54 protein-coding genes (1 of these 54 only partly in view) are annotated in these 56,163 nt (G+C 69.4%); 24 read left to right on the top strand and 30 right to left on the bottom strand.

The annotated features are described in order from the left end of the window. The 7 genes in view from ACN8HC_RS18380 to deoC are tightly spaced (at most 16 nt apart) and all read right to left on the bottom strand, a layout consistent with a single transcriptional unit that may run on beyond the window. Positions 1–935, bottom strand: partial view of a DUF4350 domain-containing protein gene (locus tag ACN8HC_RS18380; protein ID WP_490076298.1) — the 5' portion only. The gene continues 172 nt to the left of window position 1, outside the view; 935 of the gene's 1,107 nt are visible here — the first part of the coding sequence; it begins with the start codon at positions 933–935; the stop codon falls past the left edge of the window. After that, entirely contained in the window at positions 932–1,576 is a 645-nt protein-coding gene (locus ACN8HC_RS18375) for a DUF4129 domain-containing protein (RefSeq protein WP_490076297.1), read from the bottom strand. Before ACN8HC_RS18375 ends, ACN8HC_RS18380 begins: the two co-directional genes overlap by 4 nt. Continuing rightward, positions 1,566–2,636, bottom strand: a complete 1,071-nt coding sequence (locus ACN8HC_RS18370; RefSeq protein ID WP_490076296.1) for a DUF7847 domain-containing protein — start codon at positions 2,634–2,636, stop codon at positions 1,566–1,568. The genes ACN8HC_RS18375 and ACN8HC_RS18370 overlap by 11 nt, the downstream gene beginning before the upstream one ends. Next, positions 2,605–3,249 (bottom strand): uridine kinase family protein, encoded by a 645-nt coding sequence (locus ACN8HC_RS18365; protein WP_490076295.1) that lies wholly within the window; start codon positions 3,247–3,249, stop codon positions 2,605–2,607. The genes ACN8HC_RS18370 and ACN8HC_RS18365 overlap by 32 nt, the downstream gene beginning before the upstream one ends. After that, complete coding sequence (locus ACN8HC_RS18360; RefSeq protein WP_490076294.1) at positions 3,246–4,130, bottom strand: aldehyde dehydrogenase family protein; 885 nt, start codon at positions 4,128–4,130, stop codon at positions 3,246–3,248. The genes ACN8HC_RS18365 and ACN8HC_RS18360 overlap by 4 nt, the downstream gene beginning before the upstream one ends. After that, positions 4,130–5,581 carry an aldehyde dehydrogenase family protein gene (locus tag ACN8HC_RS18355; protein ID WP_490076293.1) on the bottom strand — a complete coding sequence of 484 codons (1,452 nt, stop codon included), beginning with the start codon at positions 5,579–5,581 and terminating at the stop codon, positions 4,130–4,132. The genes ACN8HC_RS18360 and ACN8HC_RS18355 overlap by 1 nt, the downstream gene beginning before the upstream one ends. Positions 5,582–5,597: 16 nt before the next feature. Then, positions 5,598–6,545, bottom strand: coding sequence for a deoxyribose-phosphate aldolase (gene deoC, locus ACN8HC_RS18350; RefSeq protein ID WP_490076306.1), 948 nt, complete (start codon positions 6,543–6,545; stop codon positions 5,598–5,600). Between the two features lie 54 nt (positions 6,546–6,599). Here deoC and ACN8HC_RS18345 point away from each other — a divergent pair, with 54 nt between their 5' ends. Further along, positions 6,600–7,244 carry a hypothetical protein gene (locus ACN8HC_RS18345; RefSeq protein ID WP_490076292.1) on the top strand — a complete coding sequence of 215 codons (645 nt, stop codon included), beginning with the start codon at positions 6,600–6,602 and terminating at the stop codon, positions 7,242–7,244. A 22-nt stretch (positions 7,245–7,266) separates the two neighbouring features. Here ACN8HC_RS18345 and ACN8HC_RS18340 read toward each other — a convergent pair whose 3' ends face one another. After that, entirely contained in the window at positions 7,267–8,904 is a 1,638-nt protein-coding gene (locus ACN8HC_RS18340) for a phospho-sugar mutase (protein ID WP_490076291.1), read from the bottom strand. Further along, positions 8,901–9,788: a purine-nucleoside phosphorylase gene (locus tag ACN8HC_RS18335; protein ID WP_490076290.1), complete on the bottom strand. Its 888-nt coding sequence runs from the start codon at positions 9,786–9,788 to the stop codon at positions 8,901–8,903. The genes ACN8HC_RS18340 and ACN8HC_RS18335 overlap by 4 nt, the downstream gene beginning before the upstream one ends. 16 nt (positions 9,789–9,804) lie before the next feature. Here ACN8HC_RS18335 and ACN8HC_RS18330 point away from each other — a divergent pair, with 16 nt between their 5' ends. After that, positions 9,805–11,208 carry an NAD(P)H-quinone dehydrogenase gene (locus tag ACN8HC_RS18330; RefSeq protein WP_490076289.1) on the top strand — a complete coding sequence of 468 codons (1,404 nt, stop codon included), beginning with the start codon at positions 9,805–9,807 and terminating at the stop codon, positions 11,206–11,208. A gap of 1 nt (position 11,209) precedes the next feature. Here the strand turns inward: ACN8HC_RS18330 and ACN8HC_RS18325 are convergent, their stop codons facing one another. Both ACN8HC_RS18325 and ACN8HC_RS18320 read right to left on the bottom strand, forming a co-directional pair. Continuing rightward, the gene (locus ACN8HC_RS18325) at positions 11,210–11,404 is read right to left on the bottom strand and encodes a hypothetical protein (RefSeq protein WP_490076288.1); all 195 of its coding nucleotides are present in this window, start codon (positions 11,402–11,404) and stop codon (positions 11,210–11,212) included. Between the two features lie 56 nt (positions 11,405–11,460). Next, entirely contained in the window at positions 11,461–11,640 is a 180-nt protein-coding gene (locus ACN8HC_RS18320; RefSeq protein WP_490076287.1) for a hypothetical protein, read from the bottom strand. A gap of 129 nt (positions 11,641–11,769) precedes the next feature. Here ACN8HC_RS18320 and ACN8HC_RS18315 point away from each other — a divergent pair, with 129 nt between their 5' ends. Beyond that, on the top strand, positions 11,770–12,405 hold the full coding sequence (locus tag ACN8HC_RS18315) for a TetR/AcrR family transcriptional regulator (protein WP_490076286.1): 636 nt from the start codon (positions 11,770–11,772) through the stop codon (positions 12,403–12,405). Here ACN8HC_RS18315 and ACN8HC_RS18310 read toward each other — a convergent pair whose 3' ends face one another. Continuing rightward, a complete protein-coding gene (locus ACN8HC_RS18310; protein WP_490076285.1) occupies positions 12,406–14,187 on the bottom strand; it encodes an acetyl/propionyl/methylcrotonyl-CoA carboxylase subunit alpha in 1,782 nt (593 codons plus the stop codon). Positions 14,188–14,276: 89 nt separating this feature from the next. On the opposite strand from ACN8HC_RS18310, the gene ACN8HC_RS18305 reads away from it, so the two are divergent. Continuing rightward, positions 14,277–15,128, top strand: coding sequence for an aldo/keto reductase (locus ACN8HC_RS18305; protein ID WP_490076284.1), 852 nt, complete (start codon positions 14,277–14,279; stop codon positions 15,126–15,128). Between the two features lie 18 nt (positions 15,129–15,146). Continuing rightward, positions 15,147–16,349 carry a serine/threonine-protein kinase gene (locus ACN8HC_RS18300; RefSeq protein WP_490076283.1) on the top strand — a complete coding sequence of 401 codons (1,203 nt, stop codon included), beginning with the start codon at positions 15,147–15,149 and terminating at the stop codon, positions 16,347–16,349. A gap of 15 nt (positions 16,350–16,364) precedes the next feature. On the opposite strand, the gene ACN8HC_RS18295 is transcribed toward ACN8HC_RS18300, so the two are convergent. From ACN8HC_RS18295 to ACN8HC_RS18280, 4 genes are read right to left on the bottom strand one after another with little or no spacing between them, the layout of a single operon-like run. Further along, complete coding sequence (locus ACN8HC_RS18295; RefSeq protein WP_490076282.1) at positions 16,365–17,474, bottom strand: hypothetical protein; 1,110 nt, start codon at positions 17,472–17,474, stop codon at positions 16,365–16,367. Between the two features lie 13 nt (positions 17,475–17,487). Next, on the bottom strand, positions 17,488–18,864 hold the full coding sequence (locus ACN8HC_RS18290) for a VWA domain-containing protein (RefSeq protein ID WP_490076281.1): 1,377 nt from the start codon (positions 18,862–18,864) through the stop codon (positions 17,488–17,490). Next, entirely contained in the window at positions 18,848–19,759 is a 912-nt protein-coding gene (locus tag ACN8HC_RS18285) for an AAA family ATPase (RefSeq protein ID WP_490076280.1), read from the bottom strand. The genes ACN8HC_RS18290 and ACN8HC_RS18285 overlap by 17 nt, the downstream gene beginning before the upstream one ends. A 10-nt stretch (positions 19,760–19,769) precedes the next feature. After that, positions 19,770–21,098 carry an alkaline phosphatase family protein gene (locus tag ACN8HC_RS18280; RefSeq protein WP_490076279.1) on the bottom strand — a complete coding sequence of 443 codons (1,329 nt, stop codon included), beginning with the start codon at positions 21,096–21,098 and terminating at the stop codon, positions 19,770–19,772. Between the two features lie 148 nt (positions 21,099–21,246). Here ACN8HC_RS18280 and ACN8HC_RS18275 point away from each other — a divergent pair, with 148 nt between their 5' ends. Together ACN8HC_RS18275 and ACN8HC_RS18270 are read left to right on the top strand one after the other, a co-directional pair. Further along, complete coding sequence (locus tag ACN8HC_RS18275) at positions 21,247–22,110, top strand: DMT family transporter (protein WP_490076278.1); 864 nt, start codon at positions 21,247–21,249, stop codon at positions 22,108–22,110. Further along, entirely contained in the window at positions 22,098–23,255 is a 1,158-nt protein-coding gene (locus ACN8HC_RS18270; protein ID WP_490076277.1) for a glycosyltransferase, read from the top strand. Before ACN8HC_RS18275 ends, ACN8HC_RS18270 begins: the two co-directional genes overlap by 13 nt. A 10-nt stretch (positions 23,256–23,265) precedes the next feature. Here ACN8HC_RS18270 and ACN8HC_RS18265 read toward each other — a convergent pair whose 3' ends face one another. Next, the gene (locus ACN8HC_RS18265; RefSeq protein WP_490076276.1) at positions 23,266–23,664 is read right to left on the bottom strand and encodes a MerR family transcriptional regulator; all 399 of its coding nucleotides are present in this window, start codon (positions 23,662–23,664) and stop codon (positions 23,266–23,268) included. Positions 23,665–23,744: 80 nt separating this feature from the next. Between ACN8HC_RS18265 and ACN8HC_RS18260 the strand changes: the two genes are divergently transcribed. Genes ACN8HC_RS18260 through ACN8HC_RS18250 form a run of 3 tightly spaced genes read left to right on the top strand, consistent with a single transcriptional unit; the run spans position 23,745 to position 27,784 of the window. Beyond that, on the top strand, positions 23,745–24,926 hold the full coding sequence (locus ACN8HC_RS18260) for an acyl-CoA dehydrogenase family protein (protein WP_490076305.1): 1,182 nt from the start codon (positions 23,745–23,747) through the stop codon (positions 24,924–24,926). Then, positions 24,923–26,470, top strand: a complete 1,548-nt coding sequence (locus ACN8HC_RS18255; RefSeq protein ID WP_490076275.1) for an acyl-CoA carboxylase subunit beta — start codon at positions 24,923–24,925, stop codon at positions 26,468–26,470. Before ACN8HC_RS18260 ends, ACN8HC_RS18255 begins: the two co-directional genes overlap by 4 nt. A 60-nt stretch (positions 26,471–26,530) precedes the next feature. Next, a complete protein-coding gene (locus ACN8HC_RS18250; protein ID WP_490076274.1) occupies positions 26,531–27,784 on the top strand; it encodes a YihY/virulence factor BrkB family protein in 1,254 nt (417 codons plus the stop codon). 28 nt (positions 27,785–27,812) lie between these two features. Here the strand turns inward: ACN8HC_RS18250 and ACN8HC_RS18245 are convergent, their stop codons facing one another. Beyond that, on the bottom strand, positions 27,813–28,451 hold the full coding sequence (locus ACN8HC_RS18245) for a hydrolase (RefSeq protein ID WP_490076273.1): 639 nt from the start codon (positions 28,449–28,451) through the stop codon (positions 27,813–27,815). Positions 28,452–28,484: 33 nt separating this feature from the next. After that, positions 28,485–29,759, bottom strand: a complete 1,275-nt coding sequence (locus tag ACN8HC_RS18240) for an MFS transporter (protein ID WP_490076272.1) — start codon at positions 29,757–29,759, stop codon at positions 28,485–28,487. A 160-nt stretch (positions 29,760–29,919) separates the two neighbouring features. On the opposite strand from ACN8HC_RS18240, the gene ACN8HC_RS18235 reads away from it, so the two are divergent. Then, positions 29,920–31,212: an MFS transporter gene (locus tag ACN8HC_RS18235; protein WP_490076271.1), complete on the top strand. Its 1,293-nt coding sequence runs from the start codon at positions 29,920–29,922 to the stop codon at positions 31,210–31,212. A gap of 12 nt (positions 31,213–31,224) precedes the next feature. Here ACN8HC_RS18235 and ACN8HC_RS18230 read toward each other — a convergent pair whose 3' ends face one another. Genes ACN8HC_RS18230 through ACN8HC_RS18220 form a run of 3 tightly spaced genes read right to left on the bottom strand, consistent with a single transcriptional unit; the run spans position 31,225 to position 35,465 of the window. After that, positions 31,225–31,854, bottom strand: coding sequence for a Maf family protein (locus tag ACN8HC_RS18230; protein WP_490076270.1), 630 nt, complete (start codon positions 31,852–31,854; stop codon positions 31,225–31,227). 26 nt (positions 31,855–31,880) lie between these two features. Next, positions 31,881–33,767 carry a Na+/H+ antiporter gene (locus tag ACN8HC_RS18225; RefSeq protein ID WP_490076269.1) on the bottom strand — a complete coding sequence of 629 codons (1,887 nt, stop codon included), beginning with the start codon at positions 33,765–33,767 and terminating at the stop codon, positions 31,881–31,883. Positions 33,768–33,812: 45 nt separating this feature from the next. Continuing rightward, the gene (locus tag ACN8HC_RS18220; protein ID WP_490076268.1) at positions 33,813–35,465 is read right to left on the bottom strand and encodes a DUF885 domain-containing protein; all 1,653 of its coding nucleotides are present in this window, start codon (positions 35,463–35,465) and stop codon (positions 33,813–33,815) included. A gap of 66 nt (positions 35,466–35,531) precedes the next feature. Between ACN8HC_RS18220 and ACN8HC_RS18215 the strand changes: the two genes are divergently transcribed. The 3 genes from ACN8HC_RS18215 (at position 35,532) to ACN8HC_RS18205 (ending at position 39,000) form a co-directional block, all read left to right on the top strand. Continuing rightward, positions 35,532–36,230: an MOSC domain-containing protein gene (locus ACN8HC_RS18215; RefSeq protein ID WP_490076267.1), complete on the top strand. Its 699-nt coding sequence runs from the start codon at positions 35,532–35,534 to the stop codon at positions 36,228–36,230. Positions 36,231–36,273: 43 nt separating this feature from the next. Then, entirely contained in the window at positions 36,274–36,750 is a 477-nt protein-coding gene (locus ACN8HC_RS18210; protein ID WP_490076266.1) for a GNAT family N-acetyltransferase, read from the top strand. A 600-nt stretch (positions 36,751–37,350) separates the two neighbouring features. Beyond that, positions 37,351–39,000, top strand: a complete 1,650-nt coding sequence (locus ACN8HC_RS18205; RefSeq protein WP_490076265.1) for an HNH endonuclease signature motif containing protein — start codon at positions 37,351–37,353, stop codon at positions 38,998–39,000. Between the two features lie 81 nt (positions 39,001–39,081). Here the strand turns inward: ACN8HC_RS18205 and ACN8HC_RS18200 are convergent, their stop codons facing one another. Beyond that, positions 39,082–39,897, bottom strand: a complete 816-nt coding sequence (locus tag ACN8HC_RS18200; RefSeq protein ID WP_490076264.1) for a hypothetical protein — start codon at positions 39,895–39,897, stop codon at positions 39,082–39,084. 26 nt (positions 39,898–39,923) lie between these two features. Then, a complete protein-coding gene (locus ACN8HC_RS18195; RefSeq protein ID WP_490076263.1) occupies positions 39,924–40,532 on the bottom strand; it encodes a TMEM165/GDT1 family protein in 609 nt (202 codons plus the stop codon). Between the two features lie 285 nt (positions 40,533–40,817). On the opposite strand from ACN8HC_RS18195, the gene ACN8HC_RS18190 reads away from it, so the two are divergent. Genes ACN8HC_RS18190 through ACN8HC_RS18180 form a run of 3 tightly spaced genes read left to right on the top strand, consistent with a single transcriptional unit; the run spans position 40,818 to position 44,303 of the window. After that, positions 40,818–42,623: a biotin--[acetyl-CoA-carboxylase] ligase gene (locus ACN8HC_RS18190; RefSeq protein WP_490076262.1), complete on the top strand. Its 1,806-nt coding sequence runs from the start codon at positions 40,818–40,820 to the stop codon at positions 42,621–42,623. 9 nt (positions 42,624–42,632) lie between these two features. Then, positions 42,633–43,313 (top strand): response regulator transcription factor, encoded by a 681-nt coding sequence (locus ACN8HC_RS18185; protein ID WP_490076261.1) that lies wholly within the window; start codon positions 42,633–42,635, stop codon positions 43,311–43,313. Between the two features lie 3 nt (positions 43,314–43,316). Then, on the top strand, positions 43,317–44,303 hold the full coding sequence (locus tag ACN8HC_RS18180; protein WP_490076260.1) for a sensor histidine kinase: 987 nt from the start codon (positions 43,317–43,319) through the stop codon (positions 44,301–44,303). A gap of 10 nt (positions 44,304–44,313) precedes the next feature. Here the strand turns inward: ACN8HC_RS18180 and ACN8HC_RS18175 are convergent, their stop codons facing one another. Further along, positions 44,314–44,823 carry a GtrA family protein gene (locus ACN8HC_RS18175; RefSeq protein WP_490076259.1) on the bottom strand — a complete coding sequence of 170 codons (510 nt, stop codon included), beginning with the start codon at positions 44,821–44,823 and terminating at the stop codon, positions 44,314–44,316. A 60-nt stretch (positions 44,824–44,883) separates the two neighbouring features. Between ACN8HC_RS18175 and ACN8HC_RS18170 the strand changes: the two genes are divergently transcribed. Both ACN8HC_RS18170 and purE read left to right on the top strand, forming a co-directional pair. Further along, complete coding sequence (locus ACN8HC_RS18170; protein WP_490076258.1) at positions 44,884–46,059, top strand: 5-(carboxyamino)imidazole ribonucleotide synthase; 1,176 nt, start codon at positions 44,884–44,886, stop codon at positions 46,057–46,059. After that, positions 46,056–46,586: a 5-(carboxyamino)imidazole ribonucleotide mutase gene (purE, locus tag ACN8HC_RS18165; RefSeq protein WP_490076257.1), complete on the top strand. Its 531-nt coding sequence runs from the start codon at positions 46,056–46,058 to the stop codon at positions 46,584–46,586. Before ACN8HC_RS18170 ends, purE begins: the two co-directional genes overlap by 4 nt. 23 nt (positions 46,587–46,609) lie before the next feature. Here the strand turns inward: purE and ACN8HC_RS18160 are convergent, their stop codons facing one another. Continuing rightward, complete coding sequence (locus ACN8HC_RS18160; RefSeq protein WP_490076256.1) at positions 46,610–47,791, bottom strand: nucleotide sugar dehydrogenase; 1,182 nt, start codon at positions 47,789–47,791, stop codon at positions 46,610–46,612. A 56-nt stretch (positions 47,792–47,847) separates the two neighbouring features. Between ACN8HC_RS18160 and ACN8HC_RS18155 the strand changes: the two genes are divergently transcribed. Then, complete coding sequence (locus ACN8HC_RS18155) at positions 47,848–48,858, top strand: LLM class F420-dependent oxidoreductase (RefSeq protein WP_490076255.1); 1,011 nt, start codon at positions 47,848–47,850, stop codon at positions 48,856–48,858. A gap of 45 nt (positions 48,859–48,903) precedes the next feature. Next, positions 48,904–50,067 (top strand): acyl-CoA dehydrogenase family protein, encoded by a 1,164-nt coding sequence (locus tag ACN8HC_RS18150; RefSeq protein WP_490076304.1) that lies wholly within the window; start codon positions 48,904–48,906, stop codon positions 50,065–50,067. A 1-nt stretch (position 50,068) separates the two neighbouring features. Here the strand turns inward: ACN8HC_RS18150 and ACN8HC_RS18145 are convergent, their stop codons facing one another. Then, positions 50,069–51,301 (bottom strand): LCP family protein, encoded by a 1,233-nt coding sequence (locus ACN8HC_RS18145; protein WP_490076254.1) that lies wholly within the window; start codon positions 51,299–51,301, stop codon positions 50,069–50,071. A gap of 22 nt (positions 51,302–51,323) precedes the next feature. Here ACN8HC_RS18145 and ACN8HC_RS18140 point away from each other — a divergent pair, with 22 nt between their 5' ends. Further along, positions 51,324–52,382 (top strand): glycosyltransferase family 2 protein, encoded by a 1,059-nt coding sequence (locus tag ACN8HC_RS18140; RefSeq protein ID WP_490076253.1) that lies wholly within the window; start codon positions 51,324–51,326, stop codon positions 52,380–52,382. On the opposite strand, the gene ACN8HC_RS18135 is transcribed toward ACN8HC_RS18140, so the two are convergent. Genes ACN8HC_RS18135 through ACN8HC_RS18125 form a run of 3 tightly spaced genes read right to left on the bottom strand, consistent with a single transcriptional unit; the run spans position 52,336 to position 54,339 of the window. Then, a complete protein-coding gene (locus ACN8HC_RS18135) occupies positions 52,336–52,962 on the bottom strand; it encodes a CoA transferase subunit B (RefSeq protein ID WP_490076252.1) in 627 nt (208 codons plus the stop codon). The genes ACN8HC_RS18140 and ACN8HC_RS18135 overlap by 47 nt on opposite strands. Then, positions 52,962–53,735, bottom strand: a complete 774-nt coding sequence (locus ACN8HC_RS18130; RefSeq protein WP_490076251.1) for a CoA transferase subunit A — start codon at positions 53,733–53,735, stop codon at positions 52,962–52,964. The genes ACN8HC_RS18135 and ACN8HC_RS18130 overlap by 1 nt, the downstream gene beginning before the upstream one ends. Positions 53,736–53,745: 10 nt before the next feature. After that, entirely contained in the window at positions 53,746–54,339 is a 594-nt protein-coding gene (locus ACN8HC_RS18125) for a TIGR03089 family protein (protein WP_490076250.1), read from the bottom strand. A gap of 63 nt (positions 54,340–54,402) precedes the next feature. Here ACN8HC_RS18125 and ACN8HC_RS18120 point away from each other — a divergent pair, with 63 nt between their 5' ends. Together ACN8HC_RS18120 and ACN8HC_RS18115 are read left to right on the top strand one after the other, a co-directional pair. Next, entirely contained in the window at positions 54,403–55,149 is a 747-nt protein-coding gene (locus tag ACN8HC_RS18120) for a hypothetical protein (protein WP_490076249.1), read from the top strand. Further along, positions 55,146–56,084 carry a DNA-3-methyladenine glycosylase family protein gene (locus ACN8HC_RS18115; RefSeq protein WP_490076248.1) on the top strand — a complete coding sequence of 313 codons (939 nt, stop codon included), beginning with the start codon at positions 55,146–55,148 and terminating at the stop codon, positions 56,082–56,084. Before ACN8HC_RS18120 ends, ACN8HC_RS18115 begins: the two co-directional genes overlap by 4 nt. Positions 56,085–56,163 lie beyond the last annotated feature (79 nt).

The following is a 56,163-nucleotide window of genomic DNA, read 5'->3' as shown; positions in this document are numbered from 1 at the left end:
CCGAGGTAGCCGGCGAGCCTCCTGCGCGTCGCGAGACGCAGCACCGCTGCGACGCGGGGGACGTCCCGTGCCTTGCGGTAGAGCTGCCCACGGCTGCGGGTGGTCTCGTCGGCGGGTACGACGACGGGCAGCGGCTCGACCACGAGGCGACCGAAACGCCTTCCGCGCCATGCCATGACCGCGAGCACGACCGCCGCGGCGAGCCAGACGGCCGGGTGGAACCACGCCGGCCATTTCGGGCCCTCTGCCGCCGGGTTGTCCGCAGTGGCGAGCGTGGGCGCGAACCACACGAGCCGGTCGGCGGATCCGAGCAGGCGCACGGCGATCGCCGCGTTGTCGTCGGCGGTGATTGTCGCGTTGGTGAGCGCCGCGCGACTGCCGAGCAACACCGTCTCCGGGGCACGCCCGCGGGCCGGAAGTATGGCGACAGCACCCTGCCCGCCCTCGCCGAAGCACGTGGCGCCGTCCGCACCGACGGCGTAGGAGAGGTCCGCGAAGCTCAGCCGGAGCCCGGTCAGCCAGCTGACGTTGCACACCGGATCAGGTGCAGCGTCAACGGGTTCGATGCCGGCGACCGGGAGTCCGAGCGCCTGGACGGTGGCGGGGTCGGCATCGACGATGACCAGCCGGCGCGCGTGCGAGGCTGCCGCCATGGTGCGGGCGAGCGATGCCGCCGACAGCAGGTGAGGACGGGTCAGCACGACGGTGGCACCGCCCACTCCGACATCCTCCAGGCCGGCGGCGCGACGGACGATCGTGACGCGCACGCCGTGCTGGCCGAGCACGTGGGCGACGGCCCGGGTGCCGTCGCCCTCGGCGGACGCGGGGTCGAGCGGTTCGCCGGAGGTCCGAGGGGCCAGTACGGCGGCACCGACCAGCACCAGGAGGAGAACGCCGACGATGCTCGCGACCACCACCCGCCCTCGGGTGATCACCGGACCGCCCGGGGTTGCAGCGGGTGCTCGGGTCGGGAGTTCTCCACCTCGCAGTCGAGCGACCGGATCCGCTCGACGTCGCCCGCGCCGGCAGCCGCACCGCCATACCTGATGGCGTCGAAGTGGGCCGCCGCGTCGCGCAAGGCATCGGCGTAGGAGGGGAAGTATGGCGCGAGCTCGGCGCCCACCTCGTGTGCCGTGCGGCCCGGCTGCGGGATGAGCAGTGCCCGCTCTTCGGCTCCGCGGGCGATCGCCCGGAAGAGGTCGACGAACGCGGCGGAGTGGGCGCCGTTGCTCTCCAGTTGCGTTGCACGAGTTCGTAATTGCGCGGCGGTCAGTGCGATGTCGGTCAGCACGCCGTCCGGCTTGTCGGCGCGTGTCGTCGCGCCCCGGGTCCGCAGCCGGGTCAACCCGACGGCGACCAGCGCCACGAGCGCCAGCAGCAGCGGGATCAGGACGTAGAGCGGCAGCGCCGCACCCAACCCCTTGACGAGGTCGTCCAGCTGGTCCATCGCCCAGTCCCAGAGCCGTTGCAGCAGGCTGCGCTGGTCGGCGTAGGCCGGCTTGGCCAGCTCCCGCGTCAGCCAGCTGCGGGCGGTGCTGCTGTCCGGCGTCAGCGGCGGCGAGCCGTCACCCGGCACCGGCACCACCCTTGCCGCCGGCCGCAGCCATCAGCGTGACGTCGAGTGCTTCCTTCCGGATGCGCTGGTCCAGATAGAGCAGCGCCGTGACCCCGGACGTGAACGGTGCGGTCAGCGCGGACACGACGACCGACACGAGTTGGACGGCGATGACCGCGCCCACGCTCGGCGTGCCGGTGCCGGCAGCCGTCGCGCCCATGACGAGCACGCCGGGTAATTGGACGATGTTGGTGATCGTCGCGACGATGACCTGCGCGAGCAGCGAGATGCCGAAGATGCGCCACCATTGCCCCCTCGACAGGGTCCACGAGCGGCGCAGTGCGGTGATCGGCCCGACGCGTTCGAGCACCAGGGCCGGCGAGGCCAGCGAGATCTTGACGGCGGCCCAGATCATCGCGACGACGGTGCCGATGCCCAGGACGACGCCGACGCTCACGGCGGCGACGGCCCCCGCGGTGACGGCCAGCAGCACGATCACACCGGCGACGATGCCGGCGGCGACGGCGAAGGCGAGCGCGACCAGCAGCGTCATACCGAGCAGGGGCAGCAGTCGTCCACGGACCTTGTGCCAGGTCTCGCCGATGGAGATCCGCCGGCCGAGCACTGCCTCGGCAACGACAGCGGTCAGCATGCCGGTGAGGAAGATGCCGGCGATGACGGTGTAGATCGCGGTGACGCTGCTGCTCAGCTGCGTGCCGAGGTTGATCGTGGTGCCCGATGCGTCGGTCGTGGTGAGGTCGGCGTTGGCGAGCGCCAGCGTCGTGAGCACCGCCGGCACGGCGACGATGAGCGCGACCAGCGCGGAGAGGCCGAGCGTGGCGCCCGGGTTGCCGCGGATGGTCCCCATGGTGCCGCTGAAGATGTCGCCGAGGTTCAGCGGGCGCAATGGTATGACGCCGGGCTTGGGTGCCAGCTGGAACGGCGGCGGCGGATAGCCCCCCGGTGCGCCGTACTGCCCGTACTGGGGTGGCGGGCCGTACTGTCCGTACTGCGAAGGAGGAGGCGGCGCTCCCTGGCCACCGGCCGAGTCACCCCCGGGGCTCGTCCATCCATTGGTCATTCCCCGACCCTAAATGATCGGCACGCAGCCGGCGGTCCAACTCCTTGGGGCGGATGGGCTCCGCGCCGAGCCGCTGCTGCTGGTCGATGATGTGCGGCTCGGCGGCGGCGAGGCGCAGGCCCCGCCGCACCAGCACGAGCGGCGGCTTGCGGTGCTCGGACAGGTCCCGCACCAGGCGCCGGGCGAAGGTGATCCACCGGTTGTGGTGGACGCAGTAGGCGCCGGCGAGCAGGCCGCGCCGGCACAGCGGTTCGATCACGTATGGCGCGAAGATCCCCTCGGCGATCACCGTATCCGCCTCGCCCAGCCGCACCTGCTGCGTGCCGACGGCAGCCGATGCGGAGATGTCGTAGACCGGTGCGACCAGTTCACCGGTCCGGCACAGCTGCTCCAAGGCGTCGACGGCGTCGTCGCACCGCCACGACCGCACGTCGTCCCAGTCGGCGATTCCCAGGGAGGACATCGGCAGACTCGGGTCGTCGCCGTCCTTGTAATAGTCGTCCAATCGCACGATCGGCCACCGGTGTTCGCGCGACAGGTGTGCCGACCAGCGTGACTTGCCGGAGCCGCTCGGTCCGCCGATGACGAGGACACGAGCGCGTGGGGAGCTCACATTCCCTTGGGGTGCCAGACGGTCTTGGTCTCCAGGAACGCACGCACCCGCGTCAGGTCCGGGACCACGGACCAATCGGGCTCGACCGCCTCGGCGCCGTCCCCGGCGGGACGCACGACCCGCTTGACCGTATCGGCTGCAGCCGCTTCCAGCTCACCCCACGGGATCTCGGTCGCACCGGCGAGATCGAGAGCGTTGACGTCGCGATGCGACGCCAGCCACGGCGCGAGTTCGGCCGTGCGGCCGGTGACGATGTTGACCACCCCGCCGGGCACATCGGACGTGGCCAGCACCTCGGCGAGCGAGACTGCCGGCAACGGCCGCTGCTCGCTCGCGACGACGACGACCGTGTTGCCGGAGACGATCGCAGGAGCGATCACCGACACCAGGCCGAGCAGCGAACTGGCTTGCGGCGCAAGGATGCCCACGACCCCGGTCGGCTCGGGAGCGGAGATGTCGAAGTAGGGCCCGGCCACCGGGTTGAGGTTGCCCACCACCTGGGCAAGCTTGTCGGGCCACCCGGCATACCAGACCCAGCGGTCGATGGCGGCGTCCACCAGCGCGGTGGCCTGCGGCTTGGTCACGCCCTCGGACGCGGAGACCTCGGCGATGAACTGGTCCCGCCGGCCCTCCAGCATCTCGCCGACGCGGTAGAGCACCTGACCCCTGTTGTATGCCGTGGCGCCCGACCATCCCTTGACGGCCGCGCGTGCCGCGACGACTGCGTCCCGGATGTCCTTGCGCGAGCCTTGTGCGGCGTTGGCCAGGAACTTGGGGGAGCGACCGGAGGAGAGGACCTCGTAGGACCTGCCCGACTCGGACCGGGGGAACTTGCCGCCGATGTAGAGCTTGTAGGTCTTGCGCACTTCGAGGCGGGGCATCAGTGCGATCCTTCCGTATCCAGGTAAGCGGCCAGTCCTTGCCGGCCTCCCTCGCGGCCGTAGCCGCTCTCCTTGTAACCGCCGAACGGCGAGGTCGGGTCGAACCGATTGAACGTGTTGGCCCAGACGACACCGGCGCGCAGCCGGTCGGCGATGGCGAGGATGCGCGAGCCCTTCTCCGACCAGATGCCGGCGGACAGCCCGTAGGGCGTGTTGTTGGCCTTGCCGACGGCTTCGTCCGGTGTGCGGAAAGTGAGCACGGACAGCACCGGCCCGAAGATCTCCTCCTGCGCGATCCGGTGCGCCTGGGAAACCTTGGTGAAAACCGTTGGCGGGAACCAGTATCCGCGCTCGGGCAGCTGGCACTCCGGACTCCAGCGATGCGCACCCTCGGCCTCACCCACGTCGACCAGCTCGGTGATGCGGGCCAGCTGGGCGGCGGAGTTGATCGCGCCGACGTCGGTGTTCTTGTCCATCGGATCGCCGACGCGCAGCGTGCCGAGCCGGCGCTGCAACCGGTGGATCACGTCGTCCGCCACCGACTCCTGCACCAACAGGCGGCTGCCGGCGCAGCAGACGTGACCCTGGTTGAAGAAGATGCCGTTGACGATCCCCTCGACGGCCTGGTCGACGGGCGCGTCGTCGAAGACGATGTTGGCGGCCTTGCCGCCGAGCTCCAGCGTCAGCCGCTTGCGGGTGCCGGCGACCTCCCGCGCGATGGCCTTGCCGACCTCGGTCGAGCCGGTGAACGCGATCTTGTCGACGTCCGGGTGCTCGACCAGCGCCTGCCCGGTCGCGCCGGCACCGGTGACGATGTTGACGACGCCCGGCGGCAGGTCGGCCTGCTGGCACACGTCGGCGAACAGCAGCGCCGTGAGCGGCGTGGTCTCGGCCGGCTTGAGCACGACGGTGTTGCCGGTCGCGAGGGCCGGCGCGATCTTCCAGGCCAGCATGAGCAGCGGGAAGTTCCACGGGATGACCTGGCCGACCACGCCGAGCGAGCGAGGGTTGGGACCCAGCCCGGCATACTCCAGCTTGTCGGCCCAGCCCGCGTGGTAGAAGAAGTGCGCCGCGGCCGTCGGGATGTCGACGTCGCGCGACTCCTTGATCGGCTTGCCGTTGTCGAGCGTCTCCAGGACGGCGAACTCGCGGCCGCGCTCGGCGAGGATCCGGGCGATCCGGAAGAGGTATTTGCCGCGCTCCGCGCCCGACATACGGGACCAGGTGCGGTCGTAGGCGCGCCGAGCCGCACGCACCGCCTTGTCGACGTCCGCGGCGCTCGCCTCGGACACGTCGGCGAGGGTCTCCTCGGTCGCGGGGTTGATCGTCTTGAACGACGTGCCGTCGGCCGGCTCGACGAACTCGCCGCCGATGAAGAGCCCGTATGACGAGGCGATGTCGACGACGGCACGCGACTCGGGTGCTGGCGCGTATTCGAATCTTGGTGTCATGGCTGGTTTTCCACGCTCAATCGATGGTGACGTAGTCAGCGCCGGAGTAGGCGCCGCTGCGGAGTTTCTGGCGCTGCAGCAGCAGGTCGGTCAGCAGACTGGACGCACCGAAGCGGAACCACTCGGGCGTCAGCCAGTCGTCGCCGGCGATCTCGCTGACCATCACGAGATAGCGCAGCGCGTCCTTGCTGGTGCGTATGCCGCCGGCCGGCTTCACACCGACCATCTCGCCGGTGAGCTCACGCCAGTCGCGAACAGCCTCGAGCATCAGCAGCGTCACCGGCATGGTCGCTGCGGGCTGCACCTTGCCGGTCGAGGTCTTGATGAAGTCGGCACCGGCCAGCATCGCCAGCCAGGACGCGCGGCGCACGTTGTCGTAGGTCGCCAGCTCCCCGGTCTCGAGGATGACCTTCAGGTGCGCGTCGGGCTCGTCCCCGGGCCGGGCGCAGGCCTCCTTGACGGCTGCGATCTGGTCGAAGACGAAGCGGTAGTCGCCGGCGAGGAACGCACCGCGGTCGATCACCATGTCGATCTCGTCCGCCCCCGCTTCCACGGCGTCCCGGGTGTCGGCCAGCTTCACGGCCAGGCTCGCCCGCCCGGACGGGAACGCCGTCGCGACGGCGGCGACGCGGATGTTGCTGTCGCCCAGGGCGTCCCGGGCGACGGGCACCATGTCGCCATACACGCAGACGGCGGCGACCTGCGGCGTCGCGAGGTCGGAGGGGTCCGGCAGTTGCGCCTTGGCGCACAGGCTGCGCACCTTGCCCGGTGTGTCGGCGCCTTCCAGAGTGGTCAGGTCGATCATCGAGATGGCGGTGTCGATCGCCCACGCCTTGCTGGTGGTCTTGATCGACCGGGTGGCCAGGGCAGCGGCTCTGGCCTCGATGCCGACCTGGTCGACACCGGGCAGTCCGTGCAGCCAGGTGCGCAGGGCTTTGGTCGTCAAAGACGCCACGCCCAGCATGTCCCGGGCCCGCGACGTTGCAGATGAGGGGCTCACCGGTGCAGCCTACCTGCCATGCCCTTCAATCTTCCCCGCCTCGGCGCGACCGCGTCCGGTCCCCGCCGCACCTACCGGCAGCCCGCGATGCTCGTCCCGGGAATCGTCCTGCTGCTGATCTGTGTCGGGTTCCTCGCCGCCATCGCCATCGACGGCGGGATGAGCGGTCCCGGGCAGGTCCTCTGGCCGGTGGCCGGGGGGCTGGTCGTGTGGGTCATCTTCCTGCGGCCGTGCGTGCAGCTGACCCAACAAGGTGTCGTGATGCGCAACCTCGTCCGGGACGTCCGCTTCGGGTGGCCGGCGATCGACCTGGTCGAACAGCGCTGGAACCTTAAGATTTTCGACGAGCACGGGAAGGGCTACGGGTCCTGGGCGATCACCTCCCAACGCCCCAGCCGGTCGGTCGCCCGCGGCGGTCTCAGGGCCGGTCCCGGTCTGGGCCCGATCGATCCGCAGAACCCGTCGTCGGTGATGAAGGCCCGACCGGGCTCGGCGGCCAGTGTCGCGTCCGCCATCCGGGTCGGGCAACTCGACTACTCGGCGGCCACGGCACGCGACGCGGCATACAAGGCGAACGACGAGATCGTCGCCGGGCCGGCCTGGCCGGCGATCATCGCACTGGTCGTCGCCATCGTCTGCGTGGTCATCGCCGTGGTCGGCTGAACCCTGGCTGGCCGGACGTGCGTCAGGACGGGGTGGTGAGGCGTTCGAAGTCGGAGCGGACGGCCGCCAGCCTGGTCCGCGCTGCCTGCGGGTCCGGGTCGATCGTCTCCAGGTAGACCTTGAGCTTCGGCTCCGTGCCGCTGGGCCGCACGATGATCCGGGTGTCGTCGGTGAGGAAGTAGCGCAGGCCCTCCGTGGGCGGCAGTCCCGCGGCACCTTCCGACAGATCGTCGACCCGGGACACCTCGTGTCGGGCAACGATTTTCGGCGGTTCGGCGCGCAGTCGCGCCATGATGTCGTCGATGATCGACAGGTCCTCGACCCGCACCGCGAAGCTGTCGGTCGCGTGCGTGCCGTATTCCGCTGCGAGGTCCGCGAGCACTCCGTCCAGCGACGTTCCCTCCGCCTTGCACTGCGCGGCGAACTCGGCGATGAGCAAGGCGGCGCTGATGCCGTCCTTGTCGCGCACCGCACGGGGGTCGACGCAGTAGCCGAGCGCCTCCTCGTAGCCGTAGGCGAGGCCGGGAACGCGGCTGATCCACTTGAAACCGGTGAGCGTCTCGGCGTGCGGCACGCCGGCGCGCTTCGCCATCGCCGCGAGCAGCCGGGACGAGACGATCGAGTTGGCGAAGACCGCGCCCGGCGCGACCCCGCATTGCAACAGATAGGCGCCGAGGAGCGCGCCGACGTCGTCGCCGCGCAACATCTGCCAGCCACCGGGCCGGGGCACCGCCACCGCGCAGCGGTCGGCATCCGGGTCGTTGGCGATGACCAGGTCGGCTCCGGTGCGCGCCGCGAGGTCGAGCGCGTGATCGATGGCGCCCGGCTCCTCGGGGTTGGGGAAGGCCACGGTCGGGAACGCCGGGTCGGGATCCGCCTGGTCGGCCACCGACTCCGGCACGGGGAACCCGGCCCGCTCGAAAGCCGCTCGCAGCACTGCGGATCCGACGCCGTGCAGCGCGGTGTGCACGATCCGGATGTCGCGCGGGCCGTCCGGCCGCAGCACCTGGACGACGGCGTCGAGGTAGTCGTCGACCACGTCGTCGTCGAGAGTCTGCCAGCCGTCGTCGGCGAGGGGCACGTCGGCGGCACGTGCGAAATGGCTGATGGCGTCGCTGATCTCGACGTCGGCCGGCGCGACGATCTGGCTGCCGTCGCCGAGGTAGACCTTGTAGCCGTTGTCCTGCGGCGGGTTGTGGCTGGCCGTGACCATGACGCCGGCGTCCGCGCCGAGATGCCGGATCATGAAGGCCAGCACCGGTGTCGGCAGCGTGTGCGGCAGGATCATCGCCCGGCCGCCGGCTCCGACCACGACCGCCGCCGTGTCCCGCGCGAACACGTCGGAGTTGCGCCGGGCGTCATACCCGATGACAACGGTGACGTCGGGCTTGCCCAGCTTCTCCTGCAGGTATGCCGTGAGACCTGCTGCTGCGCGGATCACGACGACGCGGTTCATCCGCGCCGGCCCGGCGCCCAACGCGCCGCGGAGTCCGGCGGTGCCGAACTCCAGCAGTCCGGAGAACCGGTCGCGCAGATCGTCGAGTGCGGCCACATCACCGGATTCGGCTGCCGCGACAACGGATTCGAGCTCGATGCGGGTCTGCGGATCGGGGTCGTCGGCGATCCAGGACCGCGCCGCGGCAAGCAGGTCCTCCGTCATACCGCTCGAGCCTCTCCGGCGATGCGGGCGACCACGTCGGCCAGCAACTTCCCGCAGCGCGCTGCGGCCGCCTGCCCCGCCTCGATGACCTCCTGGTGCGACAGCGGCTGGTTGCTGATGCCGGCGGCCGCGTTGGTGACCAGGCTGACGCCGAGGATGTCCAGTCCGGCCTGCCGGGCGGCGATCGCCTCGAGTGCCGTCGACATACCGACCAGATCGGCACCGAGGATGCCGGCCATCTTCACCTCGGCCGGCGTTTCGTACTGCGGCCCACGGAACTGGGCGTAGACACCCTCGTCGAGCGAGGGGTCGACCTCGCGGGCGAGCGCGCGCAGGCGCGGCGTGTAGAGATCGGTGACGTCGATGAAGTTCGGTCCCTCGACGGGGGAGTGGGCCGTGAGGTTCAGTTGGTCCCTGATCAGCACCGGCGTGCCCGGCCCCCAGGACCTGTTGAGCCCGCCGCAGCCGTTCGTCAGCACGATCGTGTGACAGCCGGCCGCCGCGGCGGTGCGCACCCCGTGCACCACCGCGCGCACGCCCTTGCCCTCGTAGAAGTGCGTCCGGGTGCCGAAGACGAGAGCCCGAGCACCGGTGTCGCCGATGGCGATCGACCGCATCGCGCTGGAATGGCCGGCGACGGCGGCCGCGGCGAACCCGGGCACCTCGGCGTTGTCGATCGTGGTCAGCGTCTCGCCGATGCGGTCGGCGGCCTGCCCCCAGCCGGACCCGAGCACCAGTGCGATGTCGTGGCGGGGGGCGCCCGTGCGCTCGGCGATGACGGCGGCTGCCGCCCGCGCGGTCTCGAAGGGGTCGGTCGCCGGGTCGGCGAGTGGAGTCGATGCAGTCACGGGCGCCAGCGTATGACGTGCACGATCCGGCGGCATGGAATGATGCCACCTTGTGAATGGGCGTCAGCAGTCGGTCGTGATCATCGGTGGTGGTCCCGGCGGTTACGAGTCCGCCCTGGTCGCCGCCCACCTCGGGGCCCAGGTCACCGTCGTCGAGCAGACCGGTCCCGGTGGGGCAGCGGTGCTCACCGACTGCGTGCCCAGCAAGACCCTCATCGCCACGTCCGACTTCATGTCCCGGTTCGCCTCAGCCGGCCGCCTCGGTGTCGGCTTCGAAGGGACCGGCGACGACCAGCACGCGGAGGCGAACGCTCCGCAGGTCAACGAGCGGATCCTGGACCTGGCGCAGGCGCAGAGCCGCGACATCCGCGCCCAGCTGGTGAGCGTCGGCGTGCGGATCGTCAACGGCCGGGGCCGGATCACCGGCCCGTGCCGGGTCACCGCCGAGCTCGCGGACGGCCGGGTGGAGCAGTTCGACTCCGACGTCATCCTGGTCGCGGTGGGCTGCACCCCGCGCGTCATGCCCTCGGCGATGCCCGACGGCGAACGCATTCTGACCTGGCAGCAGATCTACGGCCTGACCGAACTGCCGAAGAAGCTCATCGTGGTCGGTTCCGGTGTGACCGGCGCGGAGCTGGCGCACGCCTACCTGGGTCTGGGCAGCGACGTCACCCTGGTGTCGTCCCGCGACCGGGTGTTGCCCGGCGAGGACGCCGACGCCGCCACCGTGATCGAGAACGTCTTCCGCCGGCGCGGCATGACGGTGCTCGGCCGGTCGCGGATGCAGTCGGCCCGGCGGGTGGGTGACGAGGTGGTCGTCACGCTCGAGGACGGCCGTGAGGTGCGCGGCTCGCACGTGCTGCTCGCGGTCGGCTCGGTGCCGCTCACGGAAGACATCGGTCTGGAGAACGCAGGCGTCGAGGTCCGCGACTCGGGTCACATCACCGTCGACCGGGTCTCACGCACCTCCGCGCAGGGCATCTACGCCGCAGGCGACTGCACCGGGGTGCTGCCGCTCGCGTCGGTCGCCGCCATGCAGGGCCGGATCGCGATGGCCCATGCGCTGGGCGACGCGGTGGCGCCGCTCAACCTGCGCGGGGTGTCCGCGAACATCTTCACCGACCCGGAGATCGCCACCGTCGGCTATTCGCAGGCGGACGTGGAGGCAGGCCGGGTCGAGGCCCGCACCGTCACCATGCCGCTGTCGACCAACCCGCGGGCCAAGATGCGCAGCATCACCGACGGGTTCGTCAAGATCTTCAGTCACCCCGGCGGCGGCACGGTGATCGGCGGGGTCGTCGTCGCGCCGCAGGCGTCGGAGCTGATCTACCCGCTCGCGGTCGCCGTGCAGAACCGGCTCACCGTCGATCAGCTGGCCAGCACCTTCTCGGTCTATCCGTCGATGACCGGCACGATTGCCGAAGCGGCCCGCCGGCTGCACTCGCTGGAAGGCTGACTCAGCCGGCGGAGTCCTTCGGAGGCTCCGGCTCGTCGTCGCGCGGGGCGTAGGGATCGACCTGGTGGGGCAGCAGACCCGCCTCCTCCCAGCGCCGCATCCGCTGCTCGTGCAGCTTCGGTCGCACGGTGCGCAGCAGGAAGATGACGCCGCCGGCCACGACGATCAGGATGACGAGTTTGACGAGGGTTGCCACGGCGCGAGATCCGATCTTCGGGTGGGTATGCCGTCACCGCCCAATCTACGCGTTGCTCAGTGGTGCAGCGCGAGCCGCGTGTAGTAGCGGCCGATCGGCTGCTGACGGGCGAGGCGCTGGGGGCGGTTGGCCCGGAAGAAGCGGGTCGTCTCCACAGCTGCGAAGCCGACGAAGAGGGCAAGGGCGACCGCGTTGATGATCACGAAGCCGATGAAGAAGACGCTGATGTCGATCATGTCAAACTCCTGGATTCTTGGCTACTACGGTTGTAGTGATACTGACACTACGCCTGTAGAAGACCACCGCCAAACCGATGCCGCGTGGCTTCGGTCACAGCGGTCCCGGCGGCATGAGACAGTGATTTGGTGTCCCCCCGCGCGTCGTCCCCTCGTGGTCCCGGTCCCGGCCCGGAAGGGACCGCCGCGCGCCAGGAACTGTTGCTGCGCAGCGCGATTGCGGTCGTGGGCCGGTCGGGGATGCGAGGGCTCACCCACCGCGCGGTCGACCGCGAAGCCGGTATGCCGGAGGGCACCTGCTCGGTCTACTACCGCACGAGGCTGGCGCTGCTGACCGCACTCGGCAACTTCGTGGCGGCCGCCCTGCACGCGGATGTCAGGGCGCTCGGCGCCTCGCTGCCCAGCGACGACGAAGAGAATGTCGAGCACGCGATTGACGCGACCACCGCCATGCTGCTGCGGTGGTCGGAGCACCCGGACTTGGTGATCACCATGTCGGAGCTGGCCCTGGAGGCTGCGCGGACCCCTTCGCTCAGCGAGCCGATCATCGCCTGGCGGGCGGGCCTCACCCAGGTCGTCGAGGACATCGTGTGCCGCACCGAGCCGGACGCGGCACGGCTGCGCGCCGAGGCGATCGTCGCCAGCTTGGACGGTGTGGTGCTCAGCGCCCTGCTGGCCACTTCCAAGCAGGACCGCCCGGCATACCTGCGCTCCACGGTCGGGCTGGTGCTGCGCGCCATCATCGACGCGCCGGTCGGCGACTGATCAGGGCGTGATCGTCGCCAGCACGGCCCCGGCGGGGACCGTCTCGCCGATCGCCGTGGTGAGACCGGAGACGATGCCCGCCTGGTGAGCGGTGATCGGCTGCTCCATCTTCATCGCCTCCAGGACCACGACGGTGTCGCCGACTTCGACCTGGTCGCCGTCGGCCACCGCCACCTTCACGAGGGTGCCCTGCATGGGTGCGGTCAGCGAATCTCCTGATACGGCAGGGACTCCCGAGCCCCTGCGGGAACGCTTCGGAGCGCGCCGGCGGCCGGCGGTGCCGGTCGCGCCGGTACTGCCACCGCCGAGCTGCAGCTCGGCGGGCAGGGTCAGCTCATGGCGCCGACCGTCGAGCTCGATCGTCAGCTTCTGCCGCGCAGTGGCACCGTCGCCGGTGGCGGGGGTGCCGGCATACGGCTCGATGGTGTTGTCGAACTCCGTCTCGATCCATCGGGTGTGTATGGCGAACGGCGTCTCGTCGTCGGTGGCGAACGCCGGGTCGGCCACGACGGCGCGGTGGAACGGCAACACCGTCGGCATCCCGTTGACCACCAGTTCGGCGAGCGCTCGCCGTGAGCGCTCCAGGGCCTGCTGCCGGGTGTGGCCGGTGACGATCAGCTTGGCGAGCATCGAGTCGAACGCGCCGCCGACCACGTCGCCCGAGACGACGCCCGAATCGACCCGAACGCCCGGGCCGCTCGGTGGCCGGAAGTCCTCGACCGTGCCCGGCGCCGGCAGGAAACCGCGGCCGGCGTCCTCGCCGTTGATGCGGAACTCGAAGGAGTGCCCGTGCGGTGCGGGGTCGTCATACCCGAGCTCCTCGCCGGCGGCGATGCGGAACTGCTCACGCACCAGGTCGATGCCGGTGACCTCCTCGGAGACCGGGTGCTCCACCTGGAGGCGGGTGTTCACCTCCAGGAAGCTGATCGTGCCGTCCTGGGCGACGAGAAACTCGCAGGTGCCCGCGCCGATGTAGCCGGCGGCGCTGAGGATCGCCTTGGACGCGCGCAGCAGCTCGGTGTGCTGCGCCTCGCTGAGGTATGGCGCGGGCGCCTCCTCGACCAGCTTCTGGTTGCGGCGCTGCAGCGAGCAGTCGCGGGTCGACACGACGACGACATTGCCGAAAATATCTGCCAGGCATTGGGTTTCGACGTGCCGGGGCTTGTCCAGGAAGCGTTCGACGAAGCATTCGCCGCGGCTGAACGCGGTCACGGCCTCGCGTACGGCGGAGTCGAACAGGTCCGGGATCTCCTCGATGGTGCGGGCGACCTTCAGGCCGCGACCGCCGCCGCCATACGCGGCCTTGATGGCGACCGGCAGGCCGAACTCCTGCGCGAACGCGACGACCTCGTCGCTGCCCGACACCGGGTCGGTGGTGCCGGGCACCAGCGGCGCGCCGGCCGCGCTCGCGATGTGCCGGGCCTTGACCTTGTCGCCGAGCGAGTCGATCGCCGCCGGGGGCGGACCGATCCAGATCAGCCCGGCATCGAGCACCGCCTGAGCGAATCCGGCGTTCTCCGAAAGGAATCCGTAACCCGGATGCACTGCGTCGGCACCCGACCGGCGTGCCACGTCAAGCAGCTTGTCCTGATCCAGGTAGGACTCGCCGGGGGTCGAGCCGCCGAGTGCGTAGGCTTCGTCCGCCATCCGCACGTGCAGCGCGTCACGGTCCGGGTCGGCATACACGGCAACGGATCCGATGCCGCCGTCGGCACAGGCACGCGCGACCCGCACCGCGATCTCGCCGCGGTTGGCGATCAGGACCTTGCGCAGCTCCGGCATGGCGCCGACTGTACCGGCCGTGAGCTCCGTCACGTGTTCGGTTGTTGAGACGGCGGCATACCTCGCACCGCGCGGTCGTTGTCGCCGACATGACCGATCACCAGCAGACTTCCGTGCCCACCGTCGCGCTCCGAGGCAAGACCGGAGAGGTGCGGATCCCGCAGCTCGGCTTCGGCGTCTGGCAGGTGCCGGACGACGAGGTCGGTCCTGCGGTGGACGAGGCGCTGCGGACCGGTTACCGGCACATCGACACCGCCGCCGCCTACAACAACGAGGCCGGCGTCGGCCAGGCGATCACCGAGTCGGGCCTCGGCGACGAGGTCTTCCTGACCACCAAGGTGTGGAACTCCGACCACGGGTATGACGAGACACTGCGCGCCTTCACCGCCTCCCATGAGCGGCTCGGGCGGCCGATCGACCTCTACCTGGTCCACTGGCCGGTGCCGCAGCGGGACAAGTACGTCGACACCTTCCGGGCGATCCTGCAGCTCCGCGACGAGGGAAAGATCAAGGTCGCCGGTGTCTGCAACTTCGAGATCGAGCACTTGCAGCGCGTGCACGACGAGCTGGGCGAGTACCCGGCGATCAACCAGATCGAGCTGCACCCGCACCTGCAACAGGAGGAGCTGCGCGCATTCCACGCCGAGCACGGCATCGTGACCGAGGCCTGGAGCCCGCTGGCGTCCGGCGGCGACGTGCTGAGCGACCCGGTCATCACGGGCATCGCGCAGCGGCTCGGCAGGACACCGGCACAGGTGATCCTGCGGTGGCACGTGCAGCTCGGCAACGTCGTGATCCCCAAATCGGTGACGCCGGAGCGGATCGCGGAGAACTTCGACCTCTTCGACTTCGAGCTGACCGATGAGGACCTGGCAGCGATTGCGGGGCTCGACCAGGGCCACCGGACCGGCCCGCACCCCGCCACGTTCGCCGCCGGCTGAGCTGGCATCCTGCTGTGCGTGGGAGAGGTCTTCGCCGGACGCTATGAGCTGATCGATCTGATCGGCGAGGGCGGCATGGGGTCGGTCTGGCAGGTCCACGACCGCAAACACGACCGGATCCTCGCCGCCAAGGTGCTGCGCCAGTCCGACGCGGGCGCGTTGCTGCGCTTCGTGCGCGAGCTCGGCATGCGCATCCATCACCCGAACGTCGTCACCCCGCTCGGCTGGGCGGGGGAGGACGACCGCGTGCTGTTCACCATGCCGCTCGTGGACGGCGGGTCGGTCAGCGACCTGCTGCGCGACCGGGACCGGTTGCCGCCGCTGTATGTCGCCGAGCTACTCCGTCAGCTCCTGCGGGCGCTCGACGCGGTCCACGCCGCAGGCGTCATACATCGCGACGTGAAGCCGGCCAACCTGTTGCTGGCGGCGAGCGGGACAGCGCGACCGCGCCTGATGCTCACCGATTTCGGCATCGCGGTGCCCGTCGACTCGCCCCGGATGACGACGACGTCCGTGGTGCTCGGCACGCGCGGCTACCTGGCGCCGGAGCAACTGGCCGGCGCCGATCCGGCCCCGGCATTCGACCTGTATGCCGCAGGGGTCGTGGCCGTCCAGTTGCTCACCGGGCACCGGCCCGACCAGCCCCGGCGCGACCGAGCCGAGCTGCCCGCGCCGCCGCAGGACGTGCCCGGCCAGCTGTGGCGGGTGATCACTGACCTCGCGGACCCGGATCCGCGCGGGCGCCCGCCGTCCGCCGCGGCCGCGGCAGCTGCGTTGGACGTGCCGCAACTGGGGTGGATCGCGCAGCGGAATGTCGTTGTAGGCCCACGGATTCGGCCAGTCGGTGCGGAGCAGCTGCAGACAGTTGCCCCGGCGGTTGCCGCTTCCACCTCGGTGACACCGGAGCGGCAGCGCGCCCGGTGGACGACGCGGGCGCAGCACCGGGAAACGCCTGCGCCGCAACCCGTTCAGGCGAGCCGCCGGCGGTCCGGCGCCCGACGGGCGGGGCTCCTCGTGGTGCCGGTCGTCGCGATCGTCGCCCTACTCGGCATCTGGCTACCGCACTCGACGGATCAGGGCGAACTCACGCCGGGCCGCGCAACGGTCGGTGGCACCTGCCAGTGGCAGGACGCCGGGACATTCGAGAACGACACGACTGGCTCGCACGCCCTGCAGTGCGTGACCTCGACCGATGGCGATTACACCTGGCAGCGGCGCTGAGACCCCCGCCAGCGGTCAGGCGCGGCGGCGCAGCAGTATGACGACCACCGCACCGGCCACGGCCAGGACGAGCGCCGTCCCGGCGATCCGCAGCAGGGTGGTGGTGGTCGACGACCCGGAGCTGCCACCCTGGCTCAACTGGGTCGCCGGGGGAGCCGCGACGGCGGTGCCGGCCGCGTCGACATACGTCGGACCTCCGGTGGCCGTGCCGGTGACCGCGATGTTGAGCCGAGCCGGCAGGCGGAAGTTCGACGGCGGTGCGGTCCGGTCGTCGGGCGCGACCCGCACCACGAGGTAGTACCAGCCCGCGGCCGTCGTCCACTGCGCCTGCGTGGCGCCGACGTCTCCGGCGTCGCCGTAACCGATGGAACGGTTGGCGGCGTCGACCACCGTCGTGTAGGTGGACGCGGTCTGCTCGGTTGACTCGTTGCGGTAGAGCGACGCCGAGCGGTCACCGGCACCGACGGGTGCCCACTGCGGACTGAATGCCGCGAGCTCGAGGTCGAGCGAGGACGGCGGCGCGATGTTGCTGCCGTTACGCGGCGCGTCGACGGACGCCGCGAGGCGCTGGCCCCAGCCCACCCGGACGCGCGCGACGCCCATCGCGCCCGGCCGCAGGGTGACCGGGTGGCTGCCCGGCGTCAGGGTCGTCGGTGCGAAAAGCTGATCGCTCAGCGTGACGTCGGGGCCGCTCGTCGTCCGGCTCGGGGCGTTGATCGTGCCCTGCTCGCTCTTCGGCGTCGGAGATCCCGCGTGCGCGACCTTCGGCTCCGCGGTGACGGCGAACCGCAACTGTGCGGGTGCGGCGCTCGCGCTGGATTGCGACGAGTCGTCGGCGCTGAGCTCCAGCAGCAGCCTGGTCGCTGAGGCGCACCCGTCGGAAAGGTAGCTCTGGCGCGTGCTTTCGGCGGAGTCGGCGAAGACGAACGTGTAACCGGTGACGTCGTCGGTCAGCGTGGTGGTGCCACTGGAGCAGGTCGTCTGACCGTCCGGTGTGGTGAGCGAGGCGTTCACCGCCCCGAAGATCGCCACCGCGACCGAGCCGCCCCTCGGCCGGGTGATGGACGCGTAGTGCTCGGTCGTCCCGCGCGGGGCGGTGGTCTGGTAGATGCCCGGCTGCAGCACGTGCCTGGACGCCTCAGGTCGGCAGGGTGTCGGCCACGAAGTTTCGCAACTGCTCCAGGTTGCGGCATTCGTGGATCGGCACGACCTGTCCATAGCGGCGAACTTCTGAATCACCTTGCTGCCACAGCAGCCTCGGCTCCGGGTTGAGCCAGGAGACATGATGCGCCCGGTCGCGGATGCGCTCCAGGTCCGTGACGTTCGGATCGCCGAAATTGTTGCGCCCGTCGCCGAGGATCAGCACGGTGGTGCGTCGCGTGACGGCGTCCAGATGGCCCTGCACGAAGGTCCGCAGCGCCTCGCCATAGCTGGAACCGGTGCCGCGGGCGATCAGCGCCGGAGTGCCCAGTGCCCAGCTCGTGAGTGACGTGCCCGGCGGCAGCTCACGCACGACATCGGTGATCTCGGCGGTGCTGCTGACGAAACCGAAGACCCGCACCCGGCGGAAGTGCTGCCTCAGTGCCTGCATGAGCAGCATGGTGAAGGTGGAGAAGCCACCGACCGAGCCGGACAGATCGGCGAGCAGCACCAGATCCGGGTGGTGCGGTGTCCGGTGCCGGTAGGCGGGTTTGACCGGCACACCACCGGTCGACATCGACGCGCGCAGCGTGCGCCGCACGTCGATGCTGCCGCGTCCGGAACGTTCCCGAGCAGTCAGCCGGGACGCGAGTTTGCGCGCCAGCGGGTCGATTTCGCGCTCCAGCTCGGCCAGCTGACGCGCGCCGGAACTCACGAAGTCGCGGCGGCGGAGGGAGGACGGCACGGCGAGCCGGGCCAGCCGCTCGCGGTCGTGCAGCTCCGCGTTGCGTCTGCGTGTCTCGGACGTGACCCGTTCGCGGAACCGGTCGACGCGGCGGCGCAACTCGTCGCGGTCGAAGCGGTCGCTGAACTGCTCGGGGCGCGAGGCAGCCCGCAATTGCCGGTGTGCACCCGCGACGGCGCGCTGCGGCGCGAGTGCGTCGAGGGTGCGGGCTGCACTCCAGCCGCGTTCCGGGTGTTCGGCGTCCACCATGCCGAGCAGCTCGACGGCCGCGGCGGCCAGCCGCTCGAGTCCCGTGTCGTCTCCCGCGGCCAGAGCGTCGGACAACTGGTCGAGCAGGCCGGCCTTGTCGGCCTCGTCGGCGCCGGCCACCGTGGATCGGTCGCCGACCGCCGGCGGGAAGAAGATGTCGAAGAGCTGGTCGAACGTACCGCGATCCTCCGCCTGGCGCACCATGGCTGCGGCGATGCCGCTGCGGAGTCGGGCCCGATGGTCGAAGCCAAGGGTCGCAGCCACGCGGGCCGCGTCGGTGACCTCGCTGGGCCCGATGCGGATGCCATGAGCTCGCATGGCCGCACCGAGGCTGACCAATCTCCCTGCCAAGGCGGCGGATTCGTCAGCCGGCGAGTTCACGATCGAGGTCGAGCTTGCGGTGCGCGAGCTCGATGTCGCCGGTGTGCTTCAGGACCACGCCGAGCGTGCGGCGGACGGTGTCCGGGTCCAGCTGCGACGTTCCGAGGCTGATCAGCGTGCCGGCCCAGTCGACCGTCTCGGCCACCGAGGGGGACTTGCGCAGCTGGAGATTGCGCAGGGCGCCGACGACCCGCACGACGGACGCCGCCAAGGCGTCGGGCAGCTCCGGCACGTGCGACTGAACGATGCGCCGCTCGAGGTCCGCAGAGGGGTAGTCGATGTGCAGGAACAGACACCGGCGGCGCAGCGCCTCGGACAGCTCGCGGGTCGCGTTGGACGTGAGAACCACGAGTGGGCGATGCCGAGCTCGCAGGGTGCCGAGTTCCGGGATGGTGACCTGAAACTCGGAGAGCAGCTCCAGGAGCAGACCTTCCATCTCCTCGTCGGCCTTGTCGACCTCGTCGACGAGCAGCACGACCGGGTCGTCGCTGCGGACCGCGATGAGCAACGGGCGCGCGAGCAGGAATTCCTCCCCGAAGATGTTCGTGCGCAGCTCGTCCCACTCGCCACCTTGCTCGGCGGTGATGCGCAGCAATTGCTTGGCGTGGTTCCACTCGTAGAGCGCGCGTGCCTCGTCCACACCTTCGTAGCACTGCAGGCGCACCAGCCGCTGTCCGAGCGCGTCCGCCATCGCGGACGCGAGCGCGGTCTTGCCGACACCGGCCGGACCTTCGACAAGGATCGGGCGGCCCAGGGCCGCCGCGAGGTACACGGTGGTGGAAATCTCCTCGGACGCGAGGTATCCCGTGCTCTCCAGCGCACTTGACACGTCGTCGACGCTGCCGAAACGCACCGCGGCGCCGTCGGTCGACGGGCAGGGCTGGTCGCTGCTCACATCGGCCACGCTAGTGCAGGCCGTCCCGCTCCTGGGCCAGCAGTCCTGCCGCCACCTGCTCCAGGTGGGACCGCTGCGCCGCGAGTGCCGCGGGTGTCGGTGGCGGAGTGGGTGCCGTGACGTCGGCAAGCGGGTCGTCGGTGCGCGGAGTCGTCAAGGACAGGGCCGCTCCGATGTCCGGCGCGGCAGCGTCCCGCTTCGTCAACGGCGCGACGCCCCACCGCTTTTCGATGGTCGCGAGGATGCTGGTGTGGTCCAGGGGAGTGCTGCCGGCCGGCACCCGGAACACCGTGCCGGCCGGGATCAGCGGGCTCGCCAGCACCGTCGGCACCCGCGGTCCGAAGCGGGTGAAGTCGAAGCCGAACTGCCCGGTCGATTCGTCCGGCGGCACGGCGCCCCACGGCGGCGCGACGTGGTCGTAGCACCCGCCGTGCTCGTCATACGTCAGGACGAAAAGCGTGCTGTTCCAGTCGGGTCCATCTCGCAGCGCACGGTAGACGTCCAGGATCAGCTGCTCGCCGAGCGCCACGTCGTAGTTGGGGTGCTCGCTGTTGCCGGTCGAACTCCAGCTGGGCTCCAGGAACGCGTATGCCGGGAGCCTCCCCGCCGCTGCGTCCGCCTCGAAGTCGGTCAGCAGACCGAAGTTCGTGTCCGGTGCGGCGCTCGTGTCCGGGAAGTCGAGCTTGGTCAGTGGCGTCTTCGTGTCGCCGTAGATCTTCCACCGCACGCCCTTGTTGCTGAGTGCCCCGAAAATGCTCGGGACGGTGAATTTCTTGACCTGGTCGTCCATGCGGCCCTGGCTGGTGCCGGCACAGGCGAACGCCCGATTGGGCATCGTCATCGTCGGCACGGACGCGTACCAGTGATCGCACACGGCGAAACCCGTTGCCAGGGTGGAAAGTACCGGTAACGTCGCCGGCGTGTGGCAGCCCATGATCATGGATTCGGTGGTGCCCGGGACGACATACCAGCCCTTGGCGTTGTTGTCCTTGATGGCCTGCGCATAGTTGGTGACGAAACCCTGCATCGACGGCGTCGAGCCGGTCGCCGGCGGGGCGGGGCTGCCCCACAGCTGGTCGTTGGTCGCCGCATAGCCCTCGCCGGGATCGGCGCCCGGCATGAAATAGAGGGCCGCGGTGTCCGGTGCGAAGCGGTATGCCGCCACCGGTGTGCCGTCCGTGCCCGGGCAGCTCTCCTGGCCGGTGAGTCCCTCGAAGGGCTGCCCGGCCGGCGACGTGTTGCCGGAGTCGGCATACAGCCAGCCCAGCATGTGGTCCAGTGACCTGTTCTCGAGCATCAGCACGACGAGGTGCTCGATCGCGTCCAGTCCGGTAGCCATGACACCAGCGTCGCGCGGCCGGCTGCCCGATGGGGGAGAACCAAGCTGAGTGTTTCATGTGAGGACGAAGTCCACTGATCTGCGAAAATGCAAGGATGAGAGGCACATCGGACGGTCCGCGCTGAGGCGCGCGGTGTATCAACTCGCTGTGGGACTCGCTGTTGTGGCGGCCCTGCTCATCGCTGTCGGAGCCGCTCTTCAGGCGCGTTCGGCGGTCGGGGTCGGGATGCCCGGTCGCAACCGGGTGGCCTTTCTGCTCACCCTCGTACGCCAACCGCGTTGGCTCCTGGGCGCGCTGGCCAGCGGGTGCGGTGTGGCGGTGCACGTGACGGCGCTCAGCCTCGGACCGGTGAGCGCGATCCAGCCGGTGGGCACGGTCGGCCTGATCTTCGCCGTGGGAGCCCGGTCGGCGCTGGAGCGGCGCCGGCCGCGCACCCGCGCCCTGATCGGCTCGGCGATCGTCGTCGTCGGGCTGGTGGCCTTCCTCCTCGTGCTGCCGCACGGCTCCGGCACCACCCGGGTTCCCGCCCGCGGAGCACTGGCGATGACGCTGATCGCGCTGGGGATCGCCGCGATCGCGCTCGCGCTCCCGCGTCGACGGATCAGCGTCGACGTGCGGGCGGGCGCAGTGGCGGCCGGCGCGGGCGCGTCGTTCGGGGTGGGCGCCGCGCTCATCGGGGTGATCGGGCGGCGGGAGGGCCGAAACGTGGCCGCGGTGCTGGACTGGCCGACGCTGCTGGTGGTCGTGCTGCTCGTCGTCGGTGGCGTCGCGCAGCAATATGCCTATGGACTGGCGCGATTCGCCGAGGTGTATGCCGTGGTCCTGGTCGTCGACCCGTTGACCGCCGCCTGCACCGGGGTGCTCGTGCTCGGTGACCCGTTCCCGTCGGCAGTGCCGCAGCTGGCCTGGCTCGCACTCGCGGCCGGCGTGACGGCAGCGGGAGTGGTGGTGCTCTCCCGTCACCATCCGGCCCATCGGCAGGAGGGGAGCGTCGGCCGATGCGGATCCTGATGGCGACCGACACCTATCCGCCCGACCTCAGCGGGAGTTCGGTCTTCGCGCGTCGGTTGGCCCGCGACCTGGCGCGGCTCGGACACGAGGTCCACGTCGTGTGCGCGTCCGACGACGGGCCGGCCAAACTGGTGGTCGATCCGTTCGGGGTGCGCGTCCACCGGTTGTCCTCGCTGCCGCTGCTGATCCACCCCCCGTTGCGCTTCGTCAGTCCGATCGGCACCCGACGGCGATTACGAGACCTGGTCGCGAGCATCCGTCCCGACGTGGTCCATGCCCAGGATCACTTCACCATCGGGCGCGCCGCGATCAGCGCGGCGGTGGAGAACGGCATCCCGGTGGTTGCCACGAATCACTTCATGCCGCAGAACCTCACGCCGTACCTCCCGGCGCCGTGCCGGCCGCTGGTGACGCGCGCCGCGTGGTTCGACTTCCAGCGCGTCTACCGTCGCGCCGACCGCGTCACCGCACCGACGCCGACGGCTGCGGCGGTGGTCTGCCGGCACTTCCATGAGCGAGCCGTCGAACCGATCTCCTGTGGTGTCGACACCGACACCTTCCACCCGCATCCGGCGCCCGGTGCCAGCCGCCGATCGCTGTCCCTGCCGGACGTGCCGACGATCGGCTACGTCGGCCGGCTCGACGCCGACAAGCATCTGAGCGACCCGGTGCGTGCCCTGGCGCGTGTCGACGGGCCGGTGCCGGCTCAGCTGGTGCTGGCCGGCACCGGGCCCCGCCGGCGCCGGCTGGAGCGCCTCGCCGACGAGCTCGGCATCACCGGCCGGGTCCACTTCCTCGGCTTCGTGCCGGACGAGCTGCTGCCCGAGGTGTATGCCGCGTGCGACGTGTTCTGCATGCCGGGGACCGCCGAACTGCAGAGCATCGCCACCCTGGAAGCGCTGGCGGCCGGCTTGCCCGTGGTGCTCGCCGATGCGCTGGCCCTGCCGCACCTCGTCGAGCAGGGCGCCAACGGTTTCCTCTATCCGCCCGGTGACATCGACGCCCTCGCCCGCGCCTTCTCGACGCTGCTGGCGGCGGACCGGCGGCCGATGTGCACGGTGAGCCGGCGCATCGCGGAGCGGCATGCGGCGGCGCGCAGCGTCGCCCGGTTCGACGAGATCTACCGGCAGCTGGCGTCGTCGTAGCGAGCGTGTGTCAGCGGCGCCGCAGCGTCCCGAGGTCGGCTCGGCAGCGCCGCTCGACCTCGGCCAGGTCACGCAGCGTCTGTTCGATGTCGGCCCGTCGCTGCTCCAGGTCGGCACGGCGAGCCGCGATCTGGTCGAGCAGGTAGACCAGCTGGCCTTCCTCGCCGGGCGTCTGGTCGTACATGTCGATGATCGTGCGAATCTCCTCCAGGGGAAAGCCGATTCGCTTGCCGCGCACGATCAGCGCCAGTCGGGTGCGGTCGCGCCGGTGGAAGATCCGCGCGGTGCCGCGCCGCTCCGGAGAGATCAGGCCGAGCTCTTCGTAGTGCCGGATGGTGCGGTGCGTGACGTCGTACTCGGCGGCGAGCTCGGCGATCGTCCAGGTCTGCTCATCGGCCGGGGTTGTCATGACCGCAAAGCATGCTTTACGTTTACGTCAACGTCAAGCAGTGCCCGATGGCGAACCAGACCCAGGAGGACCGGCCGCACATGTTCGAGTTGACCCCGGAGCACGAGGAATTCCGTCACGTGGTGCGTGACTTCGCCGAGCGCGAGGTTGCTCCGCATGTCGCCCAATGGGACCGCGACCATCACTTCCCGACCGAGCTGGTGCCGAAAATGGGCGAGCTCGGGCTCTTCGGGCTGGTGGTGCCGGAGGAGTATGGCGGGGCGGGTCTCGACGAGGGCGGCTTCACCTACCTGTGCCTGGCCATCGAGGAGCTCGGCCGGGTCGACCAGTCGATCGGCATCACGCTGTCGGCCGGCATGGGCCTCGGCATCAACCCGATTCTCACCTACGGGTCGGAGGAGCAGAAGCAGCGCTTCCTGCCCGACCTGGTCGCCGGACGCGCGCTCGCCGGCTTCGGACTGACCGAACCCGACGCGGGCTCGGACGCGGGCGCCACCCGGACCAAGGCGACGCTGACCGACGGGCAGTGGACCATCAACGGCGCCAAGGCGTTCATCACCAACTCGGGCACCGACATCACGTCCGTGGTGACCGTCACGGCCCGCACGGGCACCGACGCCGACGGGCGTCCCGAGATCAGCGCGATCATGGTGCCGTCGGCCACGCCCGGCTTCACGGTGGAGCCGGCATACGACAAGCTCGGCTGGCACATCTCCGACACTCACGGCTTGACGTTCACCAATTGTGTTGTGCCGGAAAGCAGCTTGCTGGGTGAGCGTGGTCAGGGGTTCAAGCAGTTCCTCAAGACGCTCGATGACGGCCGCATCGCGATCGCTGCGCTCGCTGTCGGACTCTCCCAGGCATGCCTCGAGGCGGCGACCGAATATGCAAAGACCCGAACGGCTTTCGGCAAGCCGATCGCGGTCAACCAGGGTGTGTCCTTCCCGTTGGCCGATCTGGCAGTGATGGTGGAGGCGTCCCGCCTGCTGACCTACAAGGCGGCATGGCTGAAGGATGAGATGGAGGCCGGTCGAAGGTCGGTGGACGAGGTCAAGCAGGCGGCCTCCAAGGCCAAGGTCTACTCGACCGAGTCCGCGGTGACGGCCACCCGCATCGCCACCCAGATCTTCGGCGGCAACGGCTTCATGGAGGAATATCCGGTGGCCCGCTTCTACCGGGACGCCAAGATCCTCGAGGTCGGTGAGGGCACCTCCGAGGTCCAGCGGATGCTGATCGCGAGGGGCCTAGGCTTGCCGGCATGACGGCGACAGATCCGCGGATCGCAGAGGTCCGGGAGCGGCTGGCGGCGGCGCACGAGGCGTCGCAGACGCTGTCGGAGAAGGCCCGCGCGAAGCTGGACTCCCAGCACAAGCTCTACGTCCGTGACCGGATCGCATTGCTCTTCGACGAGGGCTCCTTCGTCGAGGACGGCCGCTACGCCAACGCGACCGCGGGCAATCTGCCGGCGGACGGTGTGGTCACCGGCCGAGGCACGGTCGACGGCCGGCCGGCGATCGTGGTCGCGAACGATCCGACGGTCAAGACCGGGTCGTGGGGAGCGCGGACCGTCGAAAAGATCGTGCGGGCAACGGAATCGGCTCTCCGCGAAGAGCTGCCGATCTTCTGGTTCGTCGACTCCGCGGGGGCGCGGATCACCGACCAGGTGCAGCTCTTTCCCGGCCGTCGCGGCGCCGGCCGGATCTTCCACAATCAGGTCGCGCTGTCCGGCAAGGTGCCGCAGATCTGCTGCCTCTTCGGCCCGTCGGCCGCGGGCGGTGCCTACATCCCGAGCTTCACCGACGTGCTCATCATGGTCGAGGGCAACGCGTCGATGTATCTCGGCAGCCCGCGCATGGCCGAGATGGTCGTGGGGGAGAGGGTCACCCTGGAGGAGATGGGCGGCGCTCGGATGCACTGCACGGTCTCCGGTGTCGGTGATCTGCTCGCGGAGGACGACGTCGAGGCGATCGAGCTGGCCAAGCTCTACTTCTCCTACGTGCCGTCCACCTGGCGCGAGCAGCCTCCGACATACCTCGCCGAGGAGCCGGAGGTCCCGCTCACCGATCACACCGTCCCGGAGATCGAGAGCCAGCCGTTCGACATCCACGAGGTGATCGAGGGTCTGTTGGACGACGACTCGTTCTTCGAGCTCAAACCGCTCTTCGCTCCGGAGCTGGTCATCGGTTACGGCCGGATGGACGGTAAAACCGTTGGCGTGGTTGCGAACAACTCCGCGGCGAAGGGCGGTGTGCTCTTCACGGACAGCGCCGACAAGGCGGCCCGTTTCATCTGGATGTGCGACGCCTACTCGATCCCGTTGATCTACCTGGCCGACGTTCCCGGCTTCATGATCGGCTCCGAGGTCGAGCGTGGCGGCATCATCCGGCACGGAGCCAAGATGGTGTCGGCCGTGTCCGAGGCGACCGTGCCGCAGTTCTGTGTCGTGGTGCGCAAGGCGTACGGCGCCGGCCTCTACGCGATGTGCGGCCCGGGCTTCGGGCCGGACGCGACCATCGCGCTGCCGACCGCCCGCATCGCGGTGATGGGGCCGGAGGCCGCGGTCAACGCGGTGTATGCCGCCAAGATCGCCGCCATCGAGGACGACACGGAACGCGCCGAGTTCGTGCAGGCGCGGCGTGACGAATACCTGCAGGACGTCGACCTGGAACGGCTCGCCTCCGACCTGGTCATCGACAGCGTCGTCGAGGCATCGGAGCTGCGCGGGGAGCTGCTGCACCGGCTGGCGTATGCCGCCCGCCGCGACCGCAGCTTCAGCGAGCGCCGGCGCGCCATACCGCCCGTGTAAGCCACCCCACGCCACACCGCGCATTCCCTGATTACCAGCGCGTACGGATACCGTGGAGGGGTGTCACCGCACCCGGCGTTCGATCGAGCCCAGCGGAGGTTTCCGCCGCTGGGCTTCCCGATCGCCGTCGTCTACAAGTACATCGACGACATGGGGACCTACCTGGCGGCGTTGATGGCGTTCTATGCGTTCGTCTCGCTCTTTCCGCTGCTGATCCTCGGGACCACGATCCTCGGTGTCGTGCTGAACGGCAATCCGGGGCTGCAACAGGATCTGATCACGTCCGCGCTCAACGAGTTCCCGATCATCAGCGACCAGATCAGCTCGCCGAACGCCCTGTCCGGCAGCTGGGTGTCGATCACGGTGAGCACTCTCGTCGCGCTCTACGGTGCGCTGGGCAGTGCTCAGGCGTTCCAGTTCATCGCCAACAGCGTGTGGCACGTGCCACGCAACTCGCGGCCCAATCCCTTTGCGCAGCGCGGCAAGTCGGTCGGGTTGATCGGTCTGCTCGGTACGGCGTTGCTCGCGACGATCGGTCTGACCCAGATCGCGCCCAACGTGGTGCACCTGGCGGGCGTGGCGAAGCTCGGAGTGACCCTCGGCACGGTGCTCATCGACGTCGTCGCGCTCATGGTCGCCTACCACGTCGGCACCAGTCGGTCCTTGCGCTGGCGGGAGATGTGGCCTGGTGCGGTCTTCGCGGCGTTCATGTGGCAGGTGCTGCAGCGCTTCGGCGGCATCTACGTCGAGCACGTCGTGCAGCGCAACAAGGCGATGAACGGGACGCTGGCGATCGTGCTCGGTCTGATGCTCTTCCTCTTCGTGGCCGGCATCATCATCGTCATCAGCATGGAGATCAACGCCGTCTGGGTGCTGCACCTGTGGCCGCGGGCCCTGCTCACGCCGTTCACCGACGACGTCGACCTCACCGACGCCGACGTGCGCGCCTACAGCGGGCTGGCCAAGGCGACACGGCTCAAGGGCTTCCAGCACATCGACATCGATTTCCGGAAACCATCGGAAGCACCGCCCGAGGACGCTGAGCAGGGTCCGCACCAGGCGCTCCCGCTCCCGCTCGACTTCGACGGTGCCGACGACGCCCCCGAACCCACGCCGGCGAAGGCGACCACTCCGTTGCCGACTCGCCCTTCCCAGGACCCGCACGAAGCCCACCGGTTACCCGGAGTGCCCCACACCGATGGCCCGAGGCACGACGAGCGCACCATCCCGCTGGTGAGTCGTCATGCGGAGCCGGACGACGACACGGACGACACGGCGCCGGTCATCCGCGGGCCGTGGTCGGCGGAGCGCTGACGGCCCGGCGACTTTCCGCGACTCGTCCTCACGTCAAGTGGTCGAAGTCTCCTCGCGTCCAGGCGGCGTGCCGCTGCGCCGATTGCTGCACCGCGGCGGCGGCATCGTGCGGCACCTCGAGGCCGAAGTTGTTCCAGATCTCGTCGAACGCCAGGTGCTGAACCCGGGCCGCGATGCGCAGCGCGACATTGCCGGACAACGGAATGCGGTTGGGATAGGACCGCATGAACGCGACGGTGCGATGGTCCTGGTTGGGGGCGATGGAGTCGCCGCCGAGCAGAGTGCCCTTGCCGTCGGCACCGGCTGCCCAGTGCGCGACCGCGCTGCCCGGGAAATGACCGCCGACCCGGAGCAGGGTCAGGCCGTCGGTGAGCGTGAGTTCGTCCCCCCACTCGGCGATCGCCGAGCCGCGCCGGCCGAGCCACTTGCCGTCCGGCGTCTGGACGAGCAGGGCCGTCTGGCCGATCCCGACGTCGGTGCGCAGCCCGGTCAGACCCGGGCGCAGGTCGAGGACCTCGACGCGCCGGCCGTCGGCGGCCAGCTTCTCGAGGCTCGTCCAGAGCTGACCGCCCGGCGGCAGGTATTGCCGTTCGTCGGCGCAGATCGGGCAGTCCCGGTCGGCGGCGGTGTCGTCATACTCCACGGCGCAGGTGGCACAGATGATCATCCGCCCATCCTGCGTCCTCAACCCTGCTTGAGGTCAACCGGTGGCTTCGGCGACCACGCTGGTGTCCCGGGTGCCGAACTGAATCCCCTTCTGCTCCTTGCCGATCAGCGTCAGGACGATGACCGCGATGAACACCGGCACGATCGTCACGGCGAGCGCGAAGGGATAGCCGTGCGAGGACGCGAGCGCCTCCTGGATGGGCAGGTTGAATGCCGCCAGGCAGTTGCCGAGCTGGTAGGTGACGCCTGGGTAGAAGCCTCGGATCTCGTCGGGGGAGAGTTCGGTGAGGTGCGCCGGGATGATGCCCCACGCACCCTGGACCATGACCTGCATGAGGAACGAGCCGAGGATGATCATGCCGATCGAGGTCGAGTAGGCGAACAGCGGCACGATCGGCAGGCCGAGCACCGCGCAGAGCACGATGAGCGTCTTGCGGCCGTAACGCTCCGAGAGAGCGCCGGCGATCGCGCCACCGATGATGGCGCCGACGTTGTAGATCACCGAGATCCAGGTGGCGGTCGACTTGGCGAAGCCGAGACCGGCGTCCGCGGTCTCCTTCAGGAACGTCGGGTAGACGTCCTGGGTGCCGTGGCTCATCCAGTTGAACGCCGTCATGAGGAGCACCAGGAAGACGAACCGCTTCCAGATCGTCGGGTTCTTGATGATGTCGGCCACGCTCGTGGAGGTCTGCCGGAAACGCTGTTGGGTCTCCCGCCATACCTCCGACTCCTCGACCCGGGCCCGGATGATCAGCGAGATCAGGGCCGGGACGATCGACAGGGCGAACATCCACCGCCAGCCCAGTCCCCACCAGGTGTTGACCACCAGGAAGGCGAGCGACGCCATCAGGTAGCCCATCGAGTAGCCACCCTGCAGGATGCCGGAGAAGAACCCGCGCCGGTGCGTCGGGATCTTCTCCATCGCCAGCGCCGCGCCGAGGCCCCACTCTCCGCCCATGCCGATGCCGTAGAGCATCCGCAGGACCATCAGCACCCAGAAGTTCGGGGCGAACGCACAGAGGAAACCGACCACCGAGTAGAACGACACGTCGACCATCAGTGGGATGCGGCGACCGGCGCGGTCGGCCCACAGGCCGAAGATGAAGGCACCGACCGGACGCATCACGAGCGTCATGGTGGTGATCAACGACATCTCGGTCAGCGACTTGCCGAAATCCTTGGCGATCTGTGCATAGATCAGCACGACGAGGAAGTAGTCGAACGCGTCCATCGCCCAGCCGAGATAGGCGGCGGCGAACGAGTTGCGCTGGTCCGGCGTGAGCTTGGTCCTGGGCGGGGTCGTCGACATGAACTCCTCCTGCGCACGTGATGTATAGCGGTCCGATGACGGACGCTAGTCTCCTCGGGAGGGGGTGCGGTGAGTTGCGCGTCGACCAACTTGATCGTCGTGACCAAACCATTACCTTCCACTGTCCCAACGTCCTGTTCCACGGTGGCAGTGTTGCGTCGTGACAGTGCACGAGAGGGGGCGCGCGACGGTGGGCACCGAGGACGCGGCGCGTCCTTCGCTGCGCCACAACAAGAACTACGCCTACCTGATCACCGGCGGGGCGGTCTCCAGCCTCGGCAGCCGGATGAGCAGCCTGGCGTTCCCACTGATCACGCTGGCGGCGACCGGCAGTCCCTTCGCCGTCGGTCTCGTCGCCGGTGCCACGACGATGGCGCTGGTGCTCATCGGGTTGCCGGCCGGCGCCCTCGTCGACCGCTGGGACCGGCGGCGCACGATGATCGCCGCTGCTGCGCTCGGCGCGACGGCATACCTCACGGTCGCGCTCGCCGCCTTCGCCGACCGGATCACGGTGCCGCATCTGATGATCGCGGCTGCGTGCGGCGGCGTCGCGAACAGCTTCTACAGCCCGGCCGAACAGGTCGCGGTGCGCCACGTGGTGCGCACGGAGGACATCTCGCGTGCCGCCGTCAACAACCAGGTGCGGTCGGCCGCGGCCGGCCTGGCCGGCCCGCCGATCGGTGGCTTCCTCTTCGGCATCGCTCGTGGCCTGCCGATGATCGCCGACGTGATCAGCTACCTGATCGCGATCGTCTGCGCGTCCCGGGTCAGGACCGCGTTGCCGGGGACCCCGGCTCAGGACCGTGAGGCGCTGGTGCCGTCCATCCGTACCGGGCTGCGGTTCCTCTTCGGCAACGAGCTGCTGCGGACCATCACCCTGCTGTGCACGTTCGTCAACTTCGTCGGCACCGGGCTGGTCGTGTCGGTCACCATCACCATGCAGCAACGGGGCATCGACGCCGCCTGGATCGGCGCGGTCTCCAGTTCGATGGCGCTGTCGATGCTGGTCGCCTCGCTGCTGTCGGCGCGGTTGCTGCGCCACCTCAGCGTGGGTGCGCTGATGCTACTCACGCCGGTCGTCGGCGCGGTCGCCTTCGCCGGTATGGCGTTCACCCGCGCGCCGGTCCTGCTCATGGTGCTCATGGCGTGTGGGACATTCCTGCTGGCACCGTGCAACGCGGCCGTGGTGGGGGTGCTGACGTCCAAGACCCCGCCGGACCGGCTGGGCCGGGTGATGAGCGCGGACAACGTGCTGTCCCTCGTGCTCACCGCCTTGGCGCCGGCCACCATGGGCTTCCTCATCGGCGCGATCGGTGGCCGGGAGGCGATGGTGCTCTTCGCCGCGTTGCTGGTGCTGTCCGGCGTGCTGGCGCTGGGTTTCCCTCGCCTGATGCGTATGTCGGCAGTCGCCCAGCCGGCCGAGGGACCGGACAGCGCGGTCGAGGCCGCCTGAATCGGCTGTTGCTCAGCCGCGCAACTGGTCGAAGGTCACACCGATCTCGCCCAGCATCTCCCGCAGCACCGGCAGGCTGAGTCCGACGACGTTGTGATGGTCGCCCTCGATGCCGCGCACGTAGGGACCGCCGAGCCCGTCGACGGTGAAGGCGCCGGCCACGCGCAGCGGTTCACCGGTTGCGACATACCCTTCGATCTCGGCGTCGCTGAGGTCGGCGAAGTGCACGACGGTCGAGGCGACGACCCCGAAGGTGGCACCGGTGGACTGCTCCCGCGCGTCGATCAGCCAGTGCCCCGTGTGCAGCGTGCCGGAGCGGCCACGCATGCGTTGCCAGCGCGCGGTGGCGTCCGCGGCGTCGGCCGGCTTGCCGAAGGTCCGGCCCTCGAATTCCAGCACCGAGTCGCATCCCAGCACCACTGCGTCCGCGTCACTGTCGCGGGCGACGTCCTCGCACTTGGCGCGGGCCAGTAGCAGCGCAACCTCGTCGCTCGCGAGGGGGCCGCCCAGGCCCTCTTCGGCACGGGCGATGGCGGCGGGCTCGTCGAGGGTGGACACCTGGACCTTGGGATCGACTCCGGCCGACTGCAAGGTGGCCAGGCGGGCGGGGGAGGCGGAGGCGAGCACGAGGTCGACGGTCACGGTCTGCAGCCTAGAGGTATGACGGCTCAGCCCAGCACGCCGTCGACGAAGCACCACCGCCAGGCTTCGCCCGGCTCGAAGGACCGCATCACCGGGTGCGCCGTCTCCTCGTAGTGCTTGGTGGCGTGCTTGCCGACCGAGGAGTCGCAGCATCCGACATGCCCGCAGGCGAGGCACAGCCGCAGGTGGACCCACACGGTGCCGTCGCGGAGGCACTCCTCGCAACCGTCCGGAGTGACCGGGTCGACCGCGAACGGCGCGTCGGCCAGATGCTCGCAACCGAACTGCCGTTCCTCGGGGGTGAGCAGCAGCCGCTCGGTGAGTTCCTGCTCGTGGGCGTCGGCCCGCGCGATCATCGACTCCTCCACGTCGAGGGTCTCCATGGCCGCCTGGAGCACGTCGTGGTCCATGATCCCCTTGTCGCGCAGCTTGATGACCTTGGCGCGTTCCGCGTCCAGCATCGCCGAGCGCAGCCGCCGGTAGGCGTCCGACGGGGTCTCGGTCGTGCAGTCGCTGCGTCCGAGACGTTCCCACCACAGGTTCGCGCGCCGGGCGCTCTGGTTGCGCAGCGAGGCCACCACCTGCTCGGGAACGTCACGGTCGCTGTCGTCGAGCTCCTGCTCGAGCCGGCGGTTGCCGGCAGTGATCGCCGCTTGCATCAGCTGTGCTGTCTGCAGGGCGTCCTCGCGCGGATCCGGGCCGTGCAGATCGAGCCGACGCGCCACGAAGCCCAGCGAAAAGCCTTGGATCACAAGAGTTCCCACCGTCACCACCAGGGCGATGAAGATCATCGCCGCCCGCTCGGGCGCCTCCGGTGGCAGCAACGACGCGGCCGCGAGGGTCACCACGCCACGCATCCCGGCCCAGGAGGCGATCGCCGTCTCCCGCCCGGTGAGCTCACTGTGGGACCACCCGCGCCACCTGCTGACCACCTCGAGGCCGAGCAGCCAGAGCGGGCGCAGCAGCATCGCGGTGACCAGCACGATCAGCGCGATGACGACGGTTCGGCCGAAACCGCTGTCCGACTGCACCACGGCCTGGACGATCGTGTGCGTCTGCAGACCGATCAGCAGGAAGACCATGTTCTCCAGCAGGTAGGTCATCGATGCCCAGTTGAGGCGTTCGGACACCCGCGACTGCGCCGTCTGCAGCACGGGCGCCGCGTGACCGCTCGCGACGCCGCAGACGACGGCGGCGATGACGCCGGAGGCATGCGCTTCCTCGGCGGGCAGGTACGCGATCCACGGGCTGAGGAAGCTGATCGCCACCACGGTGACCGTGTCGGTGACGTGCCGCCATACCCATGCCACGAGCAGATAGGCGACGAAGCCGATCACGGCACCACCGATCGACGCCCACAGGAAGTCCCTGCCTGCGGTGAACACCGTTGCAGCGCCGGCGGCGCCGGCCATCAGCCCCTTCGCGGTGTTGACCGTCACCAGGGCCGTGGCGTCGTTGAAGAGCGACTCGCCCTCCAGGACCGACACGACCCGGCGGGGCAGCCCGATGCGGCGCGCGACCGCCGTCGCCGCGACCGCGTCGGGCGGTGCGACCACGGCGCCCAGCGCGACCGCCGCGGCGAACGGTATGTCGAGCAGCTTCCACGCCACCAGGGCGACACCGAAGGCCGTGAAAATGACCAGTAGCACCGACATCTGGAGGATCCGCGCCCGCTCCCGGCGCAGGTCGACCAGCGAGGTGTTGGTGGCCGCGGCGAAGAGCAGCGGCGGCAGGAAACCGAGCAGGATCACTTCGGGCTCTACCGTGAAGGGGTACGGCATGAACGGCAGGAACGAACTCGCCGCCCCGACAGCGACCAGCAGCAGCGGGGCGGACAGCCGCAACCAGCGCGCGACGGTCGCGATGACGACCACCGATGCCGTCAGCAGGAAGATCGGCAGGGCGATGTGCACCCGGTCATCCTTCCAGGCCGGACCGTCCGTTCAGCCCGGGCGGGCTCAGAGCGTGCCCAGGACCGCTCCGCGGAGGGTGTCGAGGCCGACCGAGCCGATGTCGAGCGCGCGCCGGTGGAACGCCTTCAGGTCGAAGTCGGCGCCTTCGCGCTCGCGGACCTCGTCGCGCAGCTGCAGCCAGCTGCGCTCGCCGATCTTGTATGACGGTGCCTGGCCGGGCCACCCCAGGTAGCGGTCCAGTTCGAACCGGAGGAACCCCTCGGCCATGTCACAGTGCGCGCCCAGGAACGACCAGGCCTTGTCGTAGGTCCACTCGCCACCGCCGACCTCCGCCGGTGCCTCGAAGCCGCAGTGCACGCCGATGTCGAGCACGACGCGGGCGGCCCGCAGCGACTGGCCGTCGAGCATGCCGAGCTTGTTGCCCGGGTCCTCCAGGAAGCCGAGATCGTCCATCAGCCGCTCGGCATACAGGGCCCAGCCTTCGCCGTGACCCGAGCACCAGACACCGAGGCGGCGCCACGTGTTGAGCAGACCGGAGCGGTAGATCGTCTGGCCGTTCTGCAGGTGATGTCCTGGGACGCCCTCGTGGTAGACCGTCGTGAGCTCGCGCCAGGTGCTGAACTCCTCGACGCCCTTCGGCACCGCCCACCACATCCGTCCGGGGCGGGAGAAGTCCTCGCTCGGGGAGGTGTAGTAGATGCCGCCGGATTGCGTGGGGGCGATGCAGCATTGGATGGTTCGTGCCGGCACCGGGATGTCGAACTGGGTGTCGGTCAACTCGGCAATGGCGGCGTCGGCCTTCTCCTGCATCCAGCGCTGCAACTCGTCGGTGCCGTGCAGGATGTATGCCGGGTCGGCGTCGAGGGCAGCCATGGCTTCCTTCACGGTGGCGCCCGGCTTGATCTGCTCGGCGACCTGCTGCATCTGCGCGGTGATCCGCGCGAGTTCCTCCTGGCCCCAGGCATAGGTCTCCTCGAGATCGACCGTCGAGCCGAGGAAGAAGCGCGAGTGCAGGGAGTAGATGTCACGTCCACAGGCGTCGGATTCCGGTGCCAGCGGCAGGATCTCGTCGCGGAGCCGGTCGCCCGCGGCGGCGTAGGCGGCGGCCGCGGAGTCGACGTCGTCGGCGATGTCGGGGTGCCGGGTCTTCAAGTCGGCGAAGTAGCCGTCGGCTGCGGTGTGATCCTTGGTCTGCTGGATGCACGCCATGACCTGCCGGCGCGGGCTGACGATGCCCTGATCGGCTGCGACGTGCAGCGACTCGAACCACTGGTCAAGGGCTCGAGGTATGACCCGCATCCGGCGCCCGATGGTGGCGATCTGGTCGGGTGTGCCGGTGGGCATCAGGTCGAAGATGTCGCGGATGTTCTGCAGGGGAGAGGCGATGACGTTGAGGGAGGAGTGCTCGACGAGTGCGTCATACGTCTCGACTTCGAGGCCCAAGCGCTCGCGCATCGCGTCGACGGTGACCTTGTCCACGTCGTCCTGCGCCGTCGCGTCGTCGAGCGCCGCGAGGGTCGCGCGCAACACCGCGTTGCGCTCGGCGAGACCGTCGGGGGAGAAGTCGTCGAGTTCGTCCTGTCGCTCGGTGGAGCCGACGTAGGTGCCCCACATGGGGGAGAGCTCGATCGACTTCTCGTGGAAGCGCTCGGCGATCGAGTCGACAGGTGTCGGGGTGCGGGTGAGATCGTCAGTCACAGCTTGCACGCTAGCCGGGCCTCAACCGCGTTGCACCGGGATTCTGCAACGGGCAAGAATCTGCGGGTGTTGTTCGAAAGTGCGACGGCCCGCGCGGGGTCGACTACCGGGCGGGTGTTGTCGACGAATCTGGGGCCCGAACCCAACTCGGCGAAGTCGACGCCGACCGGCATCAACAAGCAGGCCGTCGATGCGATCGAGGTGCGAGCCCCCGGGCCCAAGCACGGCGGCCTGGGCAGTGGTGTCGTCGGCGACTTCATCGGCGATCGCAAGCACCACGGCGGCGACGACCAGGCGGTCTACGCGGTGGCGCGCGAGCAGCTGGACCGGTGGGGTGAACGACTCGGCCGCGATCTCCGCAACGGCATGTTCGGCGAGAACCTCACCACGCTGGGCATCGACGTCGATCGCTCCGTGATCGGCACCCGGTGGACGGTCGGGTCCGCTGTCCTCGAAGTGACCGGGCCGCGCATCCCGTGCGGGACGTTCAGGATGCACATGGCGCAGCGGGGATGGCTGAAAATGTATGTCGAACACGGGCTTTCGGGCGCTTACCTGAAGGTGGTCACGCCCGGCGTCATACGACCGGGTGATGCGGTGCTCGTCGGTGACATACCGCAGCACGGGGTGACCGTCCCGACGGCGTTCCGCGCGTTCTACGACGACGTGGACGCGATGCGTGCGGTCGTGGCTGCGCAGGTGCTCAACCGCGCCGAGCACGAGCAGCTGGCCGCTCGGCTCGGCAACGCGGTGACCGGCTCTTGACGAGTCGCAAAGGGGAGCAATGACGTTGGATTACCCGAGCGCAGTGACCGTTGACGAGCTGATCGCGATCCGGCTTGCGAACGACTCGGACGCGCACACCATCAGCGGTTGGACACACGCACCGGAAGTCTCCCGATTTTGGGGAGGCTGCGAGCTTTCGTTGGATGTGGTGTTGGCGAAATACACCGGCCGTCGGGCACCAGAGGTTGTCTCCTACGTGATCACCGAAGTCGGTCAACCGGTCGGCTATCTCCAGGCGTGGCAGATCCATGCGTCTTTCGGCCTCGACATGTTCATCAGCGCGGAAGCTCAGGGTCGCGGAATCGGAAGCGCAGCCGCACGCGCCATGGCAGTCGAATTGATGACACGCGGCTGGGTGCCGCTCACTGTCGATCCAGCCCTCCGCAACTCGCGAGCGCTACGCGCATGGCGAGCTGCGGGCTTCGTTCCTGCGGGTGGATTCGGCACCGACGGCAACGGCAGGACGACACAGATCATGCGGTTCGGCGGCATCGCATGAAGTTGTCAGTGCACTTCTAGACGTGCCCGCAGAACACAAACCGACCAGGGTGTACAGGCGGGAGTTGACCCGTCATGGCAACAGACAGCGGACAGTTCGACGCCTCCTGCGCTAACGAGCGTTGGGTGGATGTGTCCAAGTTGCCGAGAGCCGGCTCGAACGCGCTTCCGCGGCTGCCGAGGTGGGTGTCAGCCTCTTTCCATGAGGTTGTCGACGCCCTTCGGACGGTTGCCGCCGTTGCGGCAGTCTTGAGGTGGGCGATGATCCGAGCGGGTCGCCGTCTATTCGGTGCTACCGGGTGGCGTCGGGTTGGCTATTGCAGTGGAGTTCATAGACGATCGCAGCAGTTGCTCAGTGATCTGCGACGTCCTTGGCTCGCTCTTCAGTGATCGCCGGAATCTCGTGTGAAGGGGACCAACCCCCAATGTGTCCACCCGCCGGGCACGAGCAGATGGCTGCCAAGCCGGGTAACGCGGTGAGTCGTGGCTCAGTGCCCTTGCGTCCGTTGAGTTTTCGGTCTGAACGGTTGTCAGTGCTCACCTCTAGACTTGACCTCAGAACACAAGCCGATCAGGGCGTGCAGCTGGGAGGTGACCGGCCATGGCAAGTGACCACGAACCGCGGGATGGGTCCGATAACAGCCGTGTCCTGGTCGACTTGTCGGGAGTGCCCGAGGCTGTCGTCGCCGCGGTGACCGCACTGGCCGAGCAGTCCCGGAACGCCGGCAACGATGACGTCTCCCGGGAGCACCTGGGTGATGTGATCCAGTGCGCCGAACGCGTCAAGGCGTTCGCCGAAGCATCGTTGCTGGACGCGACCGCCGCCCTGGTGACCGACGTGGTGGCCGAGCACGGCATCAGCCGGGACGATCCACGCTATGCGGCGAAGGTGGCGGCCCACCGCAAGGCCGCCTGCCGGGCCGTGGTCCATGAAGTCCAGCTGCTGACGGGTTCCACGCTGACCGCTGCCCGGCACCGAGTCCGGTTCGCCACCGCCATGCCCGAACGCGTCCGGTCCGCGCACGAATCCCTGCGCAGGGGCGGCTGCTCCTGGGAGCGGGCGCGCATCGCTTACGTCGAAACCGCGCATCTGGACCCCGTGCTGGCCGGCCAGGTCATCGATCGGCTCCTGGCGCCACCGGACCGCACCACCGCACCGGACGGCGTCGAGACCGACGTGCCCTTGTCGCATGCCGGATTTCGGGCCCGGATCCGCCGCCAACTCGCCCTCGTCGACGGCGCTGCCAAAGACCGGCAACGCCGGCATCAGAACGCCATGGAGGGGCGGGACGCCTGCACCTTCCCCGGGCCCGACGGCATCGCCACGATCCAGGCGTCCGGAGACTCGGCCACGGTGTTCGCAGCGCAGCAACGCATCGCCGACCTGGCCCGGGCGGCCAGGGCTGCGGGCGACAAACGCACCCTGGCGCAGTTACGAGCCGACATCGCCCTCGACCTGCTCATCGCCGGCGTCGTGCCCGGTGATGCGCACCTGGGCGATGCACCGGCTGGCAAGCTGCACGTCATCGTCGACCTCGCGACCATCCTTCCCGAAGATCTGGTCCGTCAGACGGCTGGCAACGGTGTCGGTGCGGTGTTCGGTCTTGGTGAAGTGCCCGGCCTCGGGTTCCTGTCGGCCGACCAGGTTCGGGCCGTCGCGCTGCAGGCGGGGTCGACGTGGGCGCGGCTGGTCGTGGACCCGCTCACGGGGCAGGTCGTGGATGCCGCGAACACTTATCGAGCGCCGGCCGGGATGGCCCGTTTGGTGCGAGCGCGCGACCACACCTGCCGGGCACCCGGCGACTGCGGCATCCCGGTGAGTGAGGCCGACCTGGACCACGACACCGACTACCGGGCCGGCGCCACCAAGCCCGGCGAAGGCGCCACGCACCCGCACAACCTCCACCTGATGCACCGTGGGCATCACAACACCAAGACAGGGAAGTTCTGGAGCAGCCGACAACACCCCGAGGATGCGTCCATCACCTGGCAGACGCTCACTCGACGGTTACGCACCACCGCCCACAATCACCGGCAGGCACACGACCACGCGCCGCCATGGGTCAGCGCTGCCGAACGACAACTGGGCCTGCGACTCGCGAGGTTCCGCGAACACGACCTGACCGCCAACGCGTTCACCGACCTGCACGACCTCCAGCTCCTGACCGAACGCGACGAGCGACGCATCCACTTCGACCTTGAGCCGGACTGGCCGGACATCGACTTCCCCGATCCGCCACCGCCCTTCTAGTCGAGCTCCGGTCCGGCGATGCGGCTGCTGCCCTGGCCGGGCTGTCGGAACGAGGCGGAACGGAGTCTGCCGCGGCACCAATCAGTGTGAGGTGATCGACCGCCAAGTGCGCTGGAAACTGGCCAGCGTCTCCGGCCGGAGGGCGGGATCCAGACGCGTTGCGGCACACGAAAGCTGGCGCGCAGGGTGATCTGGGTTCGAGTCGATCAGTAGGACTTGGATCATCCGGCCCATGTTGAAGACGGTCGTCCGTTCATCGACAGTGGCCCCCTTGGTTGACTCCTCCGGTGCCATGAATCGCGTCGAGCCGGGCAGAGCGCCCAGGTCGTTCACGTACGAACCTCTGTGATAACACTCGAAATCGATCACTTTGATCGATCTTGATGCAAAGTCGTACATCAGGCAACCGTCGTAGAAGTCGCCAGCGAGCCAGCCGGCAGCGATCAGCTCGACGTGCAGGTCGATCACGGAGTCGAGCGCAGCTGCGATCTCCCCGGTGGATAAAGACTTGAAGCGCCTGAACGCCTGCGTCGGGTCGTCACGTTGTGCGGCGGGGCTGCGCACAAGCTCACCGTCGAACCACGGCGACACTGTGAGGACGCCTTCGTCCGTGTGGACGATGCGCTCGACCGGGATTAGTGCGTGATGTTCGACGGCCGTCGACACCTCGGCCGAGAGTAACAACGCACGCGATCGTTGAGCTCTGCTGGCGCCGCCTGCACTGATCAGGTCGTCACCCGGCGTTTTGACGAACCAGCTGCGTCCCGAGTCGTCGCGCACGCCATACGAAATATGCCCCGAGTGCTGGCTGCGCCAGTCAAACACCGCGAATATTTCGCCGATCCTACTGACCGCGTCGGTCAATGTGCCGCTGAACATCGCCCGCTTGATCCCCATGAAGCCATGGTGGCTGAGACGCCGGCTCAGCCGCGAATTGCGTTCACGGCGCTCAGAATGCCCAACGCCACCATGACCACCGCCGCCACACGCGTGATCCAGACCATCGGCAGCACCCGCAGCAGCGTCCGTCCACCGAGGATGGCGAGCAGCGCGACCGCCCACAGGCCGAGCGTCGCGCCGATGCCGACCGAGAGCGGGTCGTGATACTTCGCAGCGAGATTCGCGGTCAGAATCTGCGTGAGGTCGCCCCACTCGGCGACGAAGATGACGCCGTAGCCCAGTGAAGCAACCTTCACGAACCCGGCACCCTCGAGTGCCGCGGACCCGGCTTCGGCCTCACCCTGCGCCTCGACATCGTCCGGGTGCGCACCCTCCCGCCAGATCAGCCAGGCACCGAGCAGGAAGAGTATGGCGACCAGCGCCTCGAGCACGCGGCTCGGCAGCAGGTGCAACAACTGACCCGCGGTGACCGCGATCACGACGTGCGTGAGGAAGGCAGCGGCGATGCCGGTGAACACCCAGGGCCAGGGGAAGCGGGTGCCGAGGACCAAGCCCGCGACGGCACTCTTGTCCGGGAGTTCGGCGACGAAGGCGAGGGCGAAGACGGTGGCGATGATTCCGAGGTCGAGCACGAGCGTCCTTGGCTTCGGGCCGATTCGCAGTGCTGAGAACAGAAAGGGACGAGCACGTCGAACCGGCAGCGGGTTTGCTGTCATGGTTCGAACGTCTCGTCCGGTCACCCATGAGGGCGACCCCGGACACCGGGCGGCACGCCGCCAGTATGTCGACATCCGGTCGAGGGACTACTCCCGTTCGACGGCAAGGCTAACCGGGAAAGGGCGAGGATGCACATCGACCGCCGCCGCGCCCCGCTCCCCTCCGGGTGCTTCCCGGGCGCCCCGACTAGCCTTGGTGACGTGAGCCACTCCCTCGATCGGTCCGAAATCAACGACCGGCTCGATGACACGCCGTGGCAGGACGTCGACGTCAGCCCGGAGATTCCGTCCACGAACGACGAACTCATGCGCGATCCGCGACCGTGGCGAGCGCTCGTCACCGACAACCAAACGCGAGGACGCGGCAGACTCGACCGTGGCTGGATTGTCCCACCCGGCACGTCGATCGCGCTGTCTGCGACGCTGCCGCTGCCGGAGGACGCCACCCGGTGGGGGTGGGTACCGCTGCTCGTCGGTGTCGCGGTGCGACGCGCCATACGCAACCTGACCGGGGCCTCCATCGGTCTCAAGTGGCCCAACGACGTGCTGGCGCGCTCCGACTCGCGTGAACCGTGGGCGAAGCTCGCCGGCATCCTCTGCAACGCCAGTGGCGGCGCGGAGCCAACGGTGGTCGCCGGCATCGGCATCAACGTGCACCAGGAGCGCGACCAGCTCCCGGTCGACAACGCCACCTCGCTGCACCTCATCGGCCACGAGGTGCGGTGCGAGGACCTGGTGGTGGGCGTGCTGCGCGAGCTGGCGGTCGTGCAACAGGACTGGGGCGGCACCGAGCTCGACGACGTCTATCGCGCCGCGTGCCTGACCATCGGCCAGCACATCCGAGTGGAGTTGCCCGGCGACGAGGCCGTCAGCGGCGAGGCCCTCGACGTCGACCCGATGGGCCGGCTCGTGCTGGACACACCCGCAGGTCCCGTGCCGCACGCCGTCGGTGACGTCGTACACATCCGGCCGGGGGAGTCCGGCCTGCCTGCGGAGCCGAGCCCGCGGGACCGTGCGGCCTTCGTCGACGCCCTGGAAGCCCGCCTGCTGGGCAGCCCCCGCACGCTGCGGCGCGCCGATGTCGCCAGGGGTGCTGGTGTCAGCACCGACGAGACGCGCCGGCTGTGGCGAGCACTGGGCTTCGTCAACGCGCGCGACGAGGACGTCGTCTTCACCGAGGCCGACGTCAAGGCGATGCGCGAGGTCACCCGCACCGTCCGGGACGGTGACCTCGACGAAGCGACGGTGCTGGGTCTCGCGCGAGCGGTCGGCCGCTCCACCGACCGGCTCGCGATGTGGTCCCTGCAGGTGATCACCGACATGATCGTCGGCAGTGACGGCGGCGTCGACAGCCGTGTCGCGCGCCTCGCTGCCGAGCGTGCCGTCGACGTCGCTGACGACCTCAGCCCCCTCATCGACTATGTATGGCGCAGAAGTCTCGCTGTCGCGATCTCCCGGCTGATCGCCGACTCCGAGCCGGAGTCGCACATCGGCGTCATCCGCACCATCGGTTTCGCCGATCTGGTCAACTTCACGCAGTTGACCCGGCAGCTCAACGAGCGGGAGCTGGCCGCCCTGGTGCAGCGCTTCGAGTCGCTCGCGTCGGACGTCGTCGCCGCCCACGGCGGCGCGATCATCAAGACGATCGGTGACGAGGTGCTCTTCTCCCACACGACCGTCGACGGTGCCGTCGGCATCGCCTTCGACCTGCTCGATCAGGCGGCGGCGGACGACCTGATCCCGCGCATGCGGGTCGGTCTCGCGACCGGCCGGGTGCTCGCCCGACTCGGGGATGTCTACGGCAACACGGTCAATCGCGCGGCCCGGCTCACCGGTGCCGCAGCCCCCGGCACAGTGCTGGCCGACACGGACGTGGCGACCGCGCTCGCGGACCGGACCGATGTGCGAGCGGTGGCACGTGAAGCGATTCACCTCGCGGGCATCGGCCAGATCACGTCTTGGGTCCTATCGCGCCGTCCGGAGAATTCGACCAACGATTGGAACTAATATCGCCACATGACCCGAGTGTTGCTGGCCGAGGACGACCCCGCGATCTCCGAGCCGCTCGCACGCGCCCTGCGGAGGGAGGGCTACACCGTCGACGTCCGCGAGGACGGGCTCGCCGCGCTCGACGGCGCGCAGAGCGGACCCGATCTGGTGATCCTCGATCTGGGCCTGCCCTCGATCGACGGGCTGGAGGTGTGCCGCCGCCTGCGCAGCTCCGGCAGCTCGGTGCCCGTGCTCATCCTCACGGCCCGCGCCGACGAGGTGGACACGGTGGTCGGTCTGGACGCCGGTGCTGACGACTACGTCACCAAACCGTTCCGGCTCGCCGAGTTGCTGGCCCGGGCGCGGGCGCTGTTGCGGCGCACTCCGCCCGAGGAGGCGGAGCCCGCGCCACTGGTGCGGCTCGACGCGGAAGCCCGTCGCGCCTTCGTCGGAGACAACGAATTGCAGCTCACCGCCAAGGAATTCGAGCTGCTGCGGGTGCTCGTGCGTGAGCAGGGCAAGGTCGTCTCGCGGGAGCAGCTGATGCACGAGATCTGGGAGACGGCCTGGCTCGGCTCCACGAAGACGCTCGACATGCATGTGTCGGTGCTGCGGCGCAAGCTCGGCGACGACGCCACCAGTCCGCGTTTCATCACCACGGTCCGCGGTGTCGGCTTCCGGTTCGAGCCTGCGGGCGGAGCTGGATAGCTCTTGCGCGCCAGACTGCTGCGGGCCGGGCCCCGCATCGCTGCTCCCGCGGTGTTGCTCGTCCTCGTTCCGGCGCTGGTGCTCGTGCCCGGGTGGTGGCAGCGCGCGGTGCTGCTGCTGGCCGCAGTCATCGGTGCGGCGCTCGTCTGGTGGACGACGGTGCAAGAGGCCGAAGACACCGCCGGGCCGGTCGAGGAGCTGACCCGTCGGGCCGAGCGCGTTGAGGACGGACCGGTGATCTTCGAGCCGCTGCGGAGCGGCATCGACGAGATCGACCGCATCTCGCAAGTTTTCGAGGGACGCGCGGCCGAGCTGACGGCCAACCTCGCCGCCGAACGTGACTTCGCCTCGGACGCGAGTCATCAGCTGCGCACCCCGCTCACCGCCCTGCTGATGCGGCTGGACGAGATCTCGATCAGCGACGACATCGAGCAGATCCACGAAGAAGCCACGGTGGGCATCACCCAGGTCGAGCGGCTCACCACAGTGGTCGACAAGTTGCTGCAGCGGGCGCGCGAGACTCCCTCCGGGCCGTTGCCGACGATCTCCCTGGACTCCGTCATCGCCGAGTTGCAGCGCGAGTGGCAGCCGGCCTTCGCCGGTGCCCGCCGCAGTGTGAAGGTCAGCGGCGAGCGGGGTCTTCAGGTCGTGGCGAGCCGCAGCGGCCTGTCGCAGATCCTGGCCACCTTGCTGGAGAACACCCTCCAGCACGGCAGCGGCACGGTCGAGGTGAAGGCCCGCCGCAACGGTCCCTCCGTGGTGGTGGAGGTCAGCGACCAGGGCACCGGCGTCGACCTCTCGCTCGCTCCGCACATCTTCAAGCGGCGAGTCAGCACCGGCGGCACCGGACTCGGCCTCGCGCTCGCGAGAGACCTCGCCGGCGCCAACGGTGGCCGGCTCGAACTCCGCAGCGCCCAGCCTGCGGTCTTCGCGTTGTTCTTGTCCGAGGGCGAGCCCGCCCCGTCTGCGCTGCACGCGCCGACGGACTGAACCGACGGGCTCAGGCGGACTGCTGCGTGTGCCGCCGGTCGCGTTCGAACGGGTCGGTGAGCGCCTCGGCGGCCGGCTCGTCGGCGACCGGTTCGTTGCGGAAGACGAATCGCTTGTAGGCCCAGAAGCGGAAGATCGTGCCCCAGCCGATGCTGATGATCGCGTTGACGTTCAGCCAGAACCTGCCCTCGAGGTTCAGCGTGTAATGCGCGAATGCCACCCACAACGCCGAGATGCCCAGCGCGATGCCGTTGACGACCACGAAGAGGAGCACCTCGTGGTGCACGGGCCGGTTGTGGCGGTGCCGGAACGTCCAGTAGCGGTTGCCGACCCAGGCGAATATCGTCGCGACGGCGCCACTCACGATCTTCGCCGCGGTGATCTTGCCGGACATCGGACCGGCGATGAGCACGTTGTAGAGGCCCATGTCGATGCAGATGTTGACGACCCCGACGACGCCGAACTTGGCCAGCTCCCGCCACAGCGAGCGCACCAGGTCGACGATCTTTGCCTCTATCACCCGATGCAGCCTACGGGCCGAGGTCGGGTAGGGCCTGCGAGCCCTCTGTAGGGTGGCTGCGTGATTTCCCCCAGGCGCGCCCCCGGCGGATTCCCGGTGGTCGGCATCATCGGTGGTGGGCAGCTCGCCCGCATGTGCCAGCCGCCCGCTGTCAATCTGTCGCTCACGCTCAGCATCCTCTCCGAATCCCCTGACGCCGCCGCAGCACTCGTGGTTCCGTCGGCACCGGTCGGCTCCCATCTCGAGATCGAAGAGGTGCTGGCGTTCGCCAAGGATTGCGACGTCGTGACCTTCGACCACGAGCACGTGCCGGCCCACGTGCTGCAGGCCCTGGTGGACACCGGAGTGCCGGTGCACCCGAAGCCCGAGGCGTTGCTCTTCGCCCAGGACAAGCTGGCGATGCGCGAGCGGCTGACCGGTCTCGGCATCCCGTGCCCGGCCTGGGCGGCCGTCCATGACGAGGCCGAACTGGCCGCCTTCGGGGATGTGCACGGCTGGCCGGTCGTCCTCAAGACCCCACGTGGTGGGTATGACGGCAAGGGCGTCCGGCTCGTGGATTCGGCACCGGAAGCGGCCGACTGGTTCGCTCGCGGGGAGGTGCTCCTGGCCGAGGAACAGGTGCCGTTCACCCGCGAGCTGGCGGTCCTCACCGCGCGCAGCCCTTCCGGGCAGGCCGCCGTGTGGCCGATCGTGCAGACAGTGCAGACCGAGGGCATCTGCACCGAGGTGTTGGCGCCGGCACCGCAGTTGGACCCGTCGCTCGCCGCGGAGGCGTCCCGGGCGGCACTGCACCTGGCCGGTGAGCTCGACATCACCGGCGTGTTCGCGGTGGAGATCTTCGAGATCGCCGGCGCGCACGGCGCGGCGCCGTCATACGTGGTCAACGAGCTGGCGATGCGCCCGCACAACAGCGGTCACTGGACGATCGACGGCTCGGTGACGTCGCAGTTCGAGCAGCACCTGCGGGCGGTGCTCGACCTGCCGCTCGGCGACGTGTCGCCGCGCGCACCGTGGACCGTGATGGGCAACGTGCTGGGCGGTCACTACGACGACCTCTACCCGACCTACCGGCACCTGCTGGCCCGCGACCCGGGTCTGAAGATCCACCTCTACGGCAAGGGCGTTCGACCGGGCCGCAAGATCGGCCACGTCAACGTGTATGGCGACGACCTCGACAGCCTGCGCGAGCGCGCGAGGCACGCGGCGGACTACCTGGAAGGGGTTATCACCGAATGAACGAATCTTCCGCAGCAGCACCGGCGGTCGGCATCGTGATGGGCAGCGACTCCGACTGGCCGGTCATGCGGTCGGCCGCCGAGGCACTCGACGAGTTCGGCATCGACTACGAGGCCGACGTGGTCTCCGCACACCGGATGCCGACCGAGATGATCGCGTACGGCGAGGGTGCGGCCGAGCGGGGCCTGCGCGTGATCATCGCCGGGGCCGGGGGAGCGGCCCACCTCCCGGGCATGCTCGCGTCGGTGACCACCCTGCCCGTGATCGGCGTGCCGGTTCCGCTGAAATACCTGGACGGCATGGACTCGCTGTTGTCGATCGTGCAGATGCCGGCCGGCGTGCCGGTGGCGACGGTGTCGGTCGGCGGCGCGCGCAACGCCGGCCTGCTCGCCGCCCGGATCCTGGCGTCCGCGTCGGACGAGGAGGGCGAGCGCCTCCGGGAAGCGATGCGTGACTTCCAGGCCGCGCTACGCGACCAGGCGCACGCCAAGGGCGCGAAGCTGCGCGCGGAAGTTTCCGGCGGGTAATTGTGTCGAGTTGCGACCGAAGGTTACTGGTCGCTGCCGAAAAGGTCTCTGGTGTAGACCTTTTCGGCCACGTCGGCCAGCTCCGGGGTGCGCCGGTTGGCGACGATCAGATCGGACTCGCGCTTCAACTCCTCGAGGTCGTGCGTGACCCGGGAGCCGAAGAACTCCTCGGCATCCAGCTCGGGCTCGTAGACGAGCACCTGGATGCCCTTCGCCTTGATGCGCTTCATGATGCCCTGGACGCTGCTGGCGCGGAAGTTGTCCGAACCCGACTTCATGATCAGCCGGTGGATCCCGACGACCTTCGGTGCACGCGCGACGATGTCCATCGCGACGAAGTCCTTGCGGGTGGTGTTGGCCGAGACGATCGCACTGATCAGGGTCTGCGGGACGTTCTCGTAGTTGGCGAGCAGTTGCTTGGTGTCCTTGGGCAGGCAGTAGCCGCCGTAGCCGAACGACGGATTGTTGTAGTGCTTGCCGATGCGTGGGTCGAGGCCGACGCCCTCGATGATCTGCCGCGTGTTGAGACCGTGCAGTGACGCGAAGGTGTCGAGCTCGTTGAAGTAGGCGACCCGCATGGCCAGGTAGGTGTTGGCGAACAGCTTGATCGCCTCGGCCTCGGTCGGTTCGGTGAGCAACACCGGGATGTCGGTGTCCTCCGCGGCCTGGACGAGCAGGTCGGCGAAACGCTGCGCGCGGTCACTGACCTCACCGACGACGATCCGGGACGGGTGCAGGTTGTCGTAGAGGGCCTTGCCCTCGCGCAGGAACTCGGGGGAGAAGATGACGTTGCTGGTGCCCAGCCGCTTGCTCACGTCCTCGGTGAAACCGACCGGGACCGTCGACTTGACCACCATCGTCGCTGCCGGATTGATCGCCGCCACATCGGCGATGACACCTTCGACCGTCGAGGTGTCAAAGTAGTTGGTCTGCGGGTCGTAGTTGGTCGGGGTCGCGATGACGACGAAATCTGCCTCGTCATACGCCGCGCGCTTGTCGAGCGTGAAGGTCAGCGACACGTCACTCTGTGCCAGCTGCTCCTCGATCTCCGGGTCGTTGATCGGGCTGCGCCGTTGCTGCAGCAACGCGACCCGGTCGGCGTCGATGTCGTAGGCGACGACGTCGGCGACCGGTCCGAAGAGGACGGCCATCGACAAACCGACGTAACCCGTGCCGACGACGGCGATCTTGGTGCGCTGGGACATGCGGCATACGCTACCCGCTGGATGCAAAAACCTTCTGCCGAAAGGGCCCACACCGCATGAAGTTCGGACTGTTCATCCCGCAGGGCTGGCGCTACGACCTGGTCGGCATCGATCCGGCACAGCACTGGCAGGTCATGAGCGATCTCGTGCGGTATGCCGACGAGACGCCCGCCTGGGAGTCGGTGTGGGTCTACGACCACTTCCACACCACGCCGAAGCCCTCGCACGAGGCCACCCACGAGGCGTGGTCCCTGATGGCCGGCTTCGCCGGGATCACCTCCCGGGTGCGGCTCGGCCAGATGTGCACCTGCATGAGCTACCGCCAGCCGACCTACCTGGCGAAGGTGGCGGCAACCATCGACCACATCAGCGGCGGGCGCATCGAAATGGGCATCGGCGGCGGCTGGTACGAGCACGAATGGCGCGCCTACGGTTACGGGTTCCCTTCTGCGGGCGAGCGCTTGGGCCGCCTCCGGGAAGGAGTCGAGATCTTCCGGCAGATGTGGACGACCGGCTCCGCCACGCTGGACGGCAAGCACTACCAGGTCGACGGCGCGCTGTGTTTCCCGCAGCCGCTGCAGACCACCAGCCCGCGCAACCGCATCCCGCTCTGGGTGGCCGGCGGTGGCCCGAAGGTCACCCTGAAGATCGCCGCCGAGTATGCCGACTACACCAACTACTTCGGCGACCCGGAGGAGTTCGCGGCGAAGACCGAGATCCTGAAGGGGCACTGCAAGGACGTCGGCCGGGACTTCGACGAGATCACGCTGACCGGCAACGCCAACATCGTGGTCGTCGACAACGAGGCGGAGCTGGACGACAAGCTGCAGGCCATCGCCGCGCGCATGGTGGACGGCGGTATGACGCAGGCCGACGCCACCGCGCACGTCGACCGGTCGTTGCGCGGCCAGCCGACGGTCGGCACCGCGGACCAGGTCGTCGACGGGTTGCGTGCAATGCGGCAGGCAGGTCTGGGCTACGCGATCACGTACTTCCCGGATGCGGCATACGACAGGGCGACCATCGAGCGCTTCGAGCGTGAGATCATGCCCGAGATCGACCGGTGAGCCAGACCGTACCGATGAGTAGGATCTTCAACTGTGAGCAATCCCATGGACGACCTGTACCCGCTCTTTAGCACCACCGAGGACCACGAGGCGCTGCGCGAGGCCCTGCGCGCGGTGGCCGAGGACAAGATCGCGCCCCACGCGGCCGAGGTGGACGAGAAGAGCGAATTCCCACAGGCCGCACTCGAGGCACTGGTCGCCTCCGACTTCCACGCCCCGCACATCGCCGAGGAGTACGACGGCGTCGGCGCCGATGCGCTCGCGACGTGCATCGTGATCGAGGAGGTCGCGCGGGTGTGCGCGTCGTCCTCGCTCATCCCGGCGGTCAACAAGCTGGGCTCGATGCCGGTCATCCTGGCGGCCGACGACGAGCTGAAGCGCAAGTACCTGCCGCCGGTCGCGCGCGGCGAGGCGATGTTCTCCTACGGCCTGTCCGAGCGGGAGGCCGGCTCCGACACCGCGGCGATGCGGTGCAAGGCGACGCCGGACGGCGACGACTTCGTGCTCAACGGGCAGAAGTCGTGGATCACCAACGCCGGCGAGTCACAGTTCTACACCGTGCTCGCGGTGACCGACCCCGACGGTGAGCGCGGCCGCAACATCAGCGCGTTCGTCGTCGAGAAGTCCGACCCCGGGTTCGAATTCGGCGAGAAGGAGCGCAAGCTCGGCATCAAGGGTTCGCCGACCCGCGAACTGCACTTCGACAACTGCCGCATCCCCGGTGACCGGCTGATCGGCGAGCGGGGCGAAGGCCTGAAGATCGCGCTGCGCACGCTCGATCACACCCGTGTGACGATCGGCGCGCAGGCCGTCGGCATCGCCCAGGGCGCGCTCGACTACGCCCTGGGCTACGTCAAGGAGCGCAAGCAGTTCGGCAACGCCATCGCGGAGTTCCAGGGGCTGCAGTTCATGCTCGCCGACATGGCGATGAAGCTGGAGGCCGCCCGGCAGATGGTCTATGTCGCCGCCGCCAAGTCCGAGCGGGGCGACGACGACCTGCCGTTCTTCGGCGCGGCCGCCAAGTGCTACGCCTCCGACGTCGCCATGGAGGTGACCACCGACGCCGTCCAGCTGCTCGGCGGCGCCGGCTACGTCAAGGACCACCCGGTGGAGCGGATGATGCGCGACGCCAAGATCACTCAGATCTACGAGGGCACCAACCAGATCCAGCGCATCGTGATGGCGCGCCAGTTGCTCAAGCGCAGATAGCTCAGGACCCGCTGGGCTGCGCAGTCACCGGACGGTCGTTGCGCAGGTCGTCGAAGAGCTGAAGCGCGCGAGCTCTGTCCCAGAGCACCGTGGACTGGCCCGCCACGAAATAGTTCGGGTTCGCGACCGGCACCTGCACCGAGATGCCGCCGGTGCTGATGCCCTTGAGCGTCCACATGATCTTCAGTGCCTGGATCGGCGACATGCCCTTGTCGACCGCGACGCCCTTGGCACCCGCCGAGCCGACGCTCTTCAGTCGCCACGGCAGCAGCACGTTGGTGGGGCTGGCGATCTTCTTCATCAGCGCGCCGAGGAACTCGCGCTGGTGCTGTGCCCGCGCGAGGTCGCCGGTGGCGAAGGCGTGCCGTGAACGGACGTAGCCGAGCGCGTTCTTGCCGTTGAGGGTCTGGCAGCCCTTCTGCAGGTTGATGTGCGCGAAAGGATCCACGACGTGCTCGGGGATGCACATGCGCACCCCGCCCACCGCGTCGACAACTCCGGCGAAGCCCCCGAAACCGATCTCCATGTAGTTGTCGATCCGCAGGCCGGTTGCCTGCTCGACCGTCTGGATGAGCAGCTTCGGGCCGCCATACGTGAATGCCGAGTTGATCTTCCCCTGACCGTGCCCGGGGATCGACACCCACGAGTCGCGCTGGATGCTGACGAGTGTCGGCTTCCCGCTGCCCATGTGCAGGACCATGATCGTGTCGGTGTGCGGGGCGCCCGCCGAGACCTTGCTGCCGCCGGTGCCGAGCGCCCGGCCCTGAGCTGCGCTGAGGCCGGCCCGGGAGTCGGAGCCGACCAGCAGGACGTTCGTGCCCTGGCCCGCCGCCGGCCGGCTGCCGCTCGGGAAGGCATCGACCTTGGTCACCTTGCCCCAGGCGGACAGGCCGGCCCAGATCAGCAGGCCGGCCCAGAGCGCGACGATGACGACGATCACCAGCAGCACCCGCAGCCAGGTGCGCTTGCGACGCCGCGGCGGCGCCACCGGGCGCGCTGCCTGCGGCCCGCGAGGACCCGCGCCCTGCGGCCCGCGAGGATCCGCGCCCTGCGGCCCGCGAGGACCGGCCGGCATGACGCGGGTGGAGTCGCTGCCGGGCAGCCGGCCCGCTGCGCTCCGCTCCGGGCGCACCGGGATCTCCTGCGGCTCCTCGGCCGGCCGGCGGCGGGGGAGTCGCTGCGCGCCGGCACCTTTGCGGGTGTCGATGGTGATCGGCTCGTCGTCCTCTGGCATCGGACGAGGGTAACCCGGCTGGATGGGTGCTCAGCTGCACGCGCCGTGTAATCTGCCACGCGTGCCAACACCCGAAGCGCAGCGAGCCGACGGCGTTTCGGTGATCATGCCGATCCTCAACGAGGAGCGGCACCTGGCCGAGTCGGTCGCCGCCATCCTGCGCCAGGACGTGCCGTGCCCGGTCGAGGTGGTGCTGGCTCTCGGGCCCTCCACCGACGGCACGGACGAGGTGGCGGCAGGTCTGCACGCCGCCGACGGTCGCGTGAAAATCGTCACGAATCCGACCGGCCGCACACCGGACGCGCTGAATGCGGCGATCGCCGCGGCGTCATACGACGTCCTCGCCCGGGTCGACGGGCACGGCATCCTCTCCGACGGCTACCTGGCGACCGCCTTGCAGACCCTCGACGCGACCGGCGCGGCGAACGTCGGAGGCATCATGGACGCCGAGGGCACGACCGATTTCGAACGAGCCGTCGCGGTCGCCATGAAGTCCAAACTCGGCGTCGGCGGCGCGAAGTTCAAGCTCGGCGGGCAGGCCGGGCCCGCCGAGACCGTCTACCTCGGTGTCTTCCGGCGGTCCTGGCTGGACCGGGTCGGCGGCTACGACTCCCGCTTCACCCGTGCCCAGGACTGGGAGATGAACTTCCGGATCCGCAGCGCCGGCGGGCTCGTGTGGTTCACCCCCGCCCTGAAGGTGACTTATCGCCCCCGCGGATCGTTCCGCGCCCTGGCGCGGCAGTACCGACAGTACGGACAGTGGCGCCGGGTCGTCGCCGCCCGGCACAAGGGCTCCATCAACGGGCGCTATCTCGCGCCGCCCGCCGCCGTCGCCGCCATCGCGATCGGAACCGTGGGCGGGTTCGTCTGGCGTCCGCTGTGGCTCCTGCCCGCGGGGTATGCCGGAGCGGTGACGCTCGGCGGGTTCGCGATCTCCGCCGGGTCCGACCCGGCCGTCCGGATGCGCGTGCCGCCGGTGCTCGCGACGATGCACCTGACCTGGGGCTTCGGTTTCCTGACCAGCCGGATCCGGCTCAGCCCAGCTCCGCCTCCGTCGCCGAGCGCACCTCGTCCTCGGTGACGCCCGGCGCGGTCTCGACGAGTGTGAGCCCGGTGGGAGTGACGTCGATGACGGCGAGGTCGGTGATGATGCGCTGGACGACCTTCTGGCCGGTCAGCGGCAGGGTGCATTCGGTGACGATCTTGGGCGAGCCGTCCCTGGCGACGTGTTCCATGAGCACGATGACCTTCTTGGCGCCGTGGACCAGGTCCATCGCGCCGCCCATGCCCTTGATCATCTTGCCGGGGATGGTCCAGTTGGCGATGTCGCCCGCGGCCGAGACCTGCATGGCGCCCAGGATGGCGGCGTCGATCTTGCCGCCGCGGATCATCCCGAAGCTGGTGGCCGAGTCGAAGATCGACGCTCCCTTGCGCAGGGTGACGGTCTCCTTGCCGGCGTTGATCAGGTCGGCCTGCACCTCCTCGGGGGTGGGGTAGGCGCCGACGCCGAGCAGGCCGTTCTCGGACTGCAGCACCAGCTCGACGTCGTCGGGCACGTAGTTGGGCACCAGGGTGGGCAGGCCGATGCCGAGGTTGACGTAGTCGCCGTCGGAGAGCTCCTGGGCGGCGCGGGCGGCCATCTGGCCTCGGGTCAGTCCCATCAGTTGGCCTCCCTCGTGGTGGTCTTCTCGATGCGCTTGTCGACGACCTGCTCGGGGGTGAGCGGCACCACGCGGTGCACGTAGATGCCCGGCAGGTGGATCTCGTCGGGGTCGAGCTGGCCGGGGTCGACGAGTTCTTCGACCTCGGCGATGGTGATCTTGCCGGACATCGCGCACAGCGGGTTGAAGTTGCGGGCCGACCTGTTGAAGACCAGATTGCCGTGCCGGTCGCCCTTGGCCGCGCGGACCAGGCCGTAGTCGGCCACGATCGATGTCTCCAACACATACGGTTTGGTGGTGCCGCCGAAGTCGAACTCGCGGGTCTCCCGGGGTGGGGAGGCGAGCTGGACGGACCCGTCGGCGGCATACCGCCACGGCATGCCGCCGTCGGCGATCTGGGTGCCGACTCCGGTGGCGGTGTAGAAGGCGGGTATGCCGGCGCCGCCGGCGCGCAGTTTCTCGGCGAGCGTGCCCTGCGGGGTGAGCTCGACCTCCAACTCGCCCTGCAGGTATTGCCGGGCGAATTCCTTGTTCTCGCCGACATAGGAGGCGATGATGCGCCGGATCCGCTTGTCCTTCAACAGGATCCCGAGCCCCCAGTCGTCGACGCCACAGTTGTTGGAGATGACCTCCAGGTCCGTTGCGGAGGACTGGTGCAGGGCTTGGATGAGCACACTGGGAATGCCGCACAGACCGAACCCACCCACGGCCAGTGAGGCGCCGGAGGGGATGTCGGCCACGGCTTCCGCTGCCGAGGAGACCACTTTGTCCATGTGACGGACATTACAAGACGACGTCGACGGCCTCCGCGGCGCTCCGGGCGGTGCGAAGGTGTGCATCGGCGCCCCGTAGCACCAGCACCGAGCAGTCCTGGCAGATCAGCTCGGCGGTCAGGAGCGGCACCTGCTGCGCCGGCTCGCCGAGCAGTACGCGGGTGCCGCGCGGGACATCCTGCGGGGCGGCTGCCACGGCATACGAGACGGGACCGACCGGCGCCGGCATTGCGTCGGACATCGCCTGGAGCGGGCTGGCCGCCAGGGCCGCCGCCGGCTCGGCGAGATCGGCCGGCTCTGTCGCGCCGGTCAGCGCGACGACCGCGTCGGCGTCCGTGCCGGGCGTGATCGTGAGTCCACGCGTCCAGGCGGCCAGGGACCAGTAGATGGCCCGCCAGTGGTCCGGCGGGATCAGCAGGCCCAACCGGTCACCGGGCGCGAGCGCCATTTCGGTCTCGAGCCAATTCGCGGCCTTCGCAACCCAGTTGGCGAGCGTCTTGCCGGAGAGGTCGATGCGCTCGCCGGCACTCTCGTCATACCAGGTGAGTCTCGGCCGGGACAGGTCGCCGGCGAGGAGCGCAGCGCGGAGGTCGTCGGAGTTCACCGGTTCAGCGTATGCGGGCGGCAGCTACGGGCGGTCGTCACCGTCGGCGGTTAGAGTCACAGAGTGAAGGTTCACTCGTCGGCAGCCCGCATCTCCGGATCTCCCGCAGTGCAACGCGTCGTGGGCCGGGCGCGTCAGGCCGCCCGGGACACGGCCGCCAAGCTGCCCCGGCCGGCCGAGCAGAAGGTCTCGCTGAAGGCGGCCGACTTCGCCGGAGTGCGCACGACCGGCCTGTTGCTGGACGGTGACGAAGCCCGGCTGGCCCGCAAGGCGGCGCGCCGGCTCGGGCTGGCGCGCACGATGGACGACACGAGCGCGTGGGCCGCTTTCGGCGCCCTCGCGGCGCTGTTGCGGGTGGTGGACGACGGGCGGCACCGCTCGGTCGTGGTCGACACGGCAGGCTCGCGCTCGGTGTTCAGCCGCTGGGCCACCAAGGTGGGCTTCGCGCCGCTCGCGGTCGACGTGATGCGGCCGGACGTGGTCGGTTCGGTCATCGACGCGGGCTCGGTCGATCTCGTCGTGCGGCTGCATCCGCACTCCAGCGACCCGACCACCGTGGACGAGGACCTCGCCCGCGGCACCTCGGCGCTCCGTCGCGGCGGCCTGATCATGATCACGCTCCGCCTCGGTCCGCGTGAGGCCGGAGGCATGGCCGTCGCCGACCTGCGGTCGCTGATCGCCCGCGCCGACGAGCAGGGCCTGTCGCTGGTGGGCGACCTCGCGCTCGAAGAAGGGCGGCAGGCCAACGCGGTCGCCACGAGTGAGACGGGCAATTTCGGCCTCGCGCTGCTGGCGTTCCGGCGCCGGTGACCGCCCCGCACCCGCTCACCGCCGACTTCGCGCCGGGCCGGCCGGTGCCGCTCGGCGGCATTCTCGCGCCCTACCGGCACGGCCTGGGCGACCCCACCTTCCACTCGGAGCCGGGCGTCGTATGGCGCGCCGCGCGCACGCCGACGGGCCCGGCGACGGTGCAGCTCCGGTGCGAGCCGGCGCCGTGCGGCGACCGGGTGGTGGCGCGTGCCTGGGGCCCGGGTGCGGAGTGGACGCTGGACCGGCTGCCCGACCTGCTCGGTGCTGCGGACGATCCCGCCTCGTTCCGGATCCACCACGACGGCCTCCGGACCATCGCCCGCAGCGAGCAGCACTGGCGGGTCACCCGCTCGGGACTCGTGCTCGACAGCCTCCTTCCGGCGATCATCGAGCAGCGCGTGACCGGGAAGCAGGCGTTCGGCGCCTACCGCCGGCTGGTGCGGCGCCACGGCGAGCCCGCGCCCGGACCGGCCGATGCGATCAGTGCGCTGCGGCTGATGGTCGCGCCCGATGTCCGCGGCTGGGGCCGCATCCCCTCGTGGGAGTGGCTGACTGCGGGGGTGGACGCCCGCCGTGCCGACACGGTGCAGCGGGTGTTGCAGGTCGCGTCCCGGTTGGCCGAGTGTGCCGACCTGCCGCGCGAAAAGGCCTGGGCGCGCTTGCGATCGGTGCCCGGTGTGGGCGTCTGGACCGCTGCCGAGACGATGCAGCGGGCCGCCGGCGACGCGGACGCGGTCAGCTTCGGGGACTTCCACGTCGCGAAGGACGTCGGGCACGCCCTGCTCGGCGTTGCCGTCGACGACGAGGGCCTGGAGGTGCTGCTGCGTCCCTACGCCGGTCATCGCTATCGCGTGCAGCACTTGGTCACCTCCGGCCGGCTGGGGGCGCCGCGGCACGGTCCGCGGCTCGCCATACCCAGTCATCTCCCCGGTTGACCGATCACGCGGTGACGACGACGCGGACGCCGTCCGCGCCCCCCTGGGCGGCGCCGGAGAGGCGCTCGCCCGCGAGTGC

The sequence above is a fragment of the Flexivirga sp. YIM B11880 genome (assembly GCF_058148645.1).
The sequence above is the reverse complement of the archived record's forward strand: the minus strand, read 5'-3'. Positions and strand labels throughout refer to the sequence as shown.

What these genes read in the sequence shown, in the direction of transcription:
- ACN8HC_RS18370 (WP_490076296.1), bottom strand. Translation starts at nt 2,636, where the DNA reads ATGACCAATGGATGGACGAGCCCCGGGGGTGACTCGGCCGGTGGCCAG.
- ACN8HC_RS18360 (WP_490076294.1), bottom strand. Translation starts at nt 4,130, where the DNA reads ATGCCCCGCCTCGAAGTGCGCAAGACCTACAAGCTCTACATCGGCGGC.
- ACN8HC_RS18355 (WP_490076293.1), bottom strand. Translation starts at nt 5,581, where the DNA reads ATGACACCAAGATTCGAATACGCGCCAGCACCCGAGTCGCGTGCCGTC.
- deoC (WP_490076306.1), bottom strand. Translation starts at nt 6,545, where the DNA reads ATGCTGGGCGTGGCGTCTTTGACGACCAAAGCCCTGCGCACCTGGCTG.
- ACN8HC_RS18345 (WP_490076292.1), top strand. Translation starts at nt 6,600, where the DNA reads ATGCCCTTCAATCTTCCCCGCCTCGGCGCGACCGCGTCCGGTCCCCGC.
- ACN8HC_RS18340 (WP_490076291.1), bottom strand. Translation starts at nt 8,904, where the DNA reads ATGACGGAGGACCTGCTTGCCGCGGCGCGGTCCTGGATCGCCGACGAC.
- ACN8HC_RS18335 (WP_490076290.1), bottom strand. Translation starts at nt 9,788, where the DNA reads ATGCCGCCGGATCGTGCACGTCATACGCTGGCGCCCGTGACTGCATCG.
- ACN8HC_RS18320 (WP_490076287.1), bottom strand. Translation starts at nt 11,640, where the DNA reads ATGATCGACATCAGCGTCTTCTTCATCGGCTTCGTGATCATCAACGCG.
- ACN8HC_RS18310 (WP_490076285.1), bottom strand. Translation starts at nt 14,187, where the DNA reads ATGCCGGAGCTGCGCAAGGTCCTGATCGCCAACCGCGGCGAGATCGCG.
- ACN8HC_RS18305 (WP_490076284.1), top strand. Translation starts at nt 14,277, where the DNA reads ATGACCGATCACCAGCAGACTTCCGTGCCCACCGTCGCGCTCCGAGGC.
- ACN8HC_RS18280 (WP_490076279.1), bottom strand. Translation starts at nt 21,098, where the DNA reads ATGGCTACCGGACTGGACGCGATCGAGCACCTCGTCGTGCTGATGCTC.
- ACN8HC_RS18270 (WP_490076277.1), top strand. Translation starts at nt 22,098, where the DNA reads ATGCGGATCCTGATGGCGACCGACACCTATCCGCCCGACCTCAGCGGG.
- ACN8HC_RS18265 (WP_490076276.1), bottom strand. Translation starts at nt 23,664, where the DNA reads ATGACAACCCCGGCCGATGAGCAGACCTGGACGATCGCCGAGCTCGCC.
- ACN8HC_RS18260 (WP_490076305.1), top strand. Translation starts at nt 23,745, where the DNA reads ATGTTCGAGTTGACCCCGGAGCACGAGGAATTCCGTCACGTGGTGCGT.
- ACN8HC_RS18255 (WP_490076275.1), top strand. Translation starts at nt 24,923, where the DNA reads ATGACGGCGACAGATCCGCGGATCGCAGAGGTCCGGGAGCGGCTGGCG.
- ACN8HC_RS18245 (WP_490076273.1), bottom strand. Translation starts at nt 28,451, where the DNA reads ATGATCATCTGTGCCACCTGCGCCGTGGAGTATGACGACACCGCCGCC.
- ACN8HC_RS18240 (WP_490076272.1), bottom strand. Translation starts at nt 29,759, where the DNA reads ATGTCGACGACCCCGCCCAGGACCAAGCTCACGCCGGACCAGCGCAAC.
- ACN8HC_RS18205 (WP_490076265.1), top strand. Translation starts at nt 37,351, where the DNA reads ATGGCAAGTGACCACGAACCGCGGGATGGGTCCGATAACAGCCGTGTC.
- ACN8HC_RS18200 (WP_490076264.1), bottom strand. Translation starts at nt 39,897, where the DNA reads ATGGGGATCAAGCGGGCGATGTTCAGCGGCACATTGACCGACGCGGTC.
- ACN8HC_RS18185 (WP_490076261.1), top strand. Translation starts at nt 42,633, where the DNA reads ATGACCCGAGTGTTGCTGGCCGAGGACGACCCCGCGATCTCCGAGCCG.
- purE (WP_490076257.1), top strand. Translation starts at nt 46,056, where the DNA reads ATGAACGAATCTTCCGCAGCAGCACCGGCGGTCGGCATCGTGATGGGC.
- ACN8HC_RS18160 (WP_490076256.1), bottom strand. Translation starts at nt 47,791, where the DNA reads ATGTCCCAGCGCACCAAGATCGCCGTCGTCGGCACGGGTTACGTCGGT.
- ACN8HC_RS18155 (WP_490076255.1), top strand. Translation starts at nt 47,848, where the DNA reads ATGAAGTTCGGACTGTTCATCCCGCAGGGCTGGCGCTACGACCTGGTC.
- ACN8HC_RS18150 (WP_490076304.1), top strand. Translation starts at nt 48,904, where the DNA reads ATGGACGACCTGTACCCGCTCTTTAGCACCACCGAGGACCACGAGGCG.
- ACN8HC_RS18145 (WP_490076254.1), bottom strand. Translation starts at nt 51,301, where the DNA reads ATGCCAGAGGACGACGAGCCGATCACCATCGACACCCGCAAAGGTGCC.
- ACN8HC_RS18140 (WP_490076253.1), top strand. Translation starts at nt 51,324, where the DNA reads ATGGGTGCTCAGCTGCACGCGCCGTGTAATCTGCCACGCGTGCCAACA.
- ACN8HC_RS18135 (WP_490076252.1), bottom strand. Translation starts at nt 52,962, where the DNA reads ATGGGACTGACCCGAGGCCAGATGGCCGCCCGCGCCGCCCAGGAGCTC.
- ACN8HC_RS18130 (WP_490076251.1), bottom strand. Translation starts at nt 53,735, where the DNA reads ATGGACAAAGTGGTCTCCTCGGCAGCGGAAGCCGTGGCCGACATCCCC.